Genomic DNA, 53,642 nt, shown 5'->3' with positions numbered 1-53,642 from the left:
TCTGCCGCGTGTTCTAAGGCCTCTGGCCTTAGGATCCGCGGTAAGACGATTACTCAAGGATTGAACTAGAATGTCACGTACTGGCAAGAAACCGGTTGCACCGGTAAGCGGCGTAACGGTCACCATCAATGGTCGCACCGTCTCCGCCAAGGGCCCGAAGGGCGAACTGAGCATCGAGCTGATGGATGCCGTGAACGCGGAGCAGGGGGACGACGGCGTCTCCATCACGCCCGCAAACGACACCAAGTTTGCTCGTGCGGCCTGGGGCACGACCCGTGCACTGATCCAGAACATGGTCACCGGTGTCTCGACCGGCTTCGAAAAGAAGCTGGCGATCCAGGGCGTGGGCTATCGCGCCGCCATGCAGGGCAAGGATATCAAGCTGTCGCTTGGTTTCAGCCACGAAGTGATCTACGAAGCCCCCAAGGGCATCACGCTTGCGGTGCCGGCGCCGACGGAAATCGTCATCACCGGTATCGACAAGCAGCAGGTTGGCCAGGTTGCGGCGAACATTCGCGCGTGGCGCAAGCCAGAGCCCTACAAGGGCAAGGGTGTGCGGTACCTGGGCGAACAGGTCTTCCGCAAAGAAGGCAAGAAGAAGTAAGGAGCGCCTGCAATGGCTATCAGTGCAAAAGGTGCGGAACGCCGCAAGGCTCGTGTCCGCAAGGCGCTCAAGGCTCGTGCCTTCGGTCGTCCGCGTCTGTCGGTTTTCCGTTCGGACAAGAATATCTACGCCCAGATCATCGACGACGCGACCGGCCGTACGCTGGCCGCTGCCTCGACGCTCGACAAGGACATCAAGTCCAAGGTCAAGAACGGCGCTACCTCGGAAGCTGCAGCGACGATCGGCAAGCTGATCGCCGAGCGCGGCACCAAGGCCGGTATTGCCGAGGTGGTCTTCGATCGCGGCGCGTACATCTATCATGGCCGTGTAAAGGCCCTTGCAGAAGCTGCCCGCGAGGGCGGCCTGCAGTTCTAGGCACGGACAAGGAAAGAAACATTATGAGCAGAGACGTTCAAGAACGCGAAAGCGAATTCGTCGATCGCCTGGTCCACATCAACCGCGTGGCCAAAGTGGTCAAGGGTGGCCGTCGCTTCGGCTTCGCCGCCCTGGTGGTTGTCGGCGACCAGAAGGGCCGCGTCGGCTTTGGTCACGGCAAGGCCCGTGAAGTGCCAGAAGCGATCCGCAAGGCCACCGAGCAGGCCAAGCGCCAGATGATCCGCGTGCCGCTGCGCGATGCCCGTACGCTGCACCATGACGTGCAGGGTCGCCACGGCGCCGGCAAGGTCATCCTGCGTGCTGCTGTTCCCGGTACCGGCATCATCGCCGGCGGTCCGATGCGCGCCGTGTTCGAGACGCTTGGCATCAACGATATCGTTGCCAAGTCGCAGGGCACTGCCAATCCATACAACATGGTGCGGGCCACCTTCGATGCGCTCAAGCGCGTCGACAGCCCTCGCTCGGTTGCTTCCCGCCGTGGCCTCAAGGTTTCGGAACTGCAGGCTCGCCGCGGCGAGACTGCGGTCGAAGCTTGATCGCCGGTCAGGAGATAAATCATGGCTGAGAAAAAGACCCTCATTGTCAAGCAGATCGGCTCGCCGATCCGCCGCGACAAGGTGCAGCGCGCGACCCTTATCGGTCTCGGGCTGAACAAGATGAACAAAGAGCGCGAGCTGATCGATACGCCCGAAGTCCGCGGCATGATCAACAAGCTTCCGCACCTCGTCCGCGTCATTGGCGAGTAAGGAGCAATCATGACCCGTCTGAATGAACTTCGCGACAATCCCGGCGCCAACAAGGTCCGTATCCGCGTTGGCCGCGGCATCGGATCCGGTAAGGGCAAGACCGGTGGTCGTGGCGGCAAGGGCCAGACTGCGCGCTCGGGCGTGGCGATCAACGGCTTCGAAGGCGGCCAGATGCCCCTTCACATGCGTATGCCAAAGCGCGGCTTCAACGCGCTGAACCCGGGCGACTGGAACGAGGTCCGTATCGACCGCCTCCAGGCCTATATCGATGCCGGCAAGCTCGACCCCAAGGCAGTGATCGACGCCGCCGCGCTGATCGCGGCCCGCGTGATCCGTCGTCCCAAGGACGGCGTTCGCCTGATCGGTTCGGCTGGCTTCACGGCCAAGAAGGTGACGTTCAACGTCAACTACGCAACGGCCGGCGCCACTGCTGCTATTGAAGCGGCCGGTGGCAAGATCGATATCATCCCGGCAAAGGCGCCGTGGAAGAAGACCCCATACGCCGGTTAAGCATCGGCATGGCGCACCCGGCCGAGTGGTCGGGTGCGCTTTTTTTGGTTTGTTGCGTGAGGGCGCAGATGCATCTGCTCCCGAAGCGCTCCGAGCGCACCTGGCCTTGAAGCCATAGGAGCGATATATGGCGTCCGCAGCCGAACAGCTGGCACGTAATCTCAATTTCTCGACCTTTTCCAAGGCGAAGGCTCTGCAGCAGCGCATCTGGTTCACACTGGGGGCGCTGCTCGTCTATCGTCTGGGTACATTCATTCCGGTGCCGGGCATCGACCCTGACGCCTTCGCGCAGACTTTCCAACAGTCGCAGCAGGGCATCCTGGGCATGTTCAACATGTTCGCCGGCGGCGCTGTCGAGCGCATGGCGATCTTTGCCCTCAACCTGATCCCCTACATCACCGCCTCGATCGTGGTGCAGGTCATCTCGACCGCATCGCCGCGCCTAGAGGCGATGAAGAAGGAGGGTGGCGAGGCTGGCCGTCGCAAGATGAACCAGTATACCCGCTACCTCGCCGTCGTGTTCTGCGCCGTGCAGGCCTATGGCATCGCCGTAGGCCTCGAGGCCAGCCAGGGCGTCGTGCTCAATCCGGGCTGGTTCTTCCGCGTCTCGACCGTGATCACCCTGGTCGGCGGCACCATGTTCCTGATGTGGCTGGGTGAGCAGATCACCTCGCGCGGCGTCGGCAACGGCATTTCGCTGATCATCTTTGCCGGTATCGTGGCCAACCTGCCGACGACCTTCGTGCAGACGCTCGAGCTGGCTCGCACCGGCGCCATCCCTGCCATTGCCGGGTTTGCAATGCCCGTGCTTGCCCTGGTGGTCATCGCTGCCATCGTGTTCTTCGAGCGCGCCCAGCGCCGGCTGCTGATCCAGTATCCAAAGCGCCAGGTCGGCAACAAGATGTTCCAGGGCGACAGCTCGCATCTGCCGCTGAAGCTCAATACGTCGGGCGTTATCCCGGTGATCTTCGGTTCGTCGCTGCTGCTGCTGCCGGCAACCATTGCGTCCTTCGCGGCGCAGGGTAATGCCCCGCAATGGCTGCAGGTGGTGACGGCGCTGCTGGGTCGTGGCCAGCCGCTCTATCTGGCGCTGTTTGCCTTCTTCATCATCTTCTTCGCCTTCTTCTACACGGCCATCGTGTTCAATCCGGTCGAGACGGCCGATAACCTGAAGCGCTCCGGCGGCTTCATTCCGGGCATCCGCCCGGGTGAGCGCACGGCCCAGCATATCGACTATGTGCTGACCCGCATCACGGTGATCGGTGCGCTCTATCTGACCGTGGTGGCGCTGATCCCCGAAGTGCTGTTCAGCCAGCTTGCCATCAGCCAGTTCATCGGTGGCACCTCGCTGCTGATCATGGTGACGGTGACGCTGGACACGGTGTCGCAGATACAATCGCACCTGATCGCGCAACAGTATGAGGGGCTGGTGAAGAAGTCCCGTCTTGGAGGAGGCAAGCGTCGATGAGGTTGATACTGCTCGGACCGCCGGGAGCGGGGAAGGGGACGCAGGCCAAGATCTTGGTCGAGACCTACGGCATCCCCCAGCTCTCGACTGGCGATATCCTGCGCTCGGCCATCCAGAACCGTACGCCGCTCGGGCTTGCGGCCAAGGAAGTGATGGATCGTGGCGACCTGGTGTCGAACGATATCGTCAATGGCATCGTGTCCGATCGGCTGGATGCTGAAGACTGCAAGGCCGGCTTCATCCTCGATGGCTTTCCGCGCACGATCGGCCAGGCCGAAGCGCTGGACGGAATGCTTGCCGACAAGGGCATGGAACTCGACGCGGTCATCGAGATGACGGCCGATGCCGATGTGCTGGTGTCCCGCGTGATCAACCGCGCCAAGGAGAGCAACCGCCCGGATGACAATCCGGAGGTGATCCGCAAGCGCCTCGATGTCTACAAGAACGATACCGCGCCGTTGGTGGAGTATTACCGCGAGCGCGGCCTGGTGAAGACCGTGGACGGCATGGAGCCGGTCGATCAGGTGACGGCAGCGATCAAGGCTGCCATCACCAACTAAAATTCGGGCTTGACTTCGAGGTTGACTCCTCGGAATCGAGCCCTTAAGAACCGCGTCAGTCTCATGGATTATTGGGCTGGATTCGGTTTTCCACATAGTGGGGGTCGAATTCGGTCCCTTGTTGTTATAAGGGCGCCAACCGTGATGGTTCGCGCTGAATGAAGGAGAGCAGACGTGGCTCGTATTGCTGGCGTCAATATCCCGACGAATAAGCGCGTTATCATTGCGCTGCAGTATATCCACGGGATCGGCGACAAGTTCGCCGAGGATATCTGCGCCAAGGTTGGCATTCCGGCTGAGCGCCGCGTGAACGAGCTCACCGATGCCGAAGTGATCCAGATCCGTGAGACCATCGACCGCGACTACGTCGTGGAGGGTGACCTCCGTCGCGGCGTGGCGATGAACATCAAGCGCCTGATGGACCTGGGTAACTATCGTGGCCTGCGTCACCGTCGTGGCCTGCCGGTCCGCGGTCAGCGCACCCACACCAATGCCCGCACCCGCAAGGGTCCGGCCAAGCCGATCGCCGGCAAGAAGAAGTAAGAACCCGATCCGGGTTCTTCGATGTAGCTGCCGGGGCACTTTCGCTAACGGCAGCGCTGATATCGATCAGAGGAATTAGATGGCTAAGACTGAAACCACGCGCGTCAAGCGCAAGGAACGCAAGAACATTACCTCGGGCGTTGCCCACGTGAATGCTTCGTTCAACAATACCATGATCACCATCGCCGACATGCAGGGCAACACGATTTCGTGGTCCTCCTCGGGTGTCATGGGCTTCAAGGGTTCGCGCAAGTCGACCCCCTATGCGGCTCAGGTCGCTGCTGAAGATGCCGCCAAGAAGGCGCAGGAACACGGCATGAAGACCCTTGAGGTCGAAGTTCGTGGCCCCGGTTCGGGCCGTGAATCGGCGCTTCGCGCCCTGCAGGCCGCTGGCTTCAACGTCACCTCGATCCGTGACGTCACCTCGATCCCGCACAATGGCTGCCGCCCGCGCAAGCGGCGCCGCGTCTAATTTAGACCGACTAGAGAGCTCCCGGCCGATTGAATGGGCCGGGAGTCTTATTGCGTTTGCGGCGGAGCGGCTCGGGCTGGGGCCGCGATTTTGAAAGGACATAACCGTGACGATCCAGAGGAACTGGCAAGAACTGATCAAGCCGACCAAGCTGGAGATTGTTTCGGGCAGCGACAACGCGCGCGTGGCCTCGGTGGTTGCCGAGCCGCTTGAGCGCGGTTACGGGCTTACCCTTGGTAACGCCCTTCGTCGCGTGCTGCTGTCGTCGCTCCAGGGCGCGGCAGTGACTGCAATCCAGATTGACGGCATCCTGCACGAATTCTCGTCGCTTCCGGGCGTGCGGGAAGACATTACCGACCTCGTCCTCAACGTGAAGGAAATTGCGTTGAAGATGGGCGGCGAGGGCCCGAAGCGCCTTGCCCTGTCCCGTCAGGGCCCGGGTGCGGTCACCGCTGGCGACATCAAGGTCACCGGCGATATCGAAGTGCTGAACCCCGAGCTGGTCATCTGCCACCTCGATGACGGCGCCGAGATCAACATCGAGTTCACCGTCGACACCGGCAAGGGCTATGTCGCGGCTGACAAGAACCGTCCTGAAGACGCGCCGATCGGCTTTATTCCGGTCGACTCGCTGTTCTCGCCGGTTCGTCGCGTCAGCTACAAGGTCGATGCGACCCGTGCGGGCGAAAGCCTCGACAAGGACAAACTGACCTTGCAGGTCGAGACCAACGGTGCGCTGTCGCCGGAAGATGCCGTGGCTTTTGCCGCGCGCATTCTCCAGGACCAACTGTCGGTGTTCGTGAACTTCGAAGAGCCCAGCAAGGAAAAGGCACAGGATGCCGTTCCGGAACTGGCCTTCAACCCGGCCCTGCTCAAGAAGGTCGACGAGCTCGAACTTTCGGTTCGCTCGGCCAACTGCTTGAAGAACGACAACATCGTCTATATCGGCGACCTGATCCAGAAGACGGAAGCCGAGATGCTGCGGACGCCGAATTTCGGCCGCAAGTCGCTCAACGAAATCAAGGAAGTCCTGGCACAGATGGGGCTTCATCTCGGGATGGACGTGGCCAACTGGCCGCCCGAGAATATCGATGACCTCGCCAAGCGCTACGAAGATCACTACTGATCCCGCGCTGCCAAGCTTTTAGGAGACTACCATGCGCCACGGTAATTCCGGCCGCAAGCTCAACCGAACCGCCAGCCACCGCAAGGCTATGTTCGCCAACATGTCCGCCGCGCTGATCAAGCACGAGCAGATCGTCACCACCCTGCCCAAGGCGAAGGACCTGCGTCCGATCGTCGAGAAGCTGATCACGCTGGGCAAGCGCGGCGACCTGCATGCTCGCCGCCAGGCGATCGCCCAGATCCGTGACGAGGGCCAGGTTGCCAAGCTCTTTGCCGTGCTTGGCCCGCGCTACAAGGAACGCCAGGGCGGTTACATCCGTATCCTCAAGGCTGGCTTCCGCTATGGCGACAACGCGCCGATGGCCGTGATCGAGTTCGTCGACCGCGACGTCAATGCCAAGGGCCAGGACAGCGGCCCGGTGCAGGTGCGCGACGACGAGGAATTCGAAGCCGCGTAAGCGCACTTCACCAGACAGAAAAGGGGCGGTCGCGACATCAGCGGCCGCCCTTTTTGTTTGCCCGCATCTTCCGCCATTGGCCCGTCGGCCTCTGACGGTCCACACCATGTGGACTTTTGCCGACCGGTGCGGTTCATTCCGTGCCATCTTGGTTTGGGGTTAGCGACCATGCAGTCGGGTCTGGTTCTGGTTACCGGTGCCAATGGTTTTGTCGGCAAATGGACTGTCATCGAGCTGCTGCGCGCAGGGTTTGACGTCCGCGGCACTGTGCGATCCGAGGGCAGGGCGGAGGCGGTTCGGGTGGCCGTTGCCGGGCAACTCGGCGACGCGGCGCTGCAGCGCCTGAGCTTCGTGCGCGTCGACCTGATGCAGGATCGGGGTTGGCCCGAGGCCATGCAGGGCGTGGAAGCCGTGGCCCATGTGGCGGCGCAGATACTTGCCAAGGAGCCGAAGGACGCGCAGCGGGTCATCGGGCCGGCGCTGGAAGGCACCGAGCGCGTGTTGCGTCACGCCATTGCGGCGGGGGTAAAGCGCATCGTCATGACCTCATCGATTGCCACGGTCGGCTATGGTCATGGCCATGACAGGGGGCGACGCACCTACACCGAGGAGCATTTCACCAATCTGGACGCCATGCGCTTCAGTTGGGCCTATTGCATCGGCAAAACGCTGGCCGAGCAGGCCGCCTGGGCCTATGCCCGCGCTGAGGGGCTGGAACTGACCACCGTCCATCCCGGTGCCATCCTGGGGCCGGCGCTGGACGGAGACGCCAGCATCTCGCTGGGCATGGTCACCGGGCTGCTCGACGGAACCACCCCGGCGATGCCGAGCAACGGCTTTTCCATCATCGACGTGCGGGACGTGGCTGCGATGCATGTTGCGGCTTTGCAGCAGCCGTCCTCCATCGGCCAGAGGTACCTGGCCACGTCGGACTATGTGCCGTTCCCTGAGGTCGCGCAGGTCCTCCGGGAGGGTTATCCCGACCGGCAAATCACGCAGAAGGTCGTGCCGGACTGGATCATCAAGCTTCTGGCCCGCTTCGGCGGCCCGACGCGGCAGATCATCAACGACATCGGCAATGAGAAGCACTTCTCGCGCGAGAAGGGCGAGACGCTGCTCGGGCGGCCGTTTGTCTCGGGGAAGGACGCCATCCTGGCTTCGGCTGAGAGTGTGATCCGGCTGGGGCTGCTCAAGCCTTAAGGGCGCGTAGGGCGCTTCTTGACCTCATCCCGAGGTCGTCGAAGGAAGGTTGTGGCGCCCAAGCCTCCACTCTCCTGACCTCGTGGTTCGACTGCTCACTATGAGGTCCCGGGGGCTTCAGCGCCCCGTCAACCCCCAGTGCTGATACAGGGCCTTGACTTCACCCATCGAGCCACAAAAGACCAGGGGAAGCGCGGTGCGCTCCACCATCTGCCGGTACCGAGCGCCGTGGTGTCGCGAGGCAAAGGTTACCCAATGGATCATCGACCACTTCAGGCTGTCCTTGTTGCCCGCGAGGGCCCCGGGCCGGTAGCGCTGGAACAGGGTGCGATTGAAGTAGCGACCCAATCGCACCCAGTGATTGTCGTCCAGCACGATGGCGCCGGTGGCGCGCGCCAGCCGCTCGTCGACCAGCTCGCTATAGTTGCCGTCCATGACCCAGGCTTCGCCGGCTATTGCCGCACGTTGCAGCGCGTGAAACTCGTCCTTGGGGCGCGGTACCCAGTCGGTATTGGGCGTGTGATGCAACTGGTCGAGGTGAACCGCCGGGATATCCAGGTTTTGGGACAGCGCTTCGGCCAGCGTCGATTTGCCGGCATTGGATGGCCCGAAGATAACGATGCGAGGGCCGAGATCGGCCAAGGGGAGGACAGGGTGCATTTCAGTTCCGATATGGATTGAGGATCGGGGTGGAAAAGCTGTTGGTGCAGAGACGAAAATCCCCGCCGAAGCGGGGATTTGAGGCGTTTGGCGCTGGCCGGCTTACTCCGGCTGCTGGTCCTTGCCGGTATAGACTTCCTCGACCCAGAACTGGTCGCGGCGGTCAAAGCCGTTGAACGGGGTCAGGGAGGCCTGGGTATAGGCGCCCATCAGGCCGAATTCGATCCAGTCGTCCTCGTCGATGTCGGAGGGCAGGGTGAAGACCTGGGGCAGCACGTCATAACTGTCGCAGGTGGGGCCCCAGATGGTGAATTCGGAGAATTCCTGGTCGTTGTCATGCACGCGGGCGCCGCGCCACACCCGCACCGGCGGGGTGAAGTGCATGAACTTGACTTCCATCAGGCTGCCATAGGCACCGTCATTGACATAGACCGACTGGCCGCCGCGCTGGTGCTTTACGCGAAGAAGAAGTGACGTCGATGACGTGACAAGTGCGCGACCCGGCTCGATGATCAGCTCGGGCTTGCGCTTCTCGCCGAAATGGTCGGAAACGGCCGTGGCAATGGTCTCGAAATAATAGTCCATCGGCGGGGCTTCGCTGGTCGGGTAAGGGGCCGGATAGCCACCACCGATGTTGAGGCGCTTGAGCTCGATGTTGCTCTCTTCGACGATGCGGGCGGCGGCGGCGATGTGACGCTCATAGGCATAGGCGTCTTCGCACTGGCTGCCGACATGGAAGCAGAGGCTGGGCGTGTAGCCCATCTGGTCGACCATCGTGACGATTTCGGCTGCGCCCTGTTCCATGACGCCGAACTTGATGCCGAAGTCATAGGATTTAAGGGCCTTGCCGGCCTTGAAGCGGGTGGTGACTTCCACGTCGCGGCTGGGTGACACGACGGCGGCCAGCTGGTCGAGCTGCTGGGGGTGGTCGATGGTGAAGCTGCGGACGCCGAATTCCTCGTAGGCCCGGGCAATCTCGCGCTTGTTCTTGATGGGGTTGTTATAGTGCATCACCGCGCCGGGGGCGTAGTCGCGCACCAGTTCCATCTCGGTATTGGAGGCCACGTCGAAGGCCTTGAGACCCTCGCGATGCAGCTGCGCAATGATGTGCGGGGAGGGATTGCACTTCACCGCATAGGTCAGCAGCCCGTCAAAGCCCTTCCGGAACACCTTCGTAGCCTTGTGAAGCTCACGTTCGGAGAACAGGAAAGCCGGGAAATCCGGCGCTTCCGCCGCGATCAGGGCGGAGGTGTTCGAATAGACGTGGTTCGGCTCGGTGGTCATTGACGACTGGCCTTTCGGGGCTGGGGATGCGGGAACGGCAACGCGTTTCCGGGAAAAGTGGCTCCCGGTTTTCCGTTGGAAACGCGCCAAAGTGAGCGCTGCATATAGGGCTACGTGACCCCCGGCGCAAACGTTTATTTGGACGCAAAATGCGACGGTCGGATGACGCGGTTTTCCCTAGGGTTTGCCGGGCGTTATGAGGCTAATCCAGCACGACCTTTGGGAGTTCCATCACCGCCAGCGACTCGATTGAACTTGTCCGCCAGTTGCCCAGGTCGGCGATGAAGGCGGACGCCTCGTCGTCATAGCCGCGGCGACTGATGGCGAACAACACAAGGCCGTCGCCATAGGGTACGTAGCGATAGGCGTTCCACTCGACGATGACGGTGCCAGTGCTGGAATCGCTGAGCAGGAAATCGAGGATGAGTTCGCCTGTCGCCTCATTGGCGATCATGTCGAAATTGACCACCGGATCGCTGGCCTTGCGCTGCTCCAGCCCGGCGATCATGTCGGCAGCGGCGCTTTCCGGCGTAGCGCCCGCGACCAGTACGTCGATCATGAACATCTGGCTGTAGCTTTCCAGCGCCTCACCAGAGGGGAGGTATTCCTGCTTGTAGTAGGCTTCGTTCGGGTGGCTGGTCCAGGCCAGCTCGAATGCGGTTTCCTCGAACATGATCGGCCCGGGAATGCCCAGGGCCTCCTCCTGGGCCGTCACCGGCAGGACCAGAACCATTGCGGCAACCATGGTGACGGCAAGGCGAAGCAGCGGCATGTCGATTTCCTCCGGTTGGCTTGACTTAATCGTACATTGGCACCGCTGGCAAACGACATCGGCGCTGCCATTTTCGCGCCAGAATCCCGGCGTCTGCCTCTGCCGAACTGGTGTGGAGACGATCGATGATGTTGCGCCCGCTGCTGCTTGCCGGCGTTGCCATGGCCACATTCGCCGTTGGCGGCACTCTTGCCCTGATGCCCTGGCATACGCCCACCCTGGCGCAGAGTGAGCTGCGATTGCCTGCCGAACAGTCGCGGCAGGTTCCCGAGAGCGAAGCCCAGGTCAAGCTCAGCTTCGCCCCGGTGGTCCGCTCGGTGGCCCCCTCGGTAGTCAATGTCTACGCCACCCGCATCGAGCAACAGGCGCTGTCGCCGTTTGCCAATGATCCGTTCTTCTCCCGGTTCTTTGGCGAAGGCCAGTTCCAGAGCCGGCCGCGGGAATCGCGATCGCTCGGCTCCGGCGTCATCGTCGACCAAAGCGGGGTGATCCTCACCAACCGCCACGTCATCGAGGGTGCGACGGATGTGCGGATCGCGCTGTCGGACGGGCGGGAATTCGCGGTCGATATCGTCATCGAGGACGCGCAGACCGATCTGGCGGTGCTGCGCGTGCGTCAGCCGGGCGATGCGAGCTTTCCCGCCATTGCCTTTGCCGATTCCGATGCACTGCAGGTGGGCGACCTGGTGCTGGCCATCGGCAATCCATTCGGCGTGGGGCAGACGGTAACATCAGGCATTGTTTCGGCGCTGGCGCGCACCGGGGTGGAGAGCTCGGATTATGAGTTCTTCATCCAGACCGATGCGGCGATCAATCCGGGCAATTCGGGCGGCGCCTTGGTCGATCTCGACGGGCGGCTGGTCGGCATCAACACCGCCATCTATTCCCAGAGTGGCGGCTCGGTCGGCATCGGCTTTGCCATTCCGGCCAATATGGCGCGTCTGGTGGCCGAGGCGGGGGTCAGCGGCGGCGAGATTGTGCGGCCATGGTTCGGCGCCAAGCTGCAGGCGGTCACATCAGACATTGCGGCGAGCCTGGGCATGGCGGCGCCGCATGGGGCGCTGATCGCCGAAGTGGCGCCGGATGGGCCGGCAGCGCGTGCCGGCTTTGCGGCAGGCGATGTCATTCTCAGCGTCGACGGCGTGGCGGTCGATGATCCCAGCGCTTTCAACTTCCGGCTGGCGACCAAGCCCATCGGGCAGTCGACCATGCTGGAGCGCCTGCGCGGCGGCGGCACCGAGACCGTTCCCTTCACGGTCGAGCCCGCGCCGTCGCCGACCGACGACATGCTGGCCAGCATCACCGGCAATTCCCGCTTCGCCGGCACCAGCGTGCGGGAGCTGGATGCGGCCCTGGCCGAGGCCAAGGGGCTGCCCTATGACGCGCGTGGCGTGATCGTCACCGCAGTCCAGCCGGGGTCCCCCGCCGAGCAGATGGGCCTGCGCGTCGATGACATCATTTTGGCGCTCAACGACATCCCGATGGAGACCGCCCGGGCCTTTGCCGGCACCGCCGGCCAGCGCGTGCGCACCTGGCAGATCATCCTGCAGCGCGAGGGCCGCGTGACGCGCAGCATTGTCAGCGGATAGGGGCGCGAGGGCGTGGCACGGCCTTCGGCAATCGGCTAGAAGAGCCTCATGTCCGATCTCTTCGCTGCCGATCCTTCCGAAACCGACCGCGCCCGGCCGCTGGCCGATCAATTGCGACCGCGCTCGCTCGACGAGGTCATCGGCCAGAGCCACCTGTTGGGACCTGACGGCACGCTGCGCCGCATGATTGCCAGCGGGCGGCTGGGCTCGCTGATCCTGTGGGGGCCGCCGGGCACGGGCAAGACCACGGTGGCGCGGCTGCTGGCCGATCAGATCGGTTACACGTTCGAGCAGATATCGGCGGTCTTTTCGGGCGTCGCCGACCTCAAGAAGGTGTTCGAGAAAGCCCGCTTCCAGCGTCTTTCCGGCCATCGGACGCTGCTGTTCGTCGACGAGATCCACCGCTTCAACCGCGCGCAGCAGGATGGCTTCCTGCCCGTCATGGAAGACGGGACGGTCGTGTTGGTTGGCGCGACCACCGAAAATCCATCCTTCGAGCTCAACGCAGCTCTGCTGTCGCGCAGCCAGGTGCTGCGCTTTGAGTCGCTGGACCTCGACGATCTCGAAAAGCTGGTGCAGCGCGCCGAGGCGCTGACCGGCGCGGCCCTGCCGCTCGATGCGGAGGCTCGCCAGACGCTGCTCACCCTGGCCGATGGCGACGGCCGCGCCTTGCTGGGCCTGGTAGAGGAAGTGCTGGCCTCGGCCAAGGCGGGCGAGACACTCGATGCGGCGGGTCTGCTTACCGTGGTGCAGCGTCGCGCGCCGATCTACGACAAGGCGCAGGACGGGCACTACAACCTGATTTCGGCGCTGCATAAGACTATCAGGGGCTCCGATCCCGATGCTGCGCTCTACTATTTCGCCCGCATGCTGGTGGCCGGTGAAGATCCGCTCTTTCTGGCGCGGCGGCTGATCCGCATGGCGTCGGAAGATATCGGGGAGGCCGACCCGCAGGCGCTGCCCATGGCCATCGCCGCGCGCGATGCCTATCAGATGCTGGGTTCGCCCGAGGGCGAACTAGCGCTGGCGCAAGTGGTGGTCCACCTGGCCCTCGCACCCAAGTCCAACGCAGTCTACACCGCTTTCAAGGCCGCCATGAGCGTCGCCAGGGAAACTGGGTCGCCCATGCCGCCCAAGGTCATTCTCAACGCGCCCACCAAGCTCATGAAGGGCTCGGGCTACGGCGACGGCTACATCTACGACCACGACACGCCGGAAGCCTTCTCAGGGCAGGAGTATTTTCCTGAGAAGATCGGCCGGCAGAAGTTCTACGAGCCGGTGGAGCGTGGCTTCGAACGCGACCTCAAGAAGCGGTTGGACTATTTCGAGCGCCTGCGTGCGGCAAAGGCCGAAAAGGACGAGTAGTCGGCGCTAGCGTGTCTGCCAGGTGCCGGCGCGGCCGCTCTGATAGCCATATTGATAGAGCGCGGTCAGCCATTGCGGGTTGCCGAACACGCTGGCGCTTTCAGGGAAATCGGCTGGAATGGCGGTCAGGCGGAAGGCCAACCCGGCCTTGCGGGCAGAATTGCTCAGTTGTTCGAGATTGCTGCGCCCGAGATATTTGAGCAACGTTGGCACGGCGCGCTCAAGCAGCGACAGGCTGGATATCCGCACCGTGGCGGGGCTGGGCGCCACCACGCCATTGAAGATCACATAGAGCTTCTGTACGCCACGGCGGTTCCTGACAAAGGCTTCGTAGCCCCCTGGCAGCAACAGAACCTGCTCGGTCACGCCGCCATCGACATGCAGTTCCTCAAACGCCATGCCCTGGGCCGAAACGTCGAGCAGGATAGGCGGGAAGATGCCGGGCACGGCGGCTGAGGCCAGAATGATGCGGTGCACCAGGTCGAGCTTGTTCGGGATGTTGCTGATGGCAATGGCGCCGATATCCCAAATCATGGGGCGCTGCGCATTGAGATTGGTGGTGCCGATATAGAGCCGACGCCCTTTCCTGTGGGCTGCGCCGATGGCGTCGAGCGTCTGGTGGTCGACCAGGCCGCGGATGGCTGCTTGCAGGGGAGCATTGCTCATCACCGACGGCGCGCCGAAGAGCGCGCCCAGGAAGTTGGTGCCGGATGAGCTGTCCTTCTGGGTCAGACTGGAAAAAACTGTGCGCAGCCGTTCGTCGTAGCTGGGTCCCAGAAAGGCCATGGGTGCGATCATGGCGCCGACGCTGATGCCGGTGACGACTTCGAACTCGGGGCGCCCGCCTTTGGCGGTCCAGCCGACCAGGAAGCCGGCGCCGTAGGCGCCATTGATGCCGCCGCCCGAGAGTGTCAGATAGTCCACATCGCCGTCGGGGCCCGGAGCAACCTGCGCCTGAATGCGGGCAAATTCATCATCGTCGCCCCAGTAGCGTACACGCTGATCGGCCGGAATGATTGCCTCGGCCACCAGTTGCGGGGGGATTTGCTGACGCGGCTGCATGGTGCTGCAGGCGGCCACGGCCAGCAGCACTGCTATGGTGATCGCGGTTTGCAGGGCGGCCTTTAGGGGCATATGGCTCGACGCTCGCTGGGACTGGCAGGTAGACTAGGCGATATTGGTATGCAGCGGCGCGAGCCTTGCATATTGAGGTGTTCAATTGGTTATTGGTGGAGCGGGGCAGCAGATGCAGGCATTCTTGTTGGTCGGGGCGGGCGGTGCCATTGGCGCCATGGCGCGCTTCGGCATTGCCAGTCTTGTCGGTCGGCTCTGGCCAATGGGCTTTCCGCTCGCCACCCTGCTCATCAACATGATCGGCTCGGTCGCCATGGGCATATTCATCGGCCTCATGGCCCGCTTCCTGCCGCCATGGCAGGGAGATGCCCGGCTGTTCGTCGCCGTCGGCATCCTTGGCGGTTTCACGACCTTCTCGACCTTCTCGCTCGATACCGTCGCGCTGATCGAGCGTGGCGAACTGCTGCAGGCGGGCTTCTATGTGCTGTTGTCGGTTGTGCTCTGCCTCATTGGGCTTTATCTCGGGCTTTTGGTGACCCGAGGCGTGGCATGAGTGGCGTTCAACAGCGGCAGGTGAATGACGACGAAGACGGGATGCGTCTGGATCGCTGGTTCGCCACCCATTTCCCCCAGCTCGGCTTCGGACGCCTGCAAAAGCTCATCCGCAATGGCGAGGTCAAGGTCGATAAGGCGAAGGTGACCACGAGCACGCGGCTGGTTGGTGGCCAGACGGTGCGCATCCCGCCGATCGACGATCCGGATGTGGTCAAGCCGGTCAAGCTCAACGAGGCCGATGCCCAGTTCCTGCGCGACCTCATCCTCTACGAGGACGACGACATCTATGTCTTCAACAAGCCCCATGGCCTGGCTGTGCAGGGCGGCAGCGGCACCAAGCGCCATCTCGACGGCATGCTGAAAAGCCTGCCCAACAAGAAGGGCGAGGCGCCGCGCCTGGTGCATCGCCTCGACCGCGACACATCTGGCTGCCTCGTCGTCGCAAAGACCAAGCAGGCGGCGAGCCATTTTGGCAACGTGTTCCGCTCTCGCTCGGCCCGCAAGATCTACTGGGCGGTGGTCGCCGGCAACCCGCATCCGCAGCAGGGCGAAATCTCCTGCTTCCTGGCGCGCCAGAGCACGGAAGACGGCGAGCAGATGGTGGTGGTCAAGAATGGCACCCCGGGCGCCCAGCACTCAATGAGCTACTATTCGACCACCGACACGGCCAGCAAGCGCTTCGCCTGGGTCACGCTCAAGCCCGTCACCGGCCGCACCCACCAGTTGCGCGTGCATATGGCCCAGCTCGGCACGCCGATTATCGGCGATCCGCGCTATTTCAATATCGAGAACTGGCAGGGCGCTCCGGGCCTCAGCGAGGGCCTGCACCTGCATGCCCGCCGCATCGCCATTCCGCTGCGCAACGGTAAGCGCCTCGATATCTCGGCGCCCTTGCCGCCGCATATGCGGGCGAGCTTTGAAACGCTGGGCTTCGACCCCGATCGTTACGATGTCAGCGGCGACCCGGAGGATGGCGCGTGAGCCTGGTCGTTTTCGACATGGACGGCACGCTGATCGATAGTGGCGCCGAGATCACGGCGCGGGTCTTCAAGGCCTTTGCCGCTGTTGGCCTGGCGGCGCCGTCCGAACAGGTGATCCGGGCCAATGTCGGCCTGTCGCTGCCGATCTACCTCAGCGCCGTATCCGGCAGCGACGATCCGGAGGTGATCTCGGCGCTGTTCGACGCTTACCGGGCCGCCGCCGCGGCCTCCCTGCCGGGCCAGATGCCCATGTTCGATGGCGCGCGGGCGCTGCTGGATCGGCTCAAGGCGCGGCCGGGAATGCAGCTTGCCGTGGCGACCGGCAAGGGGCGGGCAGGGCTGGACAAGACCCTGGCGCAGAACGACATGGCCCACTATTTCACGAGCCTGCAGACGCCGGATGACAATCCGTCCAAACCCCATCCAGGCATGCTCCATTCTGCCATGGACGAGTGCGGCGTCGGGCCAGGCGAGACGGTGATGATCGGCGACGCGGTGTTCGACATCCAGATGGCCAATGCTGCCGGGGTGCGATCCATCGGCGTGGCCTGGGGCCTGCAACCGGTGGCGGCACTCGTGGCCGCCGGGGCCACGGCCACTGTCGACCGCTTCAATGCGCTCTATGATCGCATCGACCAATTGCTGGAAGAAAAGACCCATGCGTGATCAGCTCGAGGACGCCCACCAACATCGCGACGATGGCTATGGCCGCGCCCAGCACCTTAACAGGGTTGAACTGCCCAAGCGCTTCTACAAGGAAGTCGCGGCGGGTCCGATCGATGGCGGCTTCGTCGTCACGCTCGATGGTAGGCCTGTGCGCACGCCGGGGCGGAAGCTGCCGGTGCTCGTGCCCGCCGCGGCCATTGCCACCGCCATGGCCGAGGAATGGGCGGCTCAGGGCGAGTTCATCGACCCGGCCACCATGCCCATGGTTCGGCTCATCAATTCGGCCATTGAGAGCGGCGAGGAGATGATTCCGGCCTTCCGCGAGGAAGTCGTCAAATTCGCCGCCAGCGATCTGATGCTCTATCGCGCCGAAAGCCCGCGGGAACTGGTTTCGGAGCAGGAACTGGCCTGGGACAAGGCGCTGACCGCCATTGCCCGCCATTTCGGCGTCAGCTTTCAGCCGACAATGGGCATCATCCACCAGTCGCAGCCCAAGGCGACGCTCGACCGCCTGGCGGAGGCGCTGGTGGGAGAAAACCTGTTCGTGTTGACCGCGCTGGTGTCGATCACCGGACTGACCGGTTCAGGTCTTCTGGCCATGGGCCTCTGGCACAAACTGTTTTCACCCGACCAGGTGTGGCAGGCGGCGCATGTCGACGAGGATTACCAGATCAGCCACTGGGGCGAGGACGATGAGGCCGCCGAGCGCCGTGTCAAGCGCCGGGTCGAGTTCGATACCGCCGTGGCGGTGCTGGACGCGATGCGCGCCTAGCGCGGCTTGGCCGCTGTCGCCTTGACCCAGTCGTTGACCTCGGGGGCGATTTCGCCCAAGGGGACCAGCACGAAGCTGCGCTCATGCGCATAGGGGTGCGGCAGGGTCAGGCGAGGTGTCCGGATTTCGAACTGGTCGTAGGCGATGATGTCGATATCGATCAGCCGCGGCCCCCAGACCTCTTCGCGCACGCGGCCCATGGCCACTTCGATGCCGAGCAGAACATCCAGCAATTCCATAGGCTTGAGCGTTGTATCGATGCCGATGGCCATGTTGGCGAAGTCCGGCTGGTCGGTCTTGCCCCATGGCTCGGTGCTGAGCACGCTGGATTGGGCGATTATGGTGATCTGGGGGTGTGCGGCGATGCGCCGGACCGCATCGGCGAGTTGCGCCGGCGGATCACCCAGATTGGCGCCGAGGCTCAGCCAGGCCTTTGAGCTCATTGCGTTTTCCGCTCGCGGTGCAGTTCAATCGCCGCTTCGCCGCGGACCATGGCAATGGGCGCTTCCGGCTTGCGAACGCGGATGACGACCCAGTTAACAGTCTGAAATGCCTCGAAGATTGCGTCGACGATGTTCTGCGCCACGGCTTCGAGCAGCTTCATGCGACGGGTCTCGAAGGCGGATTTCACCACGTCATAGATTTCCGCATAGGATATGCCGGTGCTGAGGCGATCGGTGGTGGCGGGGCCCGACAGGTCGACACCCAGTTCCAGATCGATGAAGAATCGCTGGCCTAGCTTGGCCTCCTCGGCGAAGACGCCGTGATAGCCATAAAAACCCAGATCTTTCAGGATGATACGGTCGCCCGTGAAGCCTTGGCTCATCTGCTATCCCCGTTCTGCAGGCGGAGCCTATAGGCCCGCGGGCGGACCATACAGCGTCGCTTGCGCCACGCGAAGGGCGTCGCGGTTCGCCCTGACATCGTGCACCCGGAAGATGTGACCGCCATTGATATAGCCGAGCACAGTGGTTGCGATCGTCCCCGCCAGGCGCTGGTCGGGCGTATTGTCGAGCAGCTTCCCGATCATCGACTTGCGGGAGGTGCCAATCAGGATCGGAAATTGCTGCGGGCATGCCGCAAGAAAGCCTGCAAGAAGCTGGTAGTTTTCCGCAAGCGACTTGCCGAAGCCAAAGCCGGGGTCGAGGATCAGCCCGTCGCGGCCCATGCCGGCCCGTTCCGCCAGCGCGATGCTGTGCGTGAAGTAGTCCTGCATGTCGTCGAACAGCGGCCGGGTCGTGTCGCGATCCTTCTGCCAGTGCATCGCGATGACCGGCACGTCGTGCAGGGCGGCGACCTCGGCCATTTGCGGGGCGCCCTGCAGGCCGTGGACGTCGTTGATGATGGTGGCGCCGGCCTGGATGGCCTGGTCGGCCACCAGGGGCTTGTAGGTGTCGATGGAGAGGGGCACGCCGATGCCGTCAGCGACCAGTGCGTCGATGACGGGCATGACGCGATCCAGTTCCTCCTGCACGCCCACCGGTTCCGAGCCCGGCCGGGTGCTTTCGCCACCGACATCGATGATATCGGCGCCTTCGGCGATCATCTGCCGCGCATGGGCCAGGGCGCTGTCGAGCAGGTTGTGCTGGCCGCCATCGGAGAAGCTGTCGGGGGTGACGTTGAGGATGCCCATGACCAGAGGCGTCTGGCCGAGGATCAGCGGCGCGCGGCCGGGCAGCGGGATGGTGTGGGTGGTGTGCATGGCGGCACGACCTCGTGGTTGGGCAGGCTCGCCATGTGGTCTACTGCAGATTCGGCGCGGTCAGTAGTCAGAACGGCCAGACCAGCATGAGCACAGGCACGGCGACCAGTACGACCAGGATCGAGAGGGGCGCGCCGAGCCGCCAATAGTCGCCGAACTTGTAGCCGCCCGGGCCCATGACCAGGGTGTTGCACTGGTGGCCGATGGGGGTAAGGAAGTCGCAACCGGCGCCGATGGCCACGGCGAGCAGGAAGGCTTCGGGAGCATAGCCCAGGCTGGTGGCGAAAGTCGCGGCGATGGGGGCCATGACCAGCACGGTGGCGGCATTGTTGAGGAAGGGGGTGACCGCCATGGTCGCCACCATGATGAGGGCCAGGGCGCCCCAGTCGGGCAGGGTGCTGGCGGTGGCCGAAAGCCAGTTGGCGATGAGATCGGTGCCGCCCGAACTGCGCAGCGAATCCGAAACGGGAATCAGGCAGGCCAGCATGATCAGGATCGGTGCATCGAGGGCGGAATAGACGTCCCGCAGCGGGATCGAGCGGCTCAGCACCATGGCGACGGCGGCAGTGAAGAAGGCCGGCGCCACTGGAACGACGCCGAAGGCGGTCGCCGCCATGGCGACCAGCAGGATGGCCAGAGGGACGAGACCGTTGCGGACACTGCCCAGGCGCAGGCCACGCTCGACCAGTGGCAGGCAATCCCACTCGCGCAGCAGTTCGGGCAGCCGCCCCATATGCCCCTGCAGCAGGATGACGTCGCCGTTCTGGAAGCGGATCTGCCCCAGCCGCTCGGTGAAGCGCTGGTCGCGCCGACTGACCGCGAGCAGATTGAGCCCGGTGCGGTCGAACAGGGTCAGCTCCTGCGCTGTCGCCCCGATCAGCGCCGAACTTTCCCCGATCACCGCCTCGATGGTGCCCATATGGGCCGCATCCTTGGTGGCGGCGCCGCGCCGCTCGGAAAAAACCAGGCCGGACTGGGTCACCATATTGTCCAGCGCATCGGCGGCGCCCTCGATGACCAGGATGTCGCCGAGCCGCAGCTTCATGTCGGGCAGGGGCGTGCGGCGTTGGCCGGAGGCGCCGAGGATGCGGATGATCATGGCGCGTCCGTCGGCATTGCGCTGGATCTCGGCCACAGTCCTGCCGATGGCGGGGGATTCCTCGGCTACGCGGGCTTCGGTCGTGTAGTTCTTGATCTCGATGGCGCTGTCCATGCCGATGCCCTGCCGCTGGCGCTCGGGCAGCAGGCGATAGCAGAGGCTGAGGAAGATCACCCCGACCACCGAAAGTGCCAGGCCGGTGGGCGTATAGTCGAACATGGTGAAGGGCTGGCCGGTCATCTCCTCGCGAATGCGGGAGACGATGATGTTGGGCGAGGTACCGATCTGGGTCATCAGCCCGCCGAGCAGCGAGCCGAACGACATGGGCATGAGGAATAGCGACGGCGACACACTGGATTTGCGCGCCATCTGGAAGGCGATCGGCATCATGATGGCGAGTGCGCCGATATTCTTGATGAAGGCGCTGAGCACGGTCACGACCACGACCAGCAGGATGAGCTGGGCCCGGGGCGAGCTGATTCCGGGGGCAAAGCGCCGGACGGCGACCTCCATGATGCCGGAATAGGAGACTGCAGCGCTGACCACCAGCGCACTGCCGACAATGATGACGATATCGTCGGAGAAGCCGCTGAAAGCCTCGGACGGTGGCACAATGCCCAACGCCATGGCGGCGATCAGTGCGGCGACGGCCACGACATCATAACGCCAGCGCCCCCAGACAAAGGCCAGCATCATGAGCCCGATGGTCAGGAAGACGAACACTTGAGGCAGGGTCATTGGGGCTCCACCGATAGCGGCCAGCGCAACACACCGCAGATCGGGGCGCGTCTGCAAGTGCCAAAATCGTCCCATTGCAGTATTAGATGCGAAACCCAACCCAATTGCGCCGAATGGCGGAGGAGTCCGGATGAAGCAGCTTTTCACCACGCTTGGGCCACTGACCAAGGCCCAACTGGGCAAAATCCTGCCGCACGAGCATGTCTTTGTCGACCTGCGCACACCCGACCAGCCGGGCTATGCCCAGGCCGAGGCGGCCGACGTCGTGGCGCTGATGGCACCGCAGATCGAGGCGATCAAGGCGCAGGGGATCACGGCTTTGGTCGAGTGTTCGACCGGTGGCGTAGGGTTGCGCGTGGATCTCGACCTGGCCGTGTCGAAGGCGACCAATTTCCCCATCGTGGTACCCACGGGCAATTATCGCGAGCCATGGATTCCGGAATGGGTGAGCACAGCCAGCGAAGCCGAGCTCGAGGCGGCGATGCTGCGCGATCTCACCCAGGGCGTCGGCAATACGGGTGTCAAGGCCGCCTGGATCAAGATCAGCGCCGGCGATGACGGCATTACCCCGATCGAGGCCCGCATCCTGCGCGCCGCCGCTCGCGCCGCCAAGGCGACGGGGGCGGTCATCGGCTCGCATACGATCAAGGGGCGCGTGGTGATGGACCAGCTCGATATCATCGAGGCGGAGGGCTACACGGCCAGCCGGTTCATCTCGATCCATACCCAGGCCGAGCCGGATTTCGAGATGCACAAGGCCGTCGCGGCGCGTGGCGCCTGGATCGAATATGACAATCTTGGCTGGGTGCCGGACGAGGAGAGCGTGCCGCTGATCCTCAAGGCGCTGGAAGCTGGGCTGGGCGGGCAATTGTTGCTGAGCCACGACATGGGCTGGTTCGACCCGGCCAAGCCCGGTGGTGGCGAGCCACGGCCCTATACGCATCTGGTGGACAGCGTGCTGCCCAAGCTGCGGGCAGCGGGTGTGAGTGAGGCTGTCATGGTGCAGCTGACGGAGGTCAATCCGTTCGAGGCGTTTGCGCGGTAGGTGGGGCACTGCGCCCGACGACACACTCGGCCCAACCACCCCAAGGACCGGGTGCGGATGGCGCAGTATATTTCGATGTTCCCGGCCGACGCGGGCAATGTGGCCGAGCGCACCGAGCACATCCGGCTGTGGCGCGAGTTGGACCACCCGCAGCGCGACGCCTTCCCGGGTGATCCGCGGGAATGGGAAAGGAAGCATGCGACGACGGCCAAGCTCACGCTGCTGGGCGAGAAGTTGCTGGGGCTCAAGAGCTGGCATTGAGCCCCAGCGGGCGGATTACAGATCGAGGAACCCGATGGCAGCCTCGGCCAGGCGTAAATCGCTGCCGATGGCATAGTGGGTGACGCTGGGAATGACGGCGAAGCGATTGGGCGTCATCCCCGAACCGTCCCAGCCGCCATCGATCTTGCCGCCGCCTAGCAGCTCGAAAAATGCGGTGGCGTGGCTGATACGGACGGCGTCATAGTCGCCGACTACCAGCAGGGTAGGCGCCGTGATGCCGGGGATTTCGGCGGACCAGTCGTAGTCCTTGCCGATCATGCTGCCCATCTGCTCGAGCAGCTTGGGAAAGTTGTCCGGGTCGGGCGCGACGGAAACGTAGGCCTCGTACATCGGCGTACCCATCATGCCCTCGGCCAGGTGCGCGCCTATCTGGCGCATGCCCTCGGCATTGTAGTCGTGCCAGCCCGAATAGGCGAAGGGCGCCGAGACCACGATCAGCTTGTCCACCACCTCGGGGTGATCGATGGCGGTGCGCAGGGCAGTGATGCCGCCGAACGAATAGCCCATGATGTCGGCCCTTTCGAAGCCGAGCCACCCGATGAGCTCGGCAATGTCGGTGGCGAGGGCCTCGAATGTCATCGGCCGGTCGAAGGGCAGGGTGCGGCCATGCGCCTGGAGATCGACACCGATGACCTGGCGAGTCTCAGCCAGCTTGGCGAGGACCGGACCGAACATTCCCATATTCATCAGGCCACCATGGAGCAGCACCAGAGGCTCTCCTTCGCCAAAAACGGCGTAGTAGACCTCGACGCCGTTGACGGGGGCGTAACCGGATTTGGACGGGGCGGGCAGCATGGCAGCTCCTTGGGCAGGCTGGGTGGGTTGCTGGGAATGCACGGGCAATGCCAGGAGCGGCAGAAGCGCGGTGGTCAGGGACAGGAATGTACGTCTGAGCATGGGAACCTCCTCGGGGTATGCCTTGGCGACGAGCGGAAGCGGACCGGATCGACAAGCGGGCGGAAGAATATTCTGGCCTTGCCGTTGATTATGGAAAACCGTGGGCGAGCAACCAGTTGGCGACCGCCGTGCGGCCTGTTACATCCGCACGCGATGTCCGCGGTTCTTCCCTTCATCAAGCGCTTCGTGCCCGGCCTGGCGCCTGTCAGCCTGGGCGAGCGGCTGCGTGCGTCGATCGGGGCGCTGATCGGCATCCTGGTCACCGGGGCGGTGGCGGGGCTGGCGCTGGGGGGCACAAGCGACGTGCCACTGCTGATCGCGCCGATGGGGGCGTCGGCCGTGCTGCTGTTCGCGGTGCCGACGAGCCCGCTGGCGCAACCCTGGTCGATTATTGGCGGCAATACGATCGCGGCGCTGATCGGGGTGACCTGCGCCCGCTATGTCGGCGAGCCGATGCTGGCGGCCGCGCTGGCGGCGGGCCTTGCCATCGCTGTCATGATGGCGCTGCGGTGCCTGCATCCGCCGAGTGGCGCAGTGGCGCTGACGGCGGTGCTGGGCGGGCCGGCTATCCAGTCGGCCGGCTATGGCTTCGTGGTGTGGCCGGTGCTGGTCAATTCGGTGCTGCTGCTGCTGGCGGCGCTGCTGTTCAACAATCTCACCGGCCGCCGCTATCCGCATCTGGCGCCGGTGCCCGGCAATCCGCACCGCACCGCCGATCCGCTGCCGATGGGCAGGCTGGGCGTGACGCAGGACGATATCAGCGCCGTGCTGGCGCAGTATGACCTGGTGCTGCCTGTCGCGACCGATGATCTCGAAGACATCCTGCACCGGGCAGAAATCCGCGCCTATGACCGGCGCTCGGGCGGCGTTACCTGCGCTGACATCATGGGCCGCGATGTGCAATCGGTCGGGCCCAAGACCGGCCTGCGCGAGGCGCTGCGACATTTGCGCGAGCATCACATCAAGGCGCTGCCTGTGGTCGACCTCGACAACCGGGTGATCGGCATCCTGACGCAGACCGACCTGCTCGACAAAGCCGACTGGGGCATGTCGGCGACGGGGTCGGGCCTGGGCTGGCGCTTGCGCTCGATCAGCAATTCGGATCGGCGGCTCAAGGGCCAGGTGGAAGACATCATGAGCGCCCCGGTCAAGGCGGCGCGGCCCGAGACCCATATCGCGCAGATCGTGCCCTTCATGGCCGATGCCGGGCTGCACCACCTGCCAGTGGTGGATGAGGCGGGACACCTTGTGGGGATGGTAACGCAGTCGGACGTGATGGCGGCGATGTTCGCGGTGGCGAGCGGCAAGGGGCTGTAGGCGACGATCCGCTCTACAACCCCGCGTCATTCCCGCGAAGGCGGGAATGACGTGGTGATGGGTATGATCCTGCCGCAGTGCTGACCGCACTGGAGGGGGCCAGGCTCCAGCCGACCAACAAAAAGGCGCCGCTGGCGCGACGCCTCTGAACTTGAGTCCGAATTCGCGGCTAAGTCGCTCTTAGTTCAGCGCTTTCGCCGGCTCGGCGAACAGGTCGTATTCGTCGCTGTCGGTCACCACAACGTCGAGCATGTCGCCCGGCTTGATGCCAGTGGCATTGGCAATGATGACCTGGCCGTCGATCTCGGGGGCGTCCCACTTGGAGCGGGCGATGGCCTTGTTGGCCTCGGGCTGTACGTCGTCCACCAGCACCTGGATGGTGCGACCGACCTTCTTGGCGAGCTGACCGGTGGAGACGTTCTGCGCCACTTCCATCAGGCGTTCCCAGCGATCCTGCATCACGTCGTCGGGGACAATGCCTTCGAGCTCGTTGGCCGGGGCGCCCGTGACGGGCTCATATTTGAAGCAGCCGGCGCGGTCGATTTCGGCTTCCTCGATGAAGTCGAGCATCATCTCGAAATCTTCCTCGGTCTCGCCGGGGAAACCGACGATGAAGTTGGATCGCACAGTCAGATCAGGGACTTGGTGCTTCCAGTCGAGAATTCGATTCAGGGTCTTTTCCTGATGCGCGGGGCGGCGCATGGCCTTGAGCACCTTGGGGGAGGCGTGCTGGAACGGAATGTCGAGATAGGGCAGGACCAGGCCGTCGGCCATCAGTTCCATCACCTGGTCGACATGCGGGTAGGGGTAGACATAGTGCAGGCGCACCCAGGCGCCGAGCTGGCCCAGTTCCTTGGCGAGGTCATAGAACTTGGCCTTGACCGGGCGGCCGCGATAGTTGCTTTCGGCATATTTGATATCGACGCCATAGGCTGACGTATCCTGGCTGATGACCAGTAGCTCCTTGACGCCCGAGCGGATCAGGCCTTCGGCCTCGCCGAGAATGCCGGCTGCCGGGCGCGAGGCCAGGTCGCCGCGAATCTGGGGGATGATGCAGAACGAGCAGCGGTTGTTGCAGCCCTCGGAAATCTTGAGATAGGCGTAGTGGCGCGGGGTCAGCTTGAGGCCGGCTTCCGGCACCAGGTCGACGAACTTATTGGGCACGGGCGGCAGGTGCTCATGCACGGCGCTGACCACGTTCTCGTATTGGTGCGGGCCGGAAATGGCGAGCACCGACGGATGGGTCTTGCGGATCAGCTCTTCCTCGACGCCCAGGCAGCCAGTGACGATGACGCGGCCGTTTTCGTTCAGGGCCTCGCCGATGGCTTCGAGCGATTCCTGCTTGGCGCTGTCGAGGAAGCCGCAGGTGTTGACGAGGACGATGTCGGCACCCGCATAATCGCGGCTGAACGAATAGCCCTGGCTGCGCAGGGTCGACATGATGCGTTCGCTGTCGACGAGGGCTTTGGGGCAGCCGAGGCTGACGAGGCCAATTTTTGGCGCTTGGCTCATGAGAGCTTTGAGTTCCGATGTGGGAAATGGTTGCGCGCGTCATACAGAATGTTTGACGGTTACGCAATGTGACTGCCTCCCGCGCGACGCGGGGCTGGCCTGTCCAAGGCGATGGACACGCGAAGGTGATCGCTGGCTACGGTGAACAGTGTGTCTGCTATTTGTCCGGTACTTGAACGCAAGCGATTGCTTTATCGGGGTTTTTGCCGATGCGCCTGATGGGGTGGCGCGGCACTCCCCCCTTAGTTCAAGGACTAACACATGTTCGATCGTCTCTCCGCCTATGCGCCGCAGGCCCTCGCTGTCCTGCGCATCGTGACCGGCCTGCTGTTCGTGCTGCATGGCACGCAGAAGCTGTTCGGCTTCCCCGCAACTGAATTCCAGCCGCCGCTGATGAGCCTGTTCGGCGCTGCCGGCGTGATCGAGCTGATCACCGGCGTCATGATCATTGTCGGTTTCTTCACCCGCCCGGCCGTGTTTATCGCCTCGGGCACAATGGCCGTCGCCTATTGGATGGTTCATGCGCCGGGCAACCTGTTCCCGGCCAACAATGGCGGCGACGCTGCCATCCTGTTCTGCTTCGTGTTCCTCTACCTGGTGTTTGCCGGTCCGGGCGCCTGGAGCGTCAACAAGCAGTAGTCTGCCGCGCAGAAATCAAAGGGGCCGCCGGACTGACATCCGGCGGCCCCTTTTCATTGAGGCTCAGGTTACCCCTTGGGCGGCGGCGTCCGCTTGGCGGTGCGACGTGGCTTGAACACTTCGCCGGGGGTCGTGGCCGGGGCGCGTGGCACCTCGCTGGCGGGCGGGACATAGGGGGCAGGCTCGGTGGCCGGGGTGATGTATTCGTCGGCCTCGGCATAATCGAGATTGTCGCCTTCCTCGGCCAGGTCCCTGATCGCCTCGCGCACCTCATCGAGCAGCGAAGCCGAGTAGCGCGAGCGGTTGACCGTCTCGCCGCTCTGCTCGTGCGCCTTGAACCAGACCAGCAGTGCCTCGCTGGCGATGCGCAGGCCCACCAGGGAGAGCAGGCCGAAGACGGCGATCTCGAGCAGGCCCCACAGACCATTGCCGAAGCCGAAGCCGAAGCTCCAGAACAGATGGCTGACGGCCCAGAGAAGGATGCCGGCGAGGCCGAGCGCATAGAAGATGGGCACCAGCCGCGGCGACAGGATCGCATCGAGGCGGAACAGCGTTTGCCGGGTGAACAGGCGCTTCAGGTCGTCCAGGGTCATCGCGTCCTCCAAGGCTCGATTCGATTGTTACGCAACTTGGCCATGCGGACCAGTGCTGACAAGGCTTTCCTCTGATGCGGAAACGGTAGGGCCGAAGCGGCCTTCGAAGGCCCGGCGCAGCACGGAATCAACTTCGGGCATGGAAACGAGCTGGCCAAGGTCCTCGAAGCTGGTCACGCCCTGGTCGGAGATGCCGCAGGGCACGATGCCGTCATAGTGGCTGAGATCGGGCATGACGTTGAGCGAAATGCCGTGGAAGGTCACCCATTTGGAAACGCGCACGCCGATGGCGGCGATCTTGTCTTCCTTGAGCAGACCCTTGTCCGGGCGCTTGACCCAGACCCCGATGCGGCCGTCGCGGCGCTCACCGGCTATATTGTGCGCCGCCAGCGTGTCGATCACCCAGCCTTCGAGGCCCTTGACCAGGCAGCGGATATCGCGACCGCGCCGGGTCAGGTCGAGCATGACATAGGCCACGCGCTGGCCGGGGCCATGATAGGTATATTGCCCGCCGCGCCCGGCGTCATAGACCGGGAAGCGATCCGACAGCAGGTCCTCGGGATGTGCCGAGGTGCCAGACGTATAGAGGGGCGGGTGCTCAAGCAGCCAGACGGCCTCCTCGGCCTGGCCTGCGGCGACGGCCGCGGCACGGGCGCGCATCGTTTCCAGCGCCACCGGATAGGGCACGGGATCGGCCGAAATGATCCATTCCACAGGCCGGGCATCCAAGCGTACCAGTTTGTTACTGGTTTCGCATGCATCGCTGCCTGACGTTAACGCTTCCATAACCATGCTTGCCAGAGAGTTAGCTGTGAGAGATTCAGCGGCCGCATCATGTCGGCCGGGCCGGGGTTACGCACTTATCTATGAACACGCTAGACAATATTGAAGTGGATATCACGGTCGAACTGGGCGCGACCACCATGCCGATCCACCATCTGCTGCGGATGGGTCGCGGCGCGGTGATCGAGCTGGACGCCCATGAGAACGATCCGCTCAACATTTATGCCAACAGCACGCTGATCGCTCATGGCGAGGTGAGTGTCGAGGACGGCCACCTGCGTGTGGTGATATCGGAGAAGATCTTCAGGCGGGGATAGGTGAGCGACCGCGTTCACTCGTGCTTCCGTCATTGCCCGGCTCGTCCGGGCAATCCATTTTCGGATCCTGGATGGATCACCCGGACAAGCCGGGTGATGACGGGTTGTAACGTTCGGGACAAGCCCGTCTCCACAGCCTGCGCGCAAATCTCGATTTAAGCGCTTGAGGTTGGGAGAGACCTTTGCTACATCCCCACTCGCTTCGCCCCTTGGGGTGGGGCTCTACCAAAGTGTGCGGTCGTGGCGGAATTGGTAGACGCGCAGCGTTGAGGTCGCTGTGTCGCAAGACGTGGAAGTTCGAGTCTTCTCGACCGCACCATTCATCCTACGGATGAGACGAAAAAGGCCGTCCCTCGGGACGGCCTTTTGTCTTAGGTGGCGGGCGGCGCAGCCGGATCGGCAGGGGCGGCCGGATCGGCCGGCGCGGCATCGGCTGGCGGCGCGGTGGAATTGTCCGGGGCGCCTCCGCAGGCAGCCAGGGCAAGCGCCAGCACAAGGGCCAGCGGCGCAAGCAGAATTCGGGACATAGGATCTCCTTTGGTTTGAACCATAGATTGATCTTGGTCTTCAAGCGTCCGTGAGCTAATGGCCCCAATGGGGCGAAGATAGGGCTGAGCGGATGCTAGTGGTATCCGCCTGACATAAGAGTCCGGTTGGGGATTCCTATTGATCGCCGCGCATGCGAGTCTGATGCATGCCACCGGGATTTCCATCACCCTGACGTCGGCTGACCGTCGCCGGCTCGAAGCCATCAGCAACGACCGCAACGCTGCGCAAAAGCACGCCTGGCGAGCGGCCATCCTCTTGCTGAGCGCCGACGGCATTGGCACCGTCGAGATCATGCGCCGGACGGCCAAGTGTTAGATTCCATCCACTAGCTACTGAACCGTGGCTACGGACCGGCCCTAGTTCTTCCGCGACCTGTGCCGCTGCATCCAGTCGGCAATCTGCTCGGGGGTTGGATTTGGGCCGAGCTCCTTCAACATCTGCTGTACCGCGGCTTCCGCTTCGGCCTTGACCTGTTCGACGGTAAGGTTCGGGTCGGGTAGGGCGTTTACGTTGAAGGGGCCCTGCAACTCCGGTGGCAAAGCGAAAGGGTCCTCAACCGCGGCAGCGGGCTCGTCGTCGGTTGCGTCGTCGGTTGCGTCGTCGGCTAGCGTTATCGGATGGGTCCCGAGAACTGCGAGTAGAGCGACGGCCGCAAGCAGATGCTTCATCTGTGACTCCCCGATCAAGCTCGAACCGCGGGCTGCACATCCACGGGCTGGGGAGAGCCTAAGCCCCGCAGCACGCCCTGTCGACTCTAGAGTCGTGACGCGAAACGCCGATCTCGCCGCCCCGTCACTCCGCGGGCGAGGAACGGCCGATGGCTGGCGCCCGCGGCCGCCATTCGACAGCGCCATGCCGACCAGGATCACCACTGTTCCCAGATACTGTCCCGGCGCCAGCACTTCGCCGAGCACCGCCATGGCGAGGATGATATTGCCGATCGGCATCATGTAATTGCCCAGCGCCACGAATTGCGGCGACGCCCGGTCGATCAGCCAGAAGATGGCGAGGCCGTTGAGGCCGGTCGCCACGACGCAGGACGCCCATAAACACCCGAAGGTGCGGGCGTGGCTCGAGCGGCATCCACGGTTCGTCTTCCACCTCACGCCTACCAGCGCCTCATGGCTGAACGCGGTGGAGGGCTTCTTCGCCAAGCTCAGTCGTCGTCGCCTCAAGCGCGGCGTCTTGTGATCCGTCGTCGACCTGCAAGCCGCCATCAACCGCTTCGTCACCGAGACCAATGCAAACCCAAAGCCCTTCACATGGACCGCCGACTCAGACCGCATCATCGCCGCCGTCAGACGAGGGCACCAAGTGTTAGATTCCATCCACTAGTCGGCGCGCGGGTCGGCTGGGGCCTTGCCATTTCCGGCCGATTGCACGAAGCGCCATGCATCCTCCAGCCGCAGCGACAGCTCCTCGTCGTCCACCGTATCGAGCCGGATCAGCACCGCCGGGTAGCCGACATAGTGGTCGGTCTCGAAATAGATGTCGGGCGAGATGTCCATCAGCAGGGTCTTCTGCTCGGAGGGGCAGAGCAGCACCAGCGTGGCCGCATCCTTGAGCCGTGCGATGGTCTTGCCGCCAACCCGGAGCGATGGCAGGCCCTCGCTGCGCGTGCGCGCCACCTCAGGCAGGCGCCGCGCCTGCGCGAGCTGCTCGATGCGGCCGAATACCTGGTCGAGATCAGCAGTCATTGTGTGTGCCTAACCAATGCAAATCCCATTTGCCAGTCTGGCGCATCCCGACCCGATTGGCTACAGCTTGGCTGCCCCCGAAACTCCGGACACACAAAGGGCTCCCAATGAGCACAGATCCCGAGACAGTGCCCGGCCATGACGCCGGGATAGATTTCAATGCGCTGCGCGACGCCGAGGACCGGATCAGCCCGCTGTGGCTGGAACGCCTGCGCGCCTATCTGGCTGCCGAACGGGACGAAGATGTCGCCACGGCGATGGCGCCGCTGCACCCCGCGGATGTGGGTGACGTGCTCGAATCGCTCGATGCCGAGGAGCGCCTGCACCTGGTGCGGCTGCTGGGCGACCGCTTCGACTACGCCGCCCTCACCGAGGTGGACGAATCTGTTCGCGTCGAGCTGATGGACGCATTGCACAATGCGGAAATCGCCCGCGGCGTCAGCGGTCTCGACAATGACGATGCCGTGGCCATTCTCGAGGATCTGGAGCAGGAAGACCGCGACGAGGTGCTGGCCAAGCTGCCGACCTTCGAGCGGCTCAGCCTCAAGCGCAGCCTTGATTTTCCCGAAGAATCCGCCGGCAGGCGGATGCAGACCGATTTCATCGCCATTCCGCCCTTCTGGACGGTGGGGCAGACCATCGACTATCTGCGCAGCGAGCCAGACCTGCCGGACGAATTCTACCAGATCTACGTGGTGGACGCGTCCTATCAGGTGCTCGGTACCATTCCGCTCGACAAGATGCTGCGGGCCCAGCGCGCCACGACCATCGAAGCGCTGATGAACACCAATTTCGTGCTGGTGGATGCCAACGAAGACCAGGAAGAGGCCGCGCGCGATTTCGAGCGCTACGACCTGGTGGAAGTGGGTGTGGTCGATGAGAGCAAGCGGCTGGTCGGCGTGCTCACCATCGATGACATCGTTGACGTCATCCACGAAGAGGCGGACGAGGATATCAAGCTGCTGGCCGGCGTGGGCGACGAGGATATTTCCGACTCCACCGTCGATACCGTGCGCAGCCGCGTGCCCTGGCTAGTGATCAACCTGTTCACCGCGGTGGCGGTGTCCTTCGTGATCGGCTTGTTTGGCGCCACCATCGACCAGATGGTGGCGCTGGCAGTGCTCATGCCCATCGTGGCCTCGATGGGCGGCAATGCCGGCACCCAGACCATGACGGTGACGGTACGCGCGCTGGCGATGCGCGAGCTGGACGGACGGCGCCTGCGGCGGCTGATCACCCGCGAGATGGTGGTCGGCTGCGCCAATGGGGTGATCTTCGCCATTCTCATTGGTCTGGTGACCTGGCTGCGCTTCAACGACCTGCAACTGGGCATCGTCATTGCCCTGGCCATGGTCATCAACCTGGTGGTGGCTGGCACGGCGGGCATCCTCATCCCGATCATGCTCGACAAGTTCAAGGCCGATCCGGCGATTGCCTCGGCGGTGTTCGTGACCACGATCACCGACATGGTGGGGTTCTTCGCATTCCTGGGCATTGCGGGGCTGTGGTTCGGGCTGTTCTAGCCATGGTGGAGCCGGGCAAGATCATCTTCCTGCATGGTGCATCGAGCAGCGGCAAGTCGACGCTGGCGCGCGGGGTTCAGGCGCGCATCGGCGAGCCGTTCTGGCATATTTCCATCGATCACCTGCGCGACTCGGGCGTGTTGCCAATGGCGCGGTTCAAGTCGGGCGAATTCGACTGGAAGGCGGCGCGGGCGCCGTTCTTCGACGGATTTCACCGCTCGCTGGCGGCCTATGCGGGAGCTGGGAACAATCTGGTGCTGGAGCATATCCTCGATGGCGAGGGCTGGCTTGAGCAACTGGTGCAGCTGTTTGCGCCGTTCGACGTGTTTTTTGTGGGCGTCCGTTGCCCGTTGCCGTTGCTCATCGAGCGCGAGAAGGCGAGGGGCGACCGGCCGGCGGGCAGCGCCGAGCAGGATTTCCGCACCATTCACCGTGGCAAGACCTATGACTTCGAGGTGCAGGGCGAGGGCGACGCGACCGAAAATGTCGGCTCTATCCTCGCGGCCTGGAATAATCGGTCGCCCATGTCGGTTTTCAGGAGTCTCCTCGGGACCTGAACTTACAGCCAGCGTCTAAAAAGCCCGGAAATGTGGTTGGTCGCGCTTAACCAGCCCAATCGATCTGCCTGTGGAGTGTGGCAACTTGGCCGCTTGCAAAGCATTTATGACGCGGTTAACGATTTGCTATCGGGTGCTGCAGCCGTGCAACGCGACAGGGCCCGAAGTGAACGGCTGACAAGGAGCGATCATGCGAAGTCAACCGAAGACCACCGCCACGCTGTGGCGAGCAGCGACCTGGACCCTGGTCTGCCTGCTCTCAATGGGACTGGTTTTCTCCGTCGTTGCTGGCGTTTAGTTTGAAACGCTAGAGTTCTTCACTAACAGCAATTCGGAAGGGCGCCCGGGCCACAGGGGCGCCCTTCTTCTTTCCCGGGAGACAGACCTTGAAGCTCTTGATCGGCAACCGGAACTATTCGTCGTGGTCGCTGCGCCCCTGGCTGGTGCTGAAGCACTTCGACATTCCGTTCGAGGACGAGGTGCTGCAGCTGCAGGGCGAGGGTTTCCGCGATGTGCTGGCGCAACGCTCGCCGACCGGCAAGGTGCCGGTGCTCGAGGATGGCGAACTGAAGGTCGTCGAAACCATCGCCATCATCGAGTATGTGGCGGACAGGTTCCCTGATCGGGCCATCTGGCCTGACGATATCGGGGAGCGCGCGCTGGCGCGGGCGGCGGCGGCCGAGATGCATTCGGCGTTCCAGGCGCTCCGCAGCCACGCACCGATGAATCTGCGCGCCTCCCATCCGGGCAAGGTCAATGTCGACACGGTGGTGAAGGACCTGCATCGTCTCGAAACCCTGTGGGGCGAGTTGCTGACCCGTTCGGGCGGCCCGTTCCTGTTCGGCGCCTTCACAGCGGCTGACGCCATGTTTGCCCCCGTGGCGACCCGCATCCGCACCTACGCGCTGCCGGTGTCCGATGTAGCCACGGGCTATGTCGACGCCATCTATGCCCTGCCTGCCTTCCAGGAGTGGCTGGCCATGGCGCGGCACGAGCCGTGGATCGTCGATGATGACGAGATCGATGTAATCCAGGGCCGGGTCAAGCCGGGGACGCTGGTATGATCCACATGATCAAGCTCTGTGTCGGGGTCTCGAGCCTGCAGGAGCTCGAGGACTATCGCGACGAGCGGGCCCATTGGTGGGACGCCGACTATGGCGAGGACGTGCATGTCCACCGGACGCGGATGATGCCCAAGCGGGCCGCCGAGATGGAAGGGCAGGCCTCGATCTACTGGGTGATTGCGGGGCAGGTGGTGTGCCGGCAGCCCATCCTGCGGCTGGCCCGGTTCACCAATGCCGAGGGCATCGACTATTGCGACATCATCATGTCGCCCGACATGGTGCGCACGGCGCCCTATCCCAAGCGACCGTTCCAGGGCTGGCGCTACCTGCGGCCCGAAGACGCGCCGCCCGACCTGGGCGCGAATGAAAACGCCGAGTCGCTGGCGCTGGCGGCCGACCTGGCGAAGCTGGGGCTGATCTAGGCCTTCACCTGCCCCGAAGGGAGAGGTGAAGAGTAGCCGCCCTTGCCGTCCATGCCCAGCCGCCACATATTGAATCCATGGCGGAGAAAGACCCGATTGCCCGGACGACGACCAGTGGCTTGCCTCAACAGGGCAAGGTCAGCGGCGATATTGCGGCTTTTGTAAAGAAGGTCGGCACCATGGCGCGGCCCAATGCGGCGCAGGATGGGCGCCTGCTGTTTGCGCTCGATGCCACCATGAGCCGCCAGCCGACCTGGGACCTGGCCTGCTCGCTGCAGGCGGAGATGTTCAAAGCCATTCCCAAGGACAGCGCGCTCCAGGTGCAGCTGCTGTATTTTCGCGGTTTCGGCGAATGCCGGGCCTCCAAATGGGTGCTGGATGCCGGGGCGCTGGCGCGGCTGATGACCGGGATCGACTGTCGCGGTGGCAATACCCAGATCGGCAAGGTGTTTGCCCATGCGCGGGCCGAGCACGCCAAAAGGCGCATCAATGCCGTGGTCTATGTCGGGGACGCCATCGAGGAGAATGTCGATGACCTGGCCGAGAAGGCCGGGCAACTGGGGCTGCTGAACTGCCCGATCTTCGTGTTCCAGGAGGGGCGCGACAGCAGGGTCGAGGCGGCGTTCCGTGAATTTGCGCGGCTGACCAAGGGCGCCTATGCGCGGTTCGATGCCGCGGCGCCCGGGGAACTGGCGGCGCTGCTCAAGGCGGTGGCGGCCTATGCCAGCGGCGGCCGGGACCTGCTCAAGCTCCAGGGCAGCGGCCAGGCGCAGGCGCTGCTGGCGCAATTGCCGCGATGACCTATTTCTTTCTGGGCGGCGTGGCGCTGCTGGCCGGTTTGGCGGCCTACCAATATCTGCGCGGCGTCAGCCGGGGGCAGCTCATGCGCGGCCTGCGCTGGGCGGTCGGCGGCGGCGCGGCGCTGCTGGCGGTTGGTCTGCTGCTGGCGCGGCGATTCGATATTGCCGTCTTCGTGGGCGCTGGCGCGTTTTCGGTGCTCCGCTATGGGCGGCTGGGGCCGTTCTCGTTCGACAGTGTCACGGCCCAGGCCGGCAATGTCTCGCGCATCAAGAGCCGATACTTTGCCATGGAGCTCGATCACGATACCGGCACGGTCGCTGGCCGGGTGCTGGCGGGGCGGTTCGCCGGCGCCGACCTCATGGATCTGGGCGAGATGGATACGCGCCAGCTGATCGCGGAAATCGAAGGCGACCCCGATAGTGTGAGCCTGCTCGAAAGCTGGCTTGATGCCAATAGAAGTGGCTGGCGCGAATATTTTGCCGAGACCTCGGCGGCTGGCGCGGCCTCCGAAAGTGCCCCAGAGGATTCCGACGCCGAGGCCTATGCCATACTCGGCCTGCAGCCGGGCGCCAGCGACGCGGAAATCCGGGCCGCGCATCACGAGCTCATGAAGGGTGTGCATCCCGATCACGGTGGTTCGAGCTATCTCGCGGCCAAGATCAATGCGGCGCGGGACCGGCTGCTCAAGTCGTAGGGCATCATGGCGTTAATGCCCTGTTAACCATGGCGGCTCTTGTTAGCACCCAGGGTGCATGCACTGATTTGGGGGGCGGCGATGGCGCGTGACAGTGCGCATGTCATTGTGGTGGGGAACGAGAAGGGTGGGTCCGGCAAGTCGACCACGGCCTTCCACCTGGCCATTTACCTGCTCTATGCCGGGTACCGCGTCGCCACCATCGACGTCGACGGCCGCCAGCAGACACTGACGCACTATGTCCGTAACCGGCGCGCGCATACGCGCGATACCGGGCGCCCACTGCCCAATCCGCTGCATTTTCACCTGCCATCGGCCTGGGGCGATTCCATCAAGGAAAACCAGAAGGCCGAGTTCGACGTGTTCCGCCGTGCGGTGGGCGAGGTCGAGGACAAGGTGGATTTCCTGGTCATCGACACGCCGGGCTTCGACACCAACCTGACCCGGCTGGCGCATTCGCTGGCCGATACGCTGGTGACGCCGGTCAATGACAGCCTGATCGACATCAACGTGCTGGCGCGGGTCGATCCCGAAAGCGGGCTGCCGATCGAGACCAGCCATTATGCAAGGCTGGTGCAGCGGGCCCGGTCCGAGCGCATGGCCCTGGGTGGCGAGAGCATCGACTGGGTGCTGGTGCGCAATCGCATTTCCATGCTGGCCTCCCGCAATGCCAGGCAGGTCCATGCCACGCTCGAGGGCATCGCCACCCGTTTCGGCTGCCGCATGGCCGATGGCATTGCCGAGCGCGTCATATTCCGCTCGCTGTTCGCCAGCGGGACGACCGTGTTCGATCCGCTGGACGAGGAGGGGAGCGGCGAGTCCTCGTCGGTGTCCCATGTCAGCGCAAGGCAGGAATATCGCAACCTGGTGGCCGCGCTGCACCTGCCGCTGCATGGCGCCGCCGAGCCGGTGCGGCTCTCGGCCTAGGCGGCCCCGTTAAGCCATTAACGAAATATTCACCCTGTGCACCTTGCCTGTGACGGTCGAACCCCCGAAAAGTCACGCCAGGCGCAGGCAGGTGGTTCGATGGCTCGGCGGGGCGTGCATGTCATCGTGGTGGGCAATGAGAAGGGTGGGTCGGGCAAATCGACCACGGCCTTCCATCTGGCCATCCATTTGCTGTACGGGGGCTTCAAGGTTGCGTCCATCGATGTGGACAGCCGCCAGCAGACGCTGACGCATTATGTGCGCAACCGCCGCGAATGGGCGCGCAGCCGCGGGCTGAGCATTCCCCATACCACCCATTTCCACCTGCCGCTGTCGCGCGGCGATTCCATCCGCGAAAACCACCGCGCCGAGTTCGACCTGTTCCGGCAGGCGATCGGCGAGGTGGAAGACGATGCCGATTTCCTGGTCATCGATACGCCGGGCTTTGACACCAACCTGACCCGGCTGGCGCATTCGCTGGCCGATACGCTGGTGACACCGGTCAATGACAGCCTGATCGACCTCAATGTCATGGCCCGGTTCGATGCGGTGACGGGCGAGCCGACCGAGATGAGCCACTATGCAAGGCTGGTGCAGCGCGCTCGTTCCGAGCGCATGGCGATCGATGGCAAGACCATCGACTGGGTGCTGGTGCGCAACCGCATCTCCATGCTGTCGTCGCGCAACATGCGGCAGGTGCAGACCATGCTGGAGCGGATCGCCCTGCGACTGGGCTGCCGGGTGGCCGAAGGCATTGCCGAACGGGTGATCTTCAGGTCGCTGTTTCCCACCGGGATGACGGTGTTCGATCCGCTCGACGATGATCTGCTGGGCGGGCTGCCGTCCATGTCGCATATGAGTGCGCGGCAGGAATATCGAAGCCTGGTGGCAGCGCTGCATCTGCCGACCAGCGAGATATTGGCGGCGCGAAGGGAGTTGGCGGCGCCGAAGCCGGGCGATTCCGCCCAGCGGTTTATTCACATGTTGCAGACCGAGCCTTAGGCGTCGCGGTTGCCGAAGATGAGATCGACGGCCCGGCTGCCACCGGGTGCGAAGACGTCGATATCGATGGTCACCGGCTCCTGCACCATGCGCCTTGTGCGGGCCGAGAGGGCCAGCACCACGCCGAGCAGGTCGCCGACGCCGCGCTTTTTGGGCAGCAGGCGCTGGGTAATGCCAGCCAGAACGCGATTGCGCGCGGCCATGTCCTCGGATGCGAGGCTGGAGCGGCCGACAAAGTTGGCCAGCTCGGTAAGGGCAGTATTTTCGCTCATTGGGCTACTCCAAACACAGGCACCAATTTGCTTCCCCGGGTGGCCGGCGCTCGAAGGCGTCGGCTCGTTATTTCTCGTGGCCTAGCTCTGCATGGCCAGGCAGCTCATATCCTGCTGCTTGAGCTGGTTGCACATGGCCGTCGCATCGTCGCGGCCGCCAAAGCCGATGAAGCGGGCGCGATAGAAGGTCTGGCCGTTCTTTTCGAAGCGCTCGACATAGGAGCGGAAGTCCCCGAGCGTGCCGACCTTGCCAGCAGCATCGGAGAGCATGGCGCGGGCGCTGTCCTCGGACGGACCAGCGCCGATCTGCACCACCCAGCCGGGGGTGATGCCGGCATCTGCGGTCTGAACAGCGCCTGAAGTCATCAGGTCGACCGGCTGGCCACCCTGCTGCGGGTTGCCGACATCGGCCGGCGGCGGCTGGAAGCCGAGCGGGGCGGAAGGCGCGGTCTGGCCGAGGGCGGAAGGCGGCGCGCCCAGGTTGTAGCTCTCCGAGAGCCAGGCGCCGATGATGTCCTGGCTGGGATAGGCCGGCTGCGGCGCCTGCGACGGGGCGGCAAGAGTGTTGGCCGCCTGTACGGCCGGCTGCAGGCCCAGATCGGCCGGCATGGGTGCCGGAGCCGGCGCGGCACTGGCCACCACGATTTGGGGGATGGGCTGGATGGCGGCAGGCTGCGCCTGGGCGCCATTGGCGGCCACCAGCTGCGCCAGGCGAAAGCCGGGCAGGGGCATGGGCATGACGAAGATCGGCTGGCTGGGCTGGGCAACGGCAACCTGCACGTTACCATTGCCCTGACGGCCTGGCACCGGGATCATGGCGGTCTGCAGGTAGTCGCCACGGCGGCTCTGCGGCAGGTAATTGGCGACGAGCTGGCGCACCTTTTCGTCACGGGCGCCGGCCGAGTTGAAGCCGAAGGCGACCACGACGATGTGGCGACCATCCTTGCGGGCGGCGGTCAACAGATTGGAGCCGGCGGCGTTGATATAGCCGGTCTTGATGCCGTCGACGGCGCCCATATAGCCCAGCACGCGGTTGTGGTTGCCATAGGTGGACTTGCCGTAGCTGAAGCTGCGGGTCTGGAAGAATTCGTAATAGCTCGGGAAGTGCTGGTAGATGGCGATGCCCAGGATCGCCTGGTCGCGCACAGTGGTGACCTGGCCGCCATCGGGCAGGCCCGAGGCGTTGCGATAGGTGGTGTTGCGCATGCCCAGCGCACGGGCGGTGGCGGTCATGCGCTCGGCGAACTTGGATTCGGTGCCTGAAATGTGCTCGGCAATGACGCGGGCCATGTCATTGGCCGACAGGGTCACCAGCGACTTGATCGCGTCTTCCACGGTGATTTCCGCCCCGGCGCGCAGGCCCAGCTTGGTCGGCACGGCGGCCGCGGCGTGACGCGACACGGTCATCTTGGTGGACAGCTTGAGATTGCCGGCGTTCAGCTCCTGGAACAACACATAGAGCGTCATCACCTTGGCGACCGAGGCCGGATAGCGCCTGGAGTCTGCGGCTTCCTCATAGAGCACCTGGCCCGACTTGGCGTCGACCACGATGCCGGCATATTTGCGGAGATTTTCGATGGCCTGGACGGGCGCAGCCATATGAGCGCTGACCGCGAGGGCGATGACGATTGCGGCAAAGGCGCGAGTGATCACGACGCGCCATGGGGATTTCGCCTGGGAAGCCACCCGGTACTCCAAACTTTACTCTCGGGCGCTTCTGCGCCCGTACGCAACACAACTGGGTGGACCATCCGGGTGAGCCCCACGCTCCCGAACAGTCCTCTATCCGTGAGAGAATAGGCCCGCGCCGTTACCATTCCGTAAAATGCGAGCGATTTAGGCGGGGGTGTGGAAAGGTGGTCACGGATGGGTGAGGGGGTGGAGGGATCCAAGACCCTGCACACCCACCGGGTCATTCCCGCGAAGGCGGGAATCTCCGTTGCCGGGGCTATCCCAGCAGATCGGGGTAGAGGTCCCGCCACTCCGGGTTGTTTTCCTCGATCAACCGGATCTTCCATGGGCGAAGCCATTTCTTGATCCGCTTTTCCCGAGTAATCGCCTCGATTGGGTCCCTGTGCTGCTCATAGAAGACCAGCAAGTGCGTTTTGTAACGGGACGAAAAGCCATCGAGGATGTCCTCGCGATGGACGTAAGTCCGGGCAATCAGATTGCCGGTGACGCCAACATAGATCGCGCCGTACTTTCGGCTCGCGAGGATGTAAACAAAGTACCGTCCGAAGGGCGCCATTAGGGTAAGCTGGCGCGCGTTCGTCGTTTGGCAACGGAGATTCCCGCCTGCGCGGGAATGACCCCGTGGTTGAGGAAGGGGCAGGGCTAAGCCCCTCGTCACCCCTTCACAAAATCGAGAACCATTGCCCCTTAACACCGGCGATCTTTTGCCTACATAATGGTCCTCACCATGCTGCTTCGTTTTCCTCTACGACAGATGTATCCCATGTATGCCAATGACCTCCTCGCTTTGACCGATGAGGCCCCAGCCGCGCTGCGACTGGTGCCTGTGCCCGCCCATGCGGGGCCCAAGGAGGACGATCCTGGCAAGGGCGGGGATGGCAAAGGCAGCACCGAGACCGGGACGATCACCAAGACCCGTCCCAAGACCAAGCGCCCGAATCTCTACCGGGTGCTGCTCCTCAACGACGACTACACGCCGATGGAATTCGTCGTTCTGGTCTTGCAGGATGTCTTCAACAAATCGCGTGAAGACGCCATGCAGATCATGCTGCACGTTCACCAGAAGGGGGTGGGTGAGTGCGGCGTATATCCATACGAAGTGGCCGAGACCAAGGTCACACGCGTCATGGATACGGCACGCAAGAACCAGCATCCGCTGCAATGCGTGATGGAAAAGCAATAGGAACATCATATGCCCTCATTTTCCCGCGGACTTGAAAAGGCTCTGCATCAGGCGATGAACCTGGCGCGTGAGCGCAACCATGAGTTCGCAACGCTCGAACACCTGCTGCTGGCCCTGACCGACGACCGCGAGACGATCGCCGTGCTGACCGGCTGCGATGTCGATATCGATGCGCTCAAGAGCGACCTCGAAGATTTCATCAATGAAGAACTGGACAGCCTGATCGTGGCGTCCGGCCAGGATGCGCGGCCGACCGCCGCCTTCCAGCGCGTGATCCAGCGCGCCGTCATTCACGTCCAGTCGTCCGGTCGGGAAGAGGTAACGGGCGCCAATGTGCTCGTCGCCATCTTTGCCGAGCGCGAAAGCCATGCCGCCTATTTCCTCGAACAGCAGGACATGAGCCGGCTGGACGCCGTCAATTTCATCAGCCACGGGATCACCAAGTCCGGTCCCAGCGAGGAGCGCAAGGTGCGTGGTGCCGAAGACGGCGAGAACCATGGCGAGGGCGGCGCCGAGGCCAAGAAGAGCTCGGCTTTGGCCGATTTCTGCGTCAACCTCAACGAGAAGGCCCGGGCCGGCAAGATCGATCCGCTGATCGGCCGCGATGCCGAACTGCGCCGCACCATCCAGGTGCTGTGCCGCCGGTCCAAGAACAACCCGATCTATGTCGGCGATGCCGGCGTGGGCAAGACCGCCATCGCCGAGGGCCTGGCCCGCAAGATCGTCGAGGGCGACGTGCCCGAAGTGCTCAAGGAAGCGGTCATCTATGCGCTCGACATGGGCTCGCTGCTGGCCGGCACACGCTATCGCGGCGACTTCGAGGAACGCCTCAAGGCGGTGATGAAGGAGCTCGAAAAGCTTCCCAATTCGGTGCTGTTCATCGACGAGATCCACACCATGATTGGTGCGGGCGCCACCTCGGGCGGCGCGCTGGATGCGTCGAACCTGCTCAAGCCCGCTCTGGCGAGCGGGGCGATCCGCTGCATCGGCTCGACCACCTACAAGGAATATCGCCAGTTCTTCGAGAAGGACCGGGCCCTGGTGCGTCGTTTCCAAAAGATCGACGTCAATGAGCCGTCGATCCCTGATGCCATCGAGATCATCCGTGGCCTGCGCCCCTATTACGAAGAGTTCCACAAGATCAAGTTCACCGACGATGCCCTCAAGGCGGCGGTGGAACTGAGCGCGCGGTATATCAATGACCGCAAGCTGCCCGACAAGGCGATCGACGTGCTCGACGAGACGGGCGCCAGCCAGATGCTGCTGACCGAGGACAAGCGCAAGAAGGTCATCGATGTCGAGGACATCGAGGCGACCATCGCCACGATCGCGCGCATCCCGCCAAAGTCGGTGTCCAAGTCCGATTCCGAACTGCTGGGCGGGCTGGAACGCAGCCTCAAATCGGTGGTGTTCGGCCAGGATGCGGCGATCACCGCGCTGTCATCGGCCATCAAGCTGGCCCGTGCCGGCCTGCGCGAACCGGAAAAGCCGATCGGCTCGTATCTCTTCACCGGCCCGACCGGCGTCGGCAAGACCGAAGTCGCCAAGCAGCTCGCCGACACGCTCGGCGTGGAGCTGTTGCGCTTCGACATGTCCGAATACATGGAACGCCACACGGTCAGCCGCCTGATCGGCGCCCCGCCGGGCTATGTCGGGTTCGACCAGGGGGGCCTCCTCACCGATGGCGTGGACCAGCATCCGCATTGCGTGGTGCTGCTCGACGAAATCGAGAAGGCCCATCCGGACCTCTACAACATCCTGTTGCAGGTGATGGATCACGGCAAGCTGACCGACCACAACGGCAAGTCGGTGGATTTCCGCAATGTCATCCTGATCATGACCTCCAATGCCGGGGCCATGGACCTGCAGAAGAGCCCGATCGGCTTCGGCCGCAAGCGCGAGCAGGGCGATGACGAAGAGGCGATCAACCGCCTGTTCACGCCCGAGTTCCGCAATCGGCTCGACGCGATCATCTCCTTCGCGCCGTTGCCGCGGGAAGTCGTCCGTCGCGTGGTCGAGAAGTTCGTGCTGCAGCTCGAAGGCCAACTGGCCGAACGCGGCGTCACCATCGTCCTCCAGCCCGAGGCCGCCGATTGGCTGGCCGAACGCGGCTATGACGAACGCATGGGTGCCCGTCCCCTGGGTCGCGTGATTCAGGAGTACATCAAGAAGCCGCTGGCCGATCAGGTGCTGTTCGGCGAACTGGTGAATGGCGGGACGGTCACCGTGGCGGTGGTCGGCGAGGGTTCGGAGGCCAAGCTGGAACTGATCGCGGTGCCGCCGCGGCCGGCCAAGCCGAAGGCCTTGCCGAAGCCGAAGAAGCCCAAGGCGACGGCGGACAAGAGCTAAGAACAAAGGCCCGGAGCATCCGGGCCTTTTGCTTCTGCGGTCGTTGCGTAACGGTGCGGTTACGCCTCGACCATCGAACGCACGCTTGCGCCAGCCGCGATGGTGGGCCGGGCATTGTTCAATTGTTCAATCGCAAAACCGGCTGCGGCCTTGTACTTGGCCACGAACGCGTTGCGCTCGTCGGGCGGCACCACATCGTCGATATTGTCGAATTTGCCCGCGCAGCGCTCGTCGACGAGATTGAGCAGACCAAACGGGCCGGCGCCCCGGTTGCGCAGCACAAGCTGCGAGATTGGTCCGCAGAACCTGGCGTCGTAGGCGGCCAGGGCCGCTGGCGTCACCCCATGCTCCAGCATGGCCGCCCCGAGATGGCGGGCATCCATGATGGCCTGGCTGGCGCCGTTGGAGCCGGTTGGATACATGGCGTGTGCCGCATCACCCATCAGCGCCACCGGCCCATCCTGCCAGGTGGAGACCGGGTCCCGGTCGATCATGGGGTTCTCATAGGCCACGTCCGACCGCGCCAGCAGGTCGGGCACGTCGAGCCAGTCATACGTCCAGCCCGCGAAATGGTGGGCAAATTCCTCGACCGCGACCGGCCTGAACCAGCCGCTGGTGTTGCGCCCCTCGTTGGCGTCGACGGTCAGCTCGGCGATCCAGTTGATCATGGCCAGCCCGGTCTGGGGATCGGGATGGGAAATCGGATAGAACACGACGCGATGCCGGTGCGTGCCGAGACCGACGAAAGACGAGCCGGTCCTGATCGGTTTGGCCAGTGTGGTGCCGCGCCACATGATGGCGCCACCCCAGTGGATGGGCGGCTGGTCGGGATGCATGGTGGCGCGGATCGCGGAATGAATGCCGTCCGCCGCGAGCAGCAGGGTGCCCTTCTCGCGCAGCAGGGTGCCGTCGGCCTTTTGCACGAGTGCAGTGACCGTCCCATCTGAATTCTTCTCGTAGCCCGTCACCCTGTGCCCGAGCTTGACGACACCAGGGCCGGCGCGCTCCACCAGGGTCCGATGGAGCAGCATATGGAACGGGCCGCGATGCACCGCATATTGCGGCCAATTGTAGCCGGCGAGCAGGCCGCGCGGCTCGGAATAGACGTCGTTGCCGTTCAGCCCGACCAGCGCCCATTCCCGCGCCGGGATGCCGACCGTGTCGAGCAGATCGGGCCCGATGCCGAGATCATAGAGCTCCCGCACCGCATTGGGCTGAATGTTGATGCCCACGCCCAGCGGCGCAAGCTCGCGGACCGACTCGAACACCGTGAACGGGACGCCGATCTGTTGCAGCGTGAGCGCCGTTGCCAGGCCGCCGATACCGCCGCCGGCTATGATGACATGTGGTTCGGACACGTTCCCCCGCCCAATTGTTATGTTTCATAACGGTCATAGACGAGCCGCTGGACCAAGTCCAACGCCCGCGTCATGCGACGGCATAGATGTTGACCTGGACCCCGGTCGCCGTCTTGGCGCCAGTCCCGACAAAGACCATCCGGTTGACAAAGGCGTAGGCCGGGTGGCCCGTCTCGAGCCGGATGGTGGAGCGCATGTAGTAATCGTCAGGCGACACGGCCTCCCCGGCCACGAGGCTGCGCATCACGGCTTCGGGTCCGTGGCGGAAGCCTTGGTCGATGATCTCGATGATCGCCCCGTCATCGGTTTCGAACGCATAGCGGGCTTCCATCAGCGACACGCCGTCGTGGGTCGTGGTCATCCAGTCCGCGCCCCCCGGCAGTATCCTGCCACTGACGCGCGGACCGCTGACCCGGCCGCCCGTGATGGGAATGATGCGCCGCTGGCCGAGCCGCCCCATTCCGAGGCTCCGCACGGTCCCGACTTCGACCTCCAGCGTACAGAAAGGCTGCAGCTCAGGCGTTTTGAGATCCAGCATCTATCCCCCCAGGAAAGCCCGGAACCTAGCGTCCCCATCGCGGCGCGGCAATGCCCGGGCGGGTAGGGGAAGGCACGCGCCGCCAGCCGTATTCGCGGATCAGTGAAGGCCCATTGCAAGAAGGTGACGGGAAATCCATTGGGGCGCTACTTCGCTAAGGAAACCAGCGAGCGCCGATCTAGCGGAGAACCGAACCAGACCAACTAAGGCACGACCTTGCTCGGCCGCCGAACCACAAACGCCACCAGAAACCCCAGATAGACCGCGCCCGGGACCAGCAGTACGTTGATCCCCATCACCCGGTAGCCCAAGCCCCCCAGCAATCCGCCCAGCAGTAGCGATAGCCACACCAGCAGGTGCTGGGCCCAGCGCCAGGGTGGGGCGAGGCGGTAGATGGCGCGGGCTAGGTCCTGGCCGGTGGCGAACAATGTGCCGGTGACGAAAGTGGTGCCCAGGCGCACCGAGCCTGTCGAGGGCAGGATGGCGTTCTGGGCGCCGGCGCCTGCGGCCATGGTCAGCATGAACTGGTTGGGTGAAAAGCCCAAAAAAGCCAGGACGAGCGTGAGGGTGAAGGTGGCCACGACGAGGCCGGTCACGGCGGCCGAGCCCCAGCGCGGGCCGGCCATCAAGGCCAGGGTGGACCCCGCAATGCTGCCGAGCAGGAACAAGACCACCAGCGAGGCGGTGATCCGCGCCACTGGCCAGGCGCCCAGCGCCAGCGCATCGCCCAGCTGGGTGATGTTGCCGCTCATGAACGAGGTGAAGTGGCCGCCCAGCTCGATGAAGCCCACCACATCGACGAATCCGGCGGCGCCCGTCAGCAACAGGCCAAGGCTGAGTTGAGGGGTGGGCGTCATCGCGGCTCCGGGGTTGGCCGACATTGAGCGAGTCTGTCGCCGCTGCGCAAGCCGCTCGTGCGGGTGGGCGCGGGCCATGCGGTTTTGGCGGTTGATTTTTTGGCTGCATGCCGTCATCAGGAGGGCCTTCGTCGGACTCGGGCCCTGTCCCGGGTGGCTTCTCCGGGCGCCTATCCCCCGGTCACCAACTAATCGCTTCCGCTGATGTGCGTTGCCGCGCGGGATGCCTGTTGGGTTTCATCCATGTTCAATCTCGACCAATACCGCCGCGAGTGGTTCGGCAATATCAGGGGCGATGCCCTGTCCGGCCTCGTGGTGGCGCTGGCACTTGTTCCCGAGGCCATCGCCTTTTCCATCATTGCAGGCGTCGATCCCAAGGTGGGGCTCTATGCCTCCGTGGTCATCGCCATTGTCATTTCCTTCGTGGGCGGCCGTCCGGCGATGATCTCGGCCGCCACGGCGGCAACCGCGGTGCTGATGGGGTCGCTGGTGCGCGACCATGGCCTGCAATATCTGCTGGCCGCCACCATCTTGGCCGGGTTGCTGCAACTGCTCGCTGGCTGGCTCAACCTGCACCGGGTCATGCGCTTTGTCTCGAAGTCGGTGATGACCGGCTTCGTCAATGCGCTGGCGATCTTGATCTTCATGGCGCAATTGCCCGAGCTGATCGGCGTGCCGTGGATGACCTATCCGCTGCTCGCTGCCGCCCTTGCCATCATCTACCTGTTTCCCCGCATTACCACCCTGGTGCCGTCGCCGCTGGTGGCCATCATCGTGCTCACCCTCGCTGCCTGGTATTGGGGCTTCGATGTCCATACCGTCGGACAGATGGGCGAGCTGCCGCGCTCGCTGCCTGAACTTCTGATTCCGCAGGTGCCGCTAAGTCTCGACATGCTCTGGATAATCCTGCCCTACGCCGTCGCCGTGGCGGCGGTGGGTCTGCTGGAATCGCTGATGACGGCGCAGATCGTCGATGAGGCGACGGACACCTCGAGCGACAAGCGCCAGGAAAGTCTGGGGCAGGGCATGGCCAACATCGCCTCTGCCTTTTTCGGCGGCATGGCGGGCTGCGCCATGATCGGCCAATCGGGCATCAATGTCGCCTCGGGTGGACGCGGGCGGCTCTCGACCTTCCTCGCGGGGGGCTACCTGCTGGTCCTGATGGTGCTGCTGGGCGATCTGCTGCGCATCATTCCCATGCCGGCGCTGGTCGCCGTCATGATCATGGTGTCGATCGGCACCTTCGACTGGCGCTCGATCCTCAATCTGCGCGAGCATCCGCGCAGCTCCTCCTTCGTCATGCTCTCCACGGTCGCCTTCGTGGTGGGGACGCATAACCTGGCCATCGGTGTGCTGGTGGGGGTGCTGCTGTCCGGCGTGTTCTTCGCCTGGAAGATTTCTCAGATCTTCGACGTCCGCAAGGAACTGAGCGAGGACGGCAAGGTGCGTGTCTATCACGTGCAGGGCCAGTTGTTCTTCGCGTCCGCCGAGCAGTTCATGGCGGCCTTCGATTTCAACGAGAAGGTCAGCCGCGTGATCATCGACCTGACCCATGCCCATATCTGGGACATTTCCAGCGTCGCCAGCATCGACAAGGCGGTGCTCAAGTTCCGCAAGCAGGGGGTGGACGTGTCCCTCAGCGGCCTCAACAAGGCCAGCGCCACGATCGTCGACAATCTCGGCATCCACCAGAAAGCCGATGCCGATATCGTGCTGGGTCACTGACCTCCGGCGGGCCGCCGATTCACTCGTGCGGCCCGTCGACGCTAACGCTCCGTGAACATTTCCTAACACTTCGCTAACCACGCAGGCCCAATCCCCGCTGTTCCCGCTCTTGTCCCTCGACAAGAACAAAAGACGAACTTATAAGAACATTATAGCAACACGGGAGATGCAGATGCTCACTTTCATCAAGGACTTCGCCGCCTTCGTCACGCTTGGGGCCTTCACCATCGGCTCGCTCACCTGGATGGATGTGATCACCCGACTCGTGTGACGATCCCGTTGTGGATTGCGCCCACGGTGAGGTGGGGATCACCCGGCGCTGATGCTAAAGGTCATGCATGAACGGTCCCGGCTTCCTCCATCTTCACGTCCATTCTGCCTATTCGCTGCTGGAGGGTGCCCTCCAGCTCGAGACCATCCTCAAGCTGGCCGCGGAGGACAGTCAGCCGGCCCTGGGCATTGCCGATACCGGCAATCTGTTCGGGGCGCTGGAATTTTCCGAAAAGGCCAGCAAGAAGGGCATCCAGCCGCTGGTCGGGGTCGAGCTGGCGGTGGATTTCGCCGCTGCCGAGGAGCGGATCAGCGAGCGCGGCCATGTCGCCTGGGCCGGCAAATCCAGCGTCGTGCTCATGGCGCAGACCGAAGCGGGCTTTGCCAACCTGTCGCGGCTGGTGTCGCAATCCTACCTCGAGGGCGATGGCTCGGGCACGGCGCGGGCCAGGCTCGACTGGCTGACGCGCGAGCGGCTCGAAGGCCTCATCTGCCTCAGCGGCGGGCCCGAGGGCGCCATCGACATGGCCTTTGCCCAGGGGCAGGATGCCAATGCTATCAGGCGGCTCGATCGGCTGGCCGAGCTCTTCGGCGACCGCTTCTACATCGAATTGCAGCGGCATGGCCGGGTGCAGGAAGCGGCCGTGGAGCCGCGGCTGATCGACTATGCCTATCGCAAGGGCATTCCGCTGGTCGCCACCAACGAGCCCTTCTTCAAGTCATCGAGGGAATTCGAGGCGCATGACGCGCTCTTGGCCATTGCGGGCGGCACGGTGCTGGCGCAGACCGAGCGCCGCAAGCTCAACGACCAGTATTATTTCAAGACCCGCGCGGAGATGACGGAGCTGTTCTCCGACATTCCGGAAGCACTCGATTCGACCGTGGAAATCGCCCGCCGCGTTTCCTATCGGCCGCGGACGCGCAGTCCCATCCTGCCCAAATTCGCCGCCGCGCCCGATCTCAGCGAGGTCGACGCGCTGCAGGCCGAAGCCGATGCCCTGCGGGCAATGGCGGAGGAGGGGCTGCGGGCGCGTCTCGCCACTGTTGGCACGGCGCCCGGCAAGAGCGAGCAGGACTATTGGGAGCGGCTGGAATTCGAGCTTGGCATCATCGCCTCGATGAAATTCCCCGGCTACTTCCTCATCGTGGCCGATTTCATCCGCTGGTCCAAGTCGCAGGGCATTCCAGTGGGGCCGGGCCGTGGCTCGGGCGCCGGCTCGCTGGTGGCCTATGCCACCACCATCACCGATCTCGACCCGCTGGCCTATAACCTCCTGTTCGAACGCTTCCTCAATCCGGAACGCGTGTCGATGCCGGATTTCGACATCGACTTCTGCCAGGATCGCCGCGAAGAGGTGATCCGCTATGTGCAGCGCAAATACGGCACCGAGCAGGTGGCGCAGATCATCACCTTCGGAACGCTGCAGGCGCGCGCCGTGCTGCGCGACGTCGGCCGCGTGCTGCAGATGCCCTATGGGCAGGTGGACCGCATCTGCAAGCTCGTGCCGGCCAATCCGGCCGATCCATGGTCCATCGAGCGGACCATGAACGAGGTCCCGGCTTTCAAGGCCATGGCCGACGAGGACGAGACGGTGGCCGACCTCGTCGCCATTGCCCGCAATCTTGAGGGCCTGTTCCGCCACGCCTCGACCCATGCCGCCGGCATCATCATCGGCGACCGGCCGCTGCAGGACCTGGCGCCGCTCTATCGCGATCCGCGCTCGGACATGCCGGTCTGCCAGTACAACATGAAGTGGAGCGAGGCGGCCGGCCTGGTCAAGTTCGACTTCCTCGGCCTCAAGACGCTGACGACGGTGCAGTATGCGGTCGAGATGGTGAACCTCGATGGCGGGAACCTCCGCATCGAGGATATCCCGATCGACGACAAGCCCACCTACGACCTCTATGCAAAGGGCGACACGTTCGGCGTGTTCCAGGTCGAAGGCGCCGGCATGCGCCGGGCGCTGGTCGACATGAAGCCCGACCGCTTCGAGGATATCATCGCGCTGGTGGCGCTCTATCGCCCCGGTCCGATGGACAATATTCCGCTGTTCAACGACCGCAAGCATGGCCGGGAAGAGGTCGAGTATCCCCATCCCGATCTCTCCAAGGTGCTCGACGAGACCTATGGCATCATCGTCTACCAGGAGCAGGTGATGCAGATCGCCCAGCTCCTGTCGGGCTATTCGCTGGGCGAAGCCGACATGCTGCGCCGCGCCATGGGCAAGAAGATCAAGTCGGAGATGGATGCGCAGCGCGAGCGCTTCCGCGACGGCGCCATCAAGCACGGCCTCAAGCAGAGCCAGGCCGACACGATTTTCGACCTGCTCGCCAAGTTCGCCAATTACGGCTTCAACAAGAGCCATGCGGCGACCTATGCGCTGGTCAGCTACCAGACGGCCTGGCTCAAGGCGCATCACCCACACGAATTCCTCGCGGCGTCGATGACCCTGGATATGGGCAATACCGACAAGCTGGCCGAGTTCCGCAGCGAGGCCAAGCGCCACAATATCGAGCTGGTGGCGCCCTGCGTGAACACCTCCCAGGTGGTGTTCTCGGTCAAGGACAAGCGCATCCTCTATGGTCTGTGCGCCGTCAAGGGCGTCGGCCGGCAGGTGGCCGAGCATATCGTCGAGGCGCGGGGCGACAAACCCTTCAAGGATCTGGGTGACTTTGCCCGAAGGGTCGATCCGCGCATTCTCTCCAAGCGGACGCTGGAAACGCTGGTCAATGCCGGCGCCTTCGACGCCATCGTGCCGCGCCGCGAAGTGGCCTTTGCCGCCATCGAGGCGGTGATGGGCATGGCCCAGTCGCTCACCCATGAGCGCAACGAGGGCCAGTGGAACATGTTCGATATCGGCGAGCCCGAGCCGGTGCGCCTGCCGGCGGGGGTGCCGGCCTGGACCACCACCGAGCGGGCCGACCGGGAACTCTCGGCCATCGGCTTCCACCTCTCGGCGCATCCGCTCGATGCCTATTCGGATTTGTTCGAGAAGCTGCGCGTGCAGCGCTGGGGCGATTTCGAACGGGCGGTCAAGGATGGCGCCTCGGCCGGGCGGCTGGCGGGCACGATCAGCGGACGGCAGGACCGGCGCACCCGCAAGGGCACGCCGATGATGATCCTGACGCTGTCAGACCAGTCCGGCAGCTTCGAGGTCATCGCCTTTTCCGAACAGATCAACGAATTCGGCGCGATCCTCTCGCCGGGCAAGTCGGTGATCCTGCAGGTGGGCGCCGACGAGCGCGCCGAAGGCGTCAGCCTGCGCCTGCTATCGGCCCAGCGCATCGACGGCATCGAAGACACGATCGAACGGCGCCTGACGGTCTTCGCCGCCGACGCCAAGGCCCTCAGCTCCATCAACGCCCAGCTCAAGCGGGGCGGCGAGGGCAGGGTGAACTTCGTCGTCATCAGGGATGGCGGGGCAAGGGAATACGAGATCGAGCTGCCGGGGGCGTATCGCATCACCGCCGAAGTCGCGGGCGGGATCAAGGCGCTGGATGGCGTGACGGATGTGAGGCTGCACTGAGGCGTGGACTTTGACCGCAGTCGACCCCGTTTCGGCCGTTTGAGTTTCGTCCCGCGATGACCGCTTTTGGCCCGAAGCAGCCACTCACGACGCTGCATCGGATACCGCAATCTCAGGGATCGCGGTGTTCCGGCGAGCGGCGAACTTGTCAGCCAGCGAAAGAGCTGTGCTCTCGGTATGCTGACGTAAGCACTTAAGGGCGTAGTACCCGGCCATACGTGGGAGAGTTAGCCTGCCGGAACTGCTGTTCATGGCTGGCAAAGTGCCGGATACGGAACAACTGCGGATCACGTTCCCCGGACGTCCTTGCTATTGTTGAGAGGCCGTGGTCGTCTCAGCTCGCATCCTTTTGTTTAGGAACGAAGCCATGAGCCTGTCGCGTGCATTCATGATGTTGATGATAGGCTTTGGGGTTCCGAGCTTTTTGGTCGCCCATAGCCCGCCGGCCTACGCACAGGAGGATGGCGGCGACGGTGGTAGTGATGACGGCGGAGAAAATGCCGGTGACGTCTCAGACGCCGCAGATGCCGCAGACACCGCAGATGTCTCAGACACCGCAGATGCCGAGTACCTAGTCGACGAGAACGGCAACTACATACTCGACGCGAACGGCAAGAGGATCAAAAAGCCCAACACCGTTGACCTCACAACTCTCGACGTTGGCGGGACGAACGGCGTCCTCAATTCCCATTCGGTCTTAAGGCGACCAACTAGGTGACCACCGGCAGTTGAGCTGGGATTGTTTCTTGAGACCTCGGTTAGAACGTCGCGAAAGGCGGCCACGCGCGTGTATGCACTTGTCCCCTGCCGTCCCTGATCGCCTTGCCTAGTCCGACGGCGGTTCGACTGCGCTAGAGTGTCTGAGGGGCCTCGTGCGCTAACCGGCCCAACTTGAGCCAGCATCCTTGATAACGAACCACACCCCCGCGCTGGGCGAGTGTGAACGTAGGTGAGTGACGGGGCGGCGTTCTGCGACTGCTTCTGGCGCGAAGCTGCCGTCAGCCGTTGGTTATCGGCATGGCCGCTATCCACCCCAAATCGGTCATGTCTGATTGGGCATTCATGCCACGCCAAAGAAGCGCGGGGAGGCGAGCTTCTGGCCCTTCCTCCTTCGCATTTGGGCGCTTTCACCCTGGCCCCACGTCCGCTCGCGGATGCGTCGTTGGGAAGCGATGGGGAGCCGCCTCAATCATAGACCTCACACTCGCGAGTCTATAGCGTCCGCAGGGCGTCATTCGGCGCTGGAGCTACAAAATGCAATTGAGCACGGAAAGCCTGTTGATCATCCTCTTGGTGGGGGCGGTCGCTGGGTGGCTTGCTGGCCAGATCGTTCGTGGCTACGGCTTCGGTATCTTGGGCAACATCGCAGTCGGCATAGTCGGGGCACTGATCGGCAGCTGGTTGTTACCACAGCTTGGAATCATCCTTGGGAGCGGCATCGTCGCGTCGATTGTCAATGCAACCGTGGGAGCGATCCTGCTGCTTGTCGTCTTGGGGCTGGTGCGTCGCGGTGGCCGGGGCTTCTGGCGCCGTTGACATGAAAAATCCGGTCGGCTGCCTTCTGGCAGTCGGCCCGTTTGCCTACTCGGTTTCAGAACCGAAGCCGTTCCACAAGCCGCATCGCTTTACGGGTGGCAACGACGGGCACTCATTCGACATGGGACAAGCTTGCCGCGCGTTGGCCAAAAGAAGCGCGGGGGAGGCGAGTTTTTGGCCCATCCTCCCTCGCATTTGGGGGCTTTCACCCTGGGCCCCGCGTGCTGGCGCGGGTCTATGCAAGGATAATGCGCACAGGGGTAGGTGCGGTTCCCTAACAGGTGCGTGAGCATTCCTTGGGGTCGCGCGGTGGCGAAAGCGTGCGGTGTGCAAATCTCGCAGTCGTCTCCCTCCCCTTGAGGGGCGGGATCAAGGG

Annotated in this window: 58 protein-coding genes, 1 tRNA gene, 3 pseudogenes and 1 other annotated feature (1 of these 63 running past the window's edge); of the genes and pseudogenes, 41 read left to right on the top strand and 21 right to left on the bottom strand. The window is 63.8% G+C overall.

The window, feature by feature from the left end:
* The 13 genes from rpsH to IH615_RS17160 all read left to right on the top strand — a co-directional run.
* Window positions 1-17: the 3' end of a 30S ribosomal protein S8 gene (gene rpsH / locus IH615_RS17220; protein WP_201653384.1), read on the top strand. It extends 382 nt beyond the left edge of the window; only the last 17 of its 399 coding nucleotides appear in the window; the start codon falls outside the window, past its left edge; it ends in the stop codon at window positions 15-17.
* A gap of 53 nt (window positions 18-70) precedes the next feature.
* Window positions 71-604 (top strand): 50S ribosomal protein L6, encoded by a 534-nt coding sequence (gene rplF / locus IH615_RS17215; protein WP_291363761.1) that lies wholly within the window; start codon window positions 71-73, stop codon window positions 602-604.
* Window positions 605-616: 12 nt separating this feature from the next.
* Window positions 617-979 carry a 50S ribosomal protein L18 gene (gene rplR / locus IH615_RS17210; RefSeq protein WP_291363759.1) on the top strand — a complete coding sequence of 121 codons (363 nt, stop codon included), beginning with the start codon at window positions 617-619 and terminating at the stop codon, window positions 977-979.
* 23 nt (window positions 980-1,002) lie between these two features.
* Window positions 1,003-1,536, top strand: coding sequence for a 30S ribosomal protein S5 (gene rpsE / locus IH615_RS17205; protein WP_056232660.1), 534 nt, complete (start codon window positions 1,003-1,005; stop codon window positions 1,534-1,536).
* Window positions 1,537-1,557: 21 nt separating this feature from the next.
* Window positions 1,558-1,746, top strand: a complete 189-nt coding sequence (gene rpmD / locus IH615_RS17200; RefSeq protein WP_046172884.1) for a 50S ribosomal protein L30 — start codon at window positions 1,558-1,560, stop codon at window positions 1,744-1,746.
* 9 nt (window positions 1,747-1,755) lie between these two features.
* On the top strand, window positions 1,756-2,256 hold the full coding sequence (rplO, locus tag IH615_RS17195; protein ID WP_291363753.1) for a 50S ribosomal protein L15: 501 nt from the start codon (window positions 1,756-1,758) through the stop codon (window positions 2,254-2,256).
* A gap of 127 nt (window positions 2,257-2,383) precedes the next feature.
* A complete protein-coding gene (secY, locus tag IH615_RS17190; RefSeq protein ID WP_291363751.1) occupies window positions 2,384-3,724 on the top strand; it encodes a preprotein translocase subunit SecY in 1,341 nt (446 codons plus the stop codon).
* Complete coding sequence (locus IH615_RS17185) at window positions 3,721-4,284, top strand: adenylate kinase (RefSeq protein WP_291363749.1); 564 nt, start codon at window positions 3,721-3,723, stop codon at window positions 4,282-4,284. Before secY ends, IH615_RS17185 begins: the two co-directional genes overlap by 4 nt.
* A 174-nt stretch (window positions 4,285-4,458) precedes the next feature.
* Window positions 4,459-4,827 (top strand): 30S ribosomal protein S13, encoded by a 369-nt coding sequence (gene rpsM, locus IH615_RS17180; protein WP_291363748.1) that lies wholly within the window; start codon window positions 4,459-4,461, stop codon window positions 4,825-4,827.
* Between the two features lie 79 nt (window positions 4,828-4,906).
* A complete protein-coding gene (gene rpsK, locus IH615_RS17175; protein ID WP_035102656.1) occupies window positions 4,907-5,299 on the top strand; it encodes a 30S ribosomal protein S11 in 393 nt (130 codons plus the stop codon).
* A gap of 100 nt (window positions 5,300-5,399) precedes the next feature.
* Window positions 5,400-6,425, top strand: coding sequence for a DNA-directed RNA polymerase subunit alpha (locus IH615_RS17170; RefSeq protein WP_233280930.1), 1,026 nt, complete (start codon window positions 5,400-5,402; stop codon window positions 6,423-6,425).
* A 31-nt stretch (window positions 6,426-6,456) separates the two neighbouring features.
* Entirely contained in the window at window positions 6,457-6,882 is a 426-nt protein-coding gene (gene rplQ, locus IH615_RS17165; protein ID WP_291363743.1) for a 50S ribosomal protein L17, read from the top strand.
* Between the two features lie 168 nt (window positions 6,883-7,050).
* Complete coding sequence (locus IH615_RS17160) at window positions 7,051-8,082, top strand: NAD-dependent epimerase/dehydratase family protein (RefSeq protein WP_291363741.1); 1,032 nt, start codon at window positions 7,051-7,053, stop codon at window positions 8,080-8,082.
* 117 nt (window positions 8,083-8,199) lie between these two features.
* Here IH615_RS17160 and IH615_RS17155 read toward each other — a convergent pair whose 3' ends face one another.
* From IH615_RS17155 to IH615_RS17145, 3 genes are all read right to left on the bottom strand, one after another.
* Window positions 8,200-8,742 (bottom strand): AAA family ATPase, encoded by a 543-nt coding sequence (locus IH615_RS17155; protein WP_291363739.1) that lies wholly within the window; start codon window positions 8,740-8,742, stop codon window positions 8,200-8,202.
* Between the two features lie 102 nt (window positions 8,743-8,844).
* Window positions 8,845-10,026: a hypothetical protein gene (locus tag IH615_RS17150; RefSeq protein WP_291363737.1), complete on the bottom strand. Its 1,182-nt coding sequence runs from the start codon at window positions 10,024-10,026 to the stop codon at window positions 8,845-8,847.
* A 202-nt stretch (window positions 10,027-10,228) separates the two neighbouring features.
* Entirely contained in the window at window positions 10,229-10,798 is a 570-nt protein-coding gene (locus IH615_RS17145; protein WP_291363735.1) for a hypothetical protein, read from the bottom strand.
* Between the two features lie 125 nt (window positions 10,799-10,923).
* Here IH615_RS17145 and IH615_RS17140 point away from each other — a divergent pair, with 125 nt between their 5' ends.
* Together IH615_RS17140 and IH615_RS17135 are read left to right on the top strand one after the other, a co-directional pair.
* Window positions 10,924-12,387, top strand: coding sequence for a DegQ family serine endoprotease (locus IH615_RS17140; protein WP_291363733.1), 1,464 nt, complete (start codon window positions 10,924-10,926; stop codon window positions 12,385-12,387).
* Between the two features lie 48 nt (window positions 12,388-12,435).
* Window positions 12,436-13,752, top strand: coding sequence for a replication-associated recombination protein A (locus IH615_RS17135; RefSeq protein ID WP_291363730.1), 1,317 nt, complete (start codon window positions 12,436-12,438; stop codon window positions 13,750-13,752).
* A 6-nt stretch (window positions 13,753-13,758) separates the two neighbouring features.
* Here the strand turns inward: IH615_RS17135 and IH615_RS17130 are convergent, their stop codons facing one another.
* A complete protein-coding gene (locus IH615_RS17130) occupies window positions 13,759-14,886 on the bottom strand; it encodes a patatin-like phospholipase family protein (RefSeq protein WP_291363728.1) in 1,128 nt (375 codons plus the stop codon).
* Between the two features lie 112 nt (window positions 14,887-14,998).
* Between IH615_RS17130 and crcB the strand changes: the two genes are divergently transcribed.
* From crcB to IH615_RS17110, 4 genes are read left to right on the top strand one after another with little or no spacing between them, the layout of a single operon-like run.
* The gene (gene crcB / locus IH615_RS17125; protein WP_291363726.1) at window positions 14,999-15,379 is read left to right on the top strand and encodes a fluoride efflux transporter CrcB; all 381 of its coding nucleotides are present in this window, start codon (window positions 14,999-15,001) and stop codon (window positions 15,377-15,379) included.
* The gene (locus IH615_RS17120) at window positions 15,376-16,362 is read left to right on the top strand and encodes an RluA family pseudouridine synthase (protein ID WP_291363724.1); all 987 of its coding nucleotides are present in this window, start codon (window positions 15,376-15,378) and stop codon (window positions 16,360-16,362) included. The genes crcB and IH615_RS17120 overlap by 4 nt, the downstream gene beginning before the upstream one ends.
* Window positions 16,359-17,027: an HAD-IA family hydrolase gene (locus tag IH615_RS17115; protein ID WP_291363722.1), complete on the top strand. Its 669-nt coding sequence runs from the start codon at window positions 16,359-16,361 to the stop codon at window positions 17,025-17,027. Before IH615_RS17120 ends, IH615_RS17115 begins: the two co-directional genes overlap by 4 nt.
* Complete coding sequence (locus tag IH615_RS17110) at window positions 17,020-17,799, top strand: ATP12 family protein (protein WP_291363720.1); 780 nt, start codon at window positions 17,020-17,022, stop codon at window positions 17,797-17,799. Before IH615_RS17115 ends, IH615_RS17110 begins: the two co-directional genes overlap by 8 nt.
* On the opposite strand, the gene folK is transcribed toward IH615_RS17110, so the two are convergent.
* The 4 genes from folK to IH615_RS17090 form a co-directional block, all read right to left on the bottom strand.
* Window positions 17,796-18,242, bottom strand: coding sequence for a 2-amino-4-hydroxy-6-hydroxymethyldihydropteridine diphosphokinase (gene folK, locus IH615_RS17105; protein ID WP_291363719.1), 447 nt, complete (start codon window positions 18,240-18,242; stop codon window positions 17,796-17,798). The genes IH615_RS17110 and folK overlap by 4 nt on opposite strands.
* Complete coding sequence (gene folB / locus IH615_RS17100; RefSeq protein ID WP_291363717.1) at window positions 18,239-18,625, bottom strand: dihydroneopterin aldolase; 387 nt, start codon at window positions 18,623-18,625, stop codon at window positions 18,239-18,241. Before folB ends, folK begins: the two co-directional genes overlap by 4 nt.
* A gap of 27 nt (window positions 18,626-18,652) precedes the next feature.
* On the bottom strand, window positions 18,653-19,501 hold the full coding sequence (gene folP / locus IH615_RS17095; RefSeq protein WP_291363716.1) for a dihydropteroate synthase: 849 nt from the start codon (window positions 19,499-19,501) through the stop codon (window positions 18,653-18,655).
* Window positions 19,502-19,568: 67 nt separating this feature from the next.
* Window positions 19,569-21,338, bottom strand: a complete 1,770-nt coding sequence (locus tag IH615_RS17090; RefSeq protein ID WP_291363714.1) for an SLC13 family permease — start codon at window positions 21,336-21,338, stop codon at window positions 19,569-19,571.
* Window positions 21,339-21,468: 130 nt separating this feature from the next.
* Here IH615_RS17090 and IH615_RS17085 point away from each other — a divergent pair, with 130 nt between their 5' ends.
* Both IH615_RS17085 and IH615_RS17080 read left to right on the top strand, forming a co-directional pair.
* On the top strand, window positions 21,469-22,383 hold the full coding sequence (locus IH615_RS17085) for an esterase (protein ID WP_291363712.1): 915 nt from the start codon (window positions 21,469-21,471) through the stop codon (window positions 22,381-22,383).
* Window positions 22,384-22,410: 27 nt separating this feature from the next.
* Window positions 22,411-22,644 (top strand): annotated as a pseudogene (locus tag IH615_RS17080) (phytanoyl-CoA dioxygenase); the annotation flags it as partial.
* 15 nt (window positions 22,645-22,659) lie between these two features.
* Here IH615_RS17080 and IH615_RS17075 read toward each other — a convergent pair.
* Entirely contained in the window at window positions 22,660-23,562 is a 903-nt protein-coding gene (locus IH615_RS17075; protein ID WP_291363710.1) for an alpha/beta hydrolase, read from the bottom strand.
* A gap of 153 nt (window positions 23,563-23,715) precedes the next feature.
* On the opposite strand from IH615_RS17075, the gene IH615_RS17070 reads away from it, so the two are divergent.
* On the top strand, window positions 23,716-24,879 hold the full coding sequence (locus IH615_RS17070) for an HPP family protein (RefSeq protein ID WP_291363708.1): 1,164 nt from the start codon (window positions 23,716-23,718) through the stop codon (window positions 24,877-24,879).
* A gap of 180 nt (window positions 24,880-25,059) precedes the next feature.
* Here the strand turns inward: IH615_RS17070 and rimO are convergent, their stop codons facing one another.
* Complete coding sequence (rimO, locus tag IH615_RS17065; protein WP_291363706.1) at window positions 25,060-26,391, bottom strand: 30S ribosomal protein S12 methylthiotransferase RimO; 1,332 nt, start codon at window positions 26,389-26,391, stop codon at window positions 25,060-25,062.
* A gap of 261 nt (window positions 26,392-26,652) precedes the next feature.
* Between rimO and IH615_RS17060 the strand changes: the two genes are divergently transcribed.
* Window positions 26,653-27,030, top strand: a complete 378-nt coding sequence (locus IH615_RS17060; RefSeq protein WP_291363704.1) for a DoxX family protein — start codon at window positions 26,653-26,655, stop codon at window positions 27,028-27,030.
* Window positions 27,031-27,098: 68 nt separating this feature from the next.
* On the opposite strand, the gene IH615_RS17055 is transcribed toward IH615_RS17060, so the two are convergent.
* Both IH615_RS17055 and lipB read right to left on the bottom strand, forming a co-directional pair.
* A complete protein-coding gene (locus IH615_RS17055; RefSeq protein ID WP_291363702.1) occupies window positions 27,099-27,623 on the bottom strand; it encodes a DUF4282 domain-containing protein in 525 nt (174 codons plus the stop codon).
* A gap of 27 nt (window positions 27,624-27,650) precedes the next feature.
* Complete coding sequence (lipB, locus tag IH615_RS17050; protein WP_291363700.1) at window positions 27,651-28,409, bottom strand: lipoyl(octanoyl) transferase LipB; 759 nt, start codon at window positions 28,407-28,409, stop codon at window positions 27,651-27,653.
* Window positions 28,410-28,489: 80 nt separating this feature from the next.
* On the opposite strand from lipB, the gene IH615_RS17045 reads away from it, so the two are divergent.
* Window positions 28,490-28,723: a FliM/FliN family flagellar motor switch protein gene (locus IH615_RS17045; RefSeq protein WP_291363697.1), complete on the top strand. Its 234-nt coding sequence runs from the start codon at window positions 28,490-28,492 to the stop codon at window positions 28,721-28,723.
* 234 nt (window positions 28,724-28,957) lie between these two features.
* Window positions 28,958-29,042 (top strand) — tRNA-Leu (locus tag IH615_RS17040).
* Between the two features lie 52 nt (window positions 29,043-29,094).
* Here the strand turns inward: IH615_RS17040 and IH615_RS17035 are convergent.
* Window positions 29,095-29,250: a hypothetical protein gene (locus IH615_RS17035; RefSeq protein WP_291363695.1), complete on the bottom strand. Its 156-nt coding sequence runs from the start codon at window positions 29,248-29,250 to the stop codon at window positions 29,095-29,097.
* A gap of 163 nt (window positions 29,251-29,413) precedes the next feature.
* On the opposite strand from IH615_RS17035, the pseudogene IH615_RS17030 reads away from it, so the two are divergent.
* Window positions 29,414-29,581 (top strand): annotated as a pseudogene (locus IH615_RS17030) (IS630 family transposase); the annotation flags it as partial.
* 47 nt (window positions 29,582-29,628) lie between these two features.
* Here the strand turns inward: IH615_RS17030 and IH615_RS17025 are convergent.
* Window positions 29,629-30,303 carry a DMT family transporter gene (locus IH615_RS17025; protein WP_291363693.1) on the bottom strand — a complete coding sequence of 225 codons (675 nt, stop codon included), beginning with the start codon at window positions 30,301-30,303 and terminating at the stop codon, window positions 29,629-29,631.
* Window positions 30,304-30,313: 10 nt separating this feature from the next.
* Here IH615_RS17025 and IH615_RS17020 point away from each other — a divergent pair.
* Window positions 30,314-30,607: pseudogene (locus tag IH615_RS17020) on the top strand (IS630 family transposase); the annotation flags it as partial.
* On the opposite strand, the gene IH615_RS17015 reads toward IH615_RS17020, so the two are convergent.
* Entirely contained in the window at window positions 30,604-30,969 is a 366-nt protein-coding gene (locus IH615_RS17015; protein ID WP_291363691.1) for an MmcQ/YjbR family DNA-binding protein, read from the bottom strand. The pseudogene IH615_RS17020 and the gene IH615_RS17015 overlap by 4 nt on opposite strands.
* A 107-nt stretch (window positions 30,970-31,076) precedes the next feature.
* On the opposite strand from IH615_RS17015, the gene mgtE reads away from it, so the two are divergent.
* The 8 genes from mgtE to IH615_RS16975 all read left to right on the top strand — a co-directional run bounded on the left by mgtE (window position 31,077) and on the right by IH615_RS16975 (window position 37,959).
* Complete coding sequence (gene mgtE, locus IH615_RS17010) at window positions 31,077-32,492, top strand: magnesium transporter (protein WP_291363689.1); 1,416 nt, start codon at window positions 31,077-31,079, stop codon at window positions 32,490-32,492.
* Window positions 32,474-33,049, top strand: coding sequence for an AAA family ATPase (locus tag IH615_RS17005; RefSeq protein WP_291363687.1), 576 nt, complete (start codon window positions 32,474-32,476; stop codon window positions 33,047-33,049). The genes mgtE and IH615_RS17005 overlap by 19 nt, the downstream gene beginning before the upstream one ends.
* Before the next feature lie 386 nt (window positions 33,050-33,435).
* A complete protein-coding gene (locus IH615_RS17000) occupies window positions 33,436-34,113 on the top strand; it encodes a glutathione S-transferase family protein (protein ID WP_291363685.1) in 678 nt (225 codons plus the stop codon).
* On the top strand, window positions 34,110-34,535 hold the full coding sequence (locus tag IH615_RS16995) for a DUF1489 domain-containing protein (protein ID WP_291363683.1): 426 nt from the start codon (window positions 34,110-34,112) through the stop codon (window positions 34,533-34,535). Before IH615_RS17000 ends, IH615_RS16995 begins: the two co-directional genes overlap by 4 nt.
* Before the next feature lie 77 nt (window positions 34,536-34,612).
* Window positions 34,613-35,335, top strand: a complete 723-nt coding sequence (locus tag IH615_RS16990; RefSeq protein WP_291363681.1) for a VWA domain-containing protein — start codon at window positions 34,613-34,615, stop codon at window positions 35,333-35,335.
* Window positions 35,332-36,030, top strand: coding sequence for a DnaJ domain-containing protein (locus IH615_RS16985; protein ID WP_291363679.1), 699 nt, complete (start codon window positions 35,332-35,334; stop codon window positions 36,028-36,030). The genes IH615_RS16990 and IH615_RS16985 overlap by 4 nt, the downstream gene beginning before the upstream one ends.
* A gap of 81 nt (window positions 36,031-36,111) precedes the next feature.
* The gene (locus IH615_RS16980) at window positions 36,112-36,957 is read left to right on the top strand and encodes a division plane positioning ATPase MipZ (RefSeq protein WP_291363677.1); all 846 of its coding nucleotides are present in this window, start codon (window positions 36,112-36,114) and stop codon (window positions 36,955-36,957) included.
* A 99-nt stretch (window positions 36,958-37,056) separates the two neighbouring features.
* Window positions 37,057-37,959, top strand: a complete 903-nt coding sequence (locus IH615_RS16975) for a division plane positioning ATPase MipZ (protein WP_291363675.1) — start codon at window positions 37,057-37,059, stop codon at window positions 37,957-37,959.
* Here the strand turns inward: IH615_RS16975 and IH615_RS16970 are convergent.
* The 3 genes from IH615_RS16970 to IH615_RS16960 form a co-directional block, all read right to left on the bottom strand.
* Window positions 37,956-38,231 (bottom strand): hypothetical protein, encoded by a 276-nt coding sequence (locus IH615_RS16970; protein WP_291363673.1) that lies wholly within the window; start codon window positions 38,229-38,231, stop codon window positions 37,956-37,958. The genes IH615_RS16975 and IH615_RS16970 overlap by 4 nt on opposite strands.
* A gap of 81 nt (window positions 38,232-38,312) precedes the next feature.
* Window positions 38,313-39,917 (bottom strand): serine hydrolase, encoded by a 1,605-nt coding sequence (locus tag IH615_RS16965; RefSeq protein WP_291363671.1) that lies wholly within the window; start codon window positions 39,915-39,917, stop codon window positions 38,313-38,315.
* A 262-nt stretch (window positions 39,918-40,179) separates the two neighbouring features.
* Entirely contained in the window at window positions 40,180-40,479 is a 300-nt protein-coding gene (locus IH615_RS16960) for a GIY-YIG nuclease family protein (protein ID WP_291363669.1), read from the bottom strand.
* 171 nt (window positions 40,480-40,650) lie between these two features.
* Between IH615_RS16960 and clpS the strand changes: the two genes are divergently transcribed.
* Both clpS and clpA read left to right on the top strand, forming a co-directional pair.
* Entirely contained in the window at window positions 40,651-41,106 is a 456-nt protein-coding gene (clpS, locus tag IH615_RS16955; protein ID WP_291363667.1) for an ATP-dependent Clp protease adapter ClpS, read from the top strand.
* 9 nt (window positions 41,107-41,115) lie between these two features.
* A complete protein-coding gene (gene clpA / locus IH615_RS16950; protein ID WP_291363665.1) occupies window positions 41,116-43,455 on the top strand; it encodes an ATP-dependent Clp protease ATP-binding subunit ClpA in 2,340 nt (779 codons plus the stop codon).
* A 59-nt stretch (window positions 43,456-43,514) separates the two neighbouring features.
* Here the strand turns inward: clpA and IH615_RS16945 are convergent, their stop codons facing one another.
* The 3 genes from IH615_RS16945 to IH615_RS16935 all read right to left on the bottom strand — a co-directional run bounded on the left by IH615_RS16945 (window position 43,515) and on the right by IH615_RS16935 (window position 46,208).
* On the bottom strand, window positions 43,515-44,813 hold the full coding sequence (locus IH615_RS16945) for a flavin-dependent oxidoreductase (RefSeq protein WP_291363664.1): 1,299 nt from the start codon (window positions 44,811-44,813) through the stop codon (window positions 43,515-43,517).
* Window positions 44,814-44,883: 70 nt separating this feature from the next.
* The gene (locus IH615_RS16940; RefSeq protein ID WP_291363661.1) at window positions 44,884-45,351 is read right to left on the bottom strand and encodes a DUF3237 domain-containing protein; all 468 of its coding nucleotides are present in this window, start codon (window positions 45,349-45,351) and stop codon (window positions 44,884-44,886) included.
* A gap of 203 nt (window positions 45,352-45,554) precedes the next feature.
* Window positions 45,555-46,208, bottom strand: coding sequence for a DUF1275 family protein (locus IH615_RS16935; protein WP_291363658.1), 654 nt, complete (start codon window positions 46,206-46,208; stop codon window positions 45,555-45,557).
* Between the two features lie 130 nt (window positions 46,209-46,338).
* Window positions 46,339-46,395, top strand: a sequence feature (sul1 is cis-regulatory element that is thought to sense ions involved in sulfur or methionine metabolism; They are found in Alphaproteobacteria).
* Window positions 46,396-46,451: 56 nt separating this feature from the next.
* Between IH615_RS16935 and IH615_RS16930 the strand changes: the two genes are divergently transcribed.
* The 4 genes from IH615_RS16930 (at window position 46,452) to IH615_RS16915 (ending at window position 53,266) form a co-directional block, all read left to right on the top strand.
* Complete coding sequence (locus IH615_RS16930; protein WP_291363656.1) at window positions 46,452-47,933, top strand: SulP family inorganic anion transporter; 1,482 nt, start codon at window positions 46,452-46,454, stop codon at window positions 47,931-47,933.
* A 338-nt stretch (window positions 47,934-48,271) separates the two neighbouring features.
* A complete protein-coding gene (dnaE, locus tag IH615_RS16925) occupies window positions 48,272-51,730 on the top strand; it encodes a DNA polymerase III subunit alpha (RefSeq protein WP_291363654.1) in 3,459 nt (1,152 codons plus the stop codon).
* Between the two features lie 367 nt (window positions 51,731-52,097).
* Window positions 52,098-52,448, top strand: coding sequence for a hypothetical protein (locus tag IH615_RS16920; protein ID WP_291363652.1), 351 nt, complete (start codon window positions 52,098-52,100; stop codon window positions 52,446-52,448).
* Window positions 52,449-52,984: 536 nt separating this feature from the next.
* Window positions 52,985-53,266, top strand: a complete 282-nt coding sequence (locus IH615_RS16915) for a GlsB/YeaQ/YmgE family stress response membrane protein (protein WP_291363650.1) — start codon at window positions 52,985-52,987, stop codon at window positions 53,264-53,266.
* Window positions 53,267-53,642 lie beyond the last annotated feature (376 nt).

The organism is Devosia sp. (assembly GCF_014860165.1).
GTDB lineage: Bacteria > Pseudomonadota > Alphaproteobacteria > Rhizobiales > Devosiaceae > Devosia.
Note: the sequence above shows the minus strand (reverse complement) of the source record. Positions and strands in the feature narration are given on the sequence as shown.

Coding starts and splice junctions, on each gene's coding strand:
- rplF (WP_291363761.1), top strand. CDS start 71: ATGTCACGTACTGGCAAGAAACCGGTTGCACCGGTAAGCGGCGTAACG.
- rplR (WP_291363759.1), top strand. CDS start 617: ATGGCTATCAGTGCAAAAGGTGCGGAACGCCGCAAGGCTCGTGTCCGC.
- rpsE (WP_056232660.1), top strand. CDS start 1,003: ATGAGCAGAGACGTTCAAGAACGCGAAAGCGAATTCGTCGATCGCCTG.
- rpmD (WP_046172884.1), top strand. CDS start 1,558: ATGGCTGAGAAAAAGACCCTCATTGTCAAGCAGATCGGCTCGCCGATC.
- rplO (WP_291363753.1), top strand. CDS start 1,756: ATGACCCGTCTGAATGAACTTCGCGACAATCCCGGCGCCAACAAGGTC.
- secY (WP_291363751.1), top strand. CDS start 2,384: ATGGCGTCCGCAGCCGAACAGCTGGCACGTAATCTCAATTTCTCGACC.
- IH615_RS17185 (WP_291363749.1), top strand. CDS start 3,721: ATGAGGTTGATACTGCTCGGACCGCCGGGAGCGGGGAAGGGGACGCAG.
- rpsK (WP_035102656.1), top strand. CDS start 4,907: ATGGCTAAGACTGAAACCACGCGCGTCAAGCGCAAGGAACGCAAGAAC.
- rplQ (WP_291363743.1), top strand. CDS start 6,457: ATGCGCCACGGTAATTCCGGCCGCAAGCTCAACCGAACCGCCAGCCAC.
- IH615_RS17160 (WP_291363741.1), top strand. CDS start 7,051: ATGCAGTCGGGTCTGGTTCTGGTTACCGGTGCCAATGGTTTTGTCGGC.
- IH615_RS17155 (WP_291363739.1), bottom strand. CDS start 8,742: ATGCACCCTGTCCTCCCCTTGGCCGATCTCGGCCCTCGCATCGTTATC.
- IH615_RS17150 (WP_291363737.1), bottom strand. CDS start 10,026: ATGACCACCGAGCCGAACCACGTCTATTCGAACACCTCCGCCCTGATC.
- IH615_RS17145 (WP_291363735.1), bottom strand. CDS start 10,798: ATGCCGCTGCTTCGCCTTGCCGTCACCATGGTTGCCGCAATGGTTCTG.
- IH615_RS17140 (WP_291363733.1), top strand. CDS start 10,924: ATGATGTTGCGCCCGCTGCTGCTTGCCGGCGTTGCCATGGCCACATTC.
- IH615_RS17135 (WP_291363730.1), top strand. CDS start 12,436: ATGTCCGATCTCTTCGCTGCCGATCCTTCCGAAACCGACCGCGCCCGG.
- IH615_RS17130 (WP_291363728.1), bottom strand. CDS start 14,886: ATGCCCCTAAAGGCCGCCCTGCAAACCGCGATCACCATAGCAGTGCTG.
- crcB (WP_291363726.1), top strand. CDS start 14,999: ATGCAGGCATTCTTGTTGGTCGGGGCGGGCGGTGCCATTGGCGCCATG.
- IH615_RS17120 (WP_291363724.1), top strand. CDS start 15,376: ATGAGTGGCGTTCAACAGCGGCAGGTGAATGACGACGAAGACGGGATG.
- IH615_RS17110 (WP_291363720.1), top strand. CDS start 17,020: ATGCGTGATCAGCTCGAGGACGCCCACCAACATCGCGACGATGGCTAT.
- folK (WP_291363719.1), bottom strand. CDS start 18,242: ATGAGCTCAAAGGCCTGGCTGAGCCTCGGCGCCAATCTGGGTGATCCG.
- folB (WP_291363717.1), bottom strand. CDS start 18,625: ATGAGCCAAGGCTTCACGGGCGACCGTATCATCCTGAAAGATCTGGGT.
- folP (WP_291363716.1), bottom strand. CDS start 19,501: ATGCACACCACCCACACCATCCCGCTGCCCGGCCGCGCGCCGCTGATC.
- IH615_RS17090 (WP_291363714.1), bottom strand. CDS start 21,338: ATGACCCTGCCTCAAGTGTTCGTCTTCCTGACCATCGGGCTCATGATG.
- IH615_RS17085 (WP_291363712.1), top strand. CDS start 21,469: ATGAAGCAGCTTTTCACCACGCTTGGGCCACTGACCAAGGCCCAACTG.
- IH615_RS17075 (WP_291363710.1), bottom strand. CDS start 23,562: ATGCTCAGACGTACATTCCTGTCCCTGACCACCGCGCTTCTGCCGCTC.
- IH615_RS17070 (WP_291363708.1), top strand. CDS start 23,716: ATGTCCGCGGTTCTTCCCTTCATCAAGCGCTTCGTGCCCGGCCTGGCG.
- rimO (WP_291363706.1), bottom strand. CDS start 26,391: ATGAGCCAAGCGCCAAAAATTGGCCTCGTCAGCCTCGGCTGCCCCAAA.
- IH615_RS17060 (WP_291363704.1), top strand. CDS start 26,653: ATGTTCGATCGTCTCTCCGCCTATGCGCCGCAGGCCCTCGCTGTCCTG.
- IH615_RS17055 (WP_291363702.1), bottom strand. CDS start 27,623: ATGACCCTGGACGACCTGAAGCGCCTGTTCACCCGGCAAACGCTGTTC.
- lipB (WP_291363700.1), bottom strand. CDS start 28,409: ATGGAAGCGTTAACGTCAGGCAGCGATGCATGCGAAACCAGTAACAAA.
- IH615_RS17045 (WP_291363697.1), top strand. CDS start 28,490: ATGAACACGCTAGACAATATTGAAGTGGATATCACGGTCGAACTGGGC.
- IH615_RS17035 (WP_291363695.1), bottom strand. CDS start 29,250: ATGTCCCGAATTCTGCTTGCGCCGCTGGCCCTTGTGCTGGCGCTTGCC.
- IH615_RS17015 (WP_291363691.1), bottom strand. CDS start 30,969: ATGACTGCTGATCTCGACCAGGTATTCGGCCGCATCGAGCAGCTCGCG.
- mgtE (WP_291363689.1), top strand. CDS start 31,077: ATGAGCACAGATCCCGAGACAGTGCCCGGCCATGACGCCGGGATAGAT.
- IH615_RS16995 (WP_291363683.1), top strand. CDS start 34,110: ATGATCCACATGATCAAGCTCTGTGTCGGGGTCTCGAGCCTGCAGGAG.
- IH615_RS16990 (WP_291363681.1), top strand. CDS start 34,613: ATGGCGGAGAAAGACCCGATTGCCCGGACGACGACCAGTGGCTTGCCT.
- IH615_RS16985 (WP_291363679.1), top strand. CDS start 35,332: ATGACCTATTTCTTTCTGGGCGGCGTGGCGCTGCTGGCCGGTTTGGCG.
- IH615_RS16980 (WP_291363677.1), top strand. CDS start 36,112: ATGGCGCGTGACAGTGCGCATGTCATTGTGGTGGGGAACGAGAAGGGT.
- IH615_RS16975 (WP_291363675.1), top strand. CDS start 37,057: ATGGCTCGGCGGGGCGTGCATGTCATCGTGGTGGGCAATGAGAAGGGT.
- IH615_RS16970 (WP_291363673.1), bottom strand. CDS start 38,231: ATGAGCGAAAATACTGCCCTTACCGAGCTGGCCAACTTTGTCGGCCGC.
- IH615_RS16960 (WP_291363669.1), bottom strand. CDS start 40,479: ATGGCGCCCTTCGGACGGTACTTTGTTTACATCCTCGCGAGCCGAAAG.
- clpS (WP_291363667.1), top strand. CDS start 40,651: ATGCTGCTTCGTTTTCCTCTACGACAGATGTATCCCATGTATGCCAAT.
- clpA (WP_291363665.1), top strand. CDS start 41,116: ATGCCCTCATTTTCCCGCGGACTTGAAAAGGCTCTGCATCAGGCGATG.
- IH615_RS16940 (WP_291363661.1), bottom strand. CDS start 45,351: ATGCTGGATCTCAAAACGCCTGAGCTGCAGCCTTTCTGTACGCTGGAG.
- IH615_RS16935 (WP_291363658.1), bottom strand. CDS start 46,208: ATGACGCCCACCCCTCAACTCAGCCTTGGCCTGTTGCTGACGGGCGCC.
- IH615_RS16930 (WP_291363656.1), top strand. CDS start 46,452: ATGTTCAATCTCGACCAATACCGCCGCGAGTGGTTCGGCAATATCAGG.
- dnaE (WP_291363654.1), top strand. CDS start 48,272: ATGAACGGTCCCGGCTTCCTCCATCTTCACGTCCATTCTGCCTATTCG.
- IH615_RS16920 (WP_291363652.1), top strand. CDS start 52,098: ATGAGCCTGTCGCGTGCATTCATGATGTTGATGATAGGCTTTGGGGTT.
- IH615_RS16915 (WP_291363650.1), top strand. CDS start 52,985: ATGCAATTGAGCACGGAAAGCCTGTTGATCATCCTCTTGGTGGGGGCG.